Source organism: Cupriavidus sp. 21MJTG02-4 (assembly GCF_057798975.1).
Genome location: NZ_JBYOJP010000026.1, coordinates 1 through 57671, shown reverse-complemented (window position 1 = coordinate 57671; position 57671 = coordinate 1). Strand labels below are relative to the sequence as shown.

Genomic DNA, 57671 nt, shown 5'->3' with positions numbered 1-57671 from the left:
CCTGAGCGCCTCGACGACCTGCGCCATCAGCCTCGTTCCGCCGAGGGCTGCGCTGCCGATGGCCTGCTGCACACTGACCACCTTGTCGGCATCGTAGTGCCGGCCGGTGCCGGCCTCGGCCTCGAAATCATTGGCACGCCGCGTGATCGCGACCGGATCCGCGCTGACGAGCAGCACCGCATGCGCCAGCACCAGGTGGCGCTGGCCATCCGGCGCCTGCACGGCCGCGGGCGCGCGGCGCCAGTACTGGGCCGTTCCGGCGATCTTGCGCGCCTGACCCGGCGGCCCCCACGCAAGGTTGAAGCGCCCGTCGCAGAAGGAACCGTCCACCGCCTGCCAGTGGGTCTCGACGTCAAGCCCGCGCAGCGCCTGCCCGACGACCTCGCACAGGTGCAGGTACACCGCCTCGCTCAGCGCGCCGGGCGGTCCGTCCACGCGGTACGCGAGGCTCAGGTTCAGGATGCCCGGTCCCTGCGGCACCAGCCCGCCGCCCGACATGCGCAACCAGACCGGGCAGCCGCGCCGCGCGAAGCTGGCGCGCGCCGCTTCGAACGGCTCGTATCGCAGGTAACTGCGCGGCACCACCAGCGAGACCGGCGCTTCCCACAACTGGGCAACCGGATCCCCTTGCGTAGCAAGTTCGAGAAGCGCCAGTTCGGCCTGCAGCGGATCGTCTTCGGCGGGATCGGCTTCGATGAAGGCAAATGGCATGGAATTCGTCCTGGCAGTGGCCTGCCACACGATAGCAGGCCGCGCGAGACAAGGCGCGGCGCGGACGGTGCTGCTGTCCGCCCGCGCCAACCACCTCAGCCGGCCAGGTGCTTGCGCAGCAGCGCGTTGAAGTCGCTGGCCTTTTCCATCTGGCTCATGTGCCCGGCATCGTCGAACACCTTCACCGTGGCGCCAGCCGGCGCGTTCTGCGCGTTCTGCGCGTGCGCGCTGGGGATGATGCGATCCTGCGCGCCCCACACCACCAGCGTGCGCGTACCCGTATCCGCCAGCTGCTGACCAGGCAGTTCCCGCTGGCGGCCCTCGGCGAACAGGCTCGCGCCGAGCGCGGACAGCGATTCCTGCACGCCGTCGAGCCGTTTGTAGCGCAGCAGGTCGTCCAGCATCTGCCGACTGACCAGCTCCGGGTTGGCGAACAGCAGTTCGACCACGGGCTTGAGTTCGCGCCGCGACTGCGCGCTGACAAAGCCCTCGGTATAGCCGTTGTTGATCTCGTCGCCCAGGCCCGCCGGCGACACCAGCGCCACCGAGCGCACGCGCCGAGGCGCATCGACTGCGAGCTGCGCGGCAATGCCGCCGCCCATCGAATGGCCCACCACGTGCGCCGCGTCGATGCCCACCGCGTCGAGGAAGCGCGCTACAAAGCCGGCCATCTCCGCCAGCGTCGTGCCCGCGAGCCGCGGCGACGTCTGTCCGTGACCGGGCAGATCAAGCGCCACCACGGTGTACGCGTCGGCGAGGGCGTCGAGGTTGAACAGCCAGTTGTCCAGGTCACCGCCAAATCCATGAATGAAGAGCACCGCCTGCTCCGCGTTGCCCTTGCGGGCGTAGCGGACGCGGATGCCGTCGACGTCGGCATACTGGTACGCGGGTCCGGCCTTCTCCTCGTCGCCGTCGTCCGCCGGCGTTTCATAAGCCGCAATGTAGGCATCGATTTCCGCATCGCTCACCTCCGCTGACGCCAGTACGCCAAGCAAGGCCTTGACCGGCAGCACCTCGCCCACACCGGCCACCTTGCGGCGCAGGGTGCCGGCGTCGGGCGCCTCGACGGCGTTGGCGATCTTGTCGGTTTCCACATCGAGGATCGGCATGCCCACCGAGATCTCGGCGCCTTCGTCGACGAGCCAGGCATTGATGGTGCCTTCCTTCATCGACAGGCCCCACTTGGGCATCACGATCGGAGTCATTGCTGTGGCCATCAGTGCTTGCCTCCCTTCATGGTCTTGCGCACCGCTGCCACCACGTGCGCGGCGCTGGGGATATACAGGTCTTCCAGCGTCGGCGAGAACGGCACCGGCGTGTGCGGCGGGCAGACCATCTCGATGCCGGCCTTGAGCGCGCCGAACGCCTGCTGCGCCACCTGCGCCGAAATATCGGTTGCGATATTGCAGCGCGGGCTCGCCTCGTCCACGACAACGAGGCGGCCGGTGTTCTCGACCGATTCGAGCACCGTGTCCATGTCCAGCGGCGACAGCGTGCGCAGGTCGATCACTTCCGCTTCCACGCCTTCCTTTGCCAGCGTCGCCGCCGCGTCCAGCGCGCGATGCACCATCAGCCCGTACGCGACGATAGTCACGTCCTTGCCGTCGCGCGCGATATTGGCCTCGCCGAACGGAATCGTGTAGGCGCCCTCGGGCACGTCGCCCTCCAGCCCGTACAGGTTCTTGTGCTCGCAGAAGATCACCGGGTCGTTGTCGCGGATCGCCTGGATCAGCAAGCCCTTGGTGTCATACGGCGTGGACGGGCACACGACCTTGAGGCCCGGGATATGCGTGAACAGCGGCGTCAGCATCTGGCTGTGCTGCGCGGCCGCGCGGAAGCCCGCACCCACCATCGCGCGGATCACCACCGGCGTCTCGGCCTTGCCGCCGAACATGTAGCGGAACTTCGCGGCCTGATTGAAGATCTGGTCGAAGCACACGCCCATGAAGTCGATGAACATCAGCTCCGCGATGGGCCGCATGCCGCAGGCCGCCGCGCCAATGGCCGCGCCCACGTATGCTGATTCGGACAGCGGCGTATCGAGCAGCCGGTCGCCATGCTTGGCATACAGGCCCTTGGTCACGCCCAGCACGCCGCCCCAGGCGTCCTTTTCACCGTCCGCGCCGGCGCCGCCGACAATGTCTTCGCCCAGCATGATCACACTGGGGTCACGCGTCATTTCCTGGTCGATCGCCTCGTTGATCGCCAGCTTGATGCTCAGTTTGCGAGCCATGTTCTGTCTCCTGATAATTGGATAGCTGTGCCGGGTTGGCGATTCAGTAGCTCACATAGACATCGGTCAGCAGGTCTTCGGGCCCCGGCAAGGGCGCGGCCTTGGCTTCCTGCACCGCGTGCTCGATCAGCGCGGCGACTTCGCGATCGATCGCCTCGAACTCCTCGCGCGAGATCACGCCGCCCTGCGTCACCGTGCGCGTGAACAGCTTCAGGCAATCGCGGTTGGCGCGGATATCGTCAAGTTCGCCGGCCGCGCGATAGGTCTGCGCATCGCCTTCAAAGTGGCCGTAGAAGCGAACCATCTTGCATTCGAGCAACGCGGGGCCGCCGCCTTCGCGCGCACGGCGGATGACTTCGCCGGCGGCCTCATGCACGGCGAAGAAGTCCGTGCCGTCCACCGTCACGCCGGGAATGCCGAAGCCGGCCGCGCGATCCACGTAGCTGTCCACCGCGGTGCCGTAGTCGCGCGAGGTCGACTCGGCATAGCCGTTGTTCTCGATCACGAAGATCACCGGCAGGTTCCACACGGCGGCCAGGTTCAGGCTTTCGAGGAAGGTGCCCTGGTTCGAGGCGCCGTCGCCGCAGAAGGTAATGCCGACCTCGCCCTTGCCGCGGAACTTGGCGGCCAGCGCGGCGCCGCAGATCAGCGGCGCGCCCGCGCCCAGGATGCCGTTGGCGCCCATCATGCCCTTGGACAGATCGGCGATATGCATGGAGCCGCCCTTGCCGTTGCACGAGCCGCCCTTCTTGCCGTAGATCTCCTTCATCATCGCCACCGGGTCGACGCCCTTGGCAATGCAGTGGCCGTGGCCGCGGTGCGTGCTGGCGATGCGGTCGCCATCATGGAGGTGATGGAGGATGCCGACACCCGCGGCTTCCTCGCCCGCGTAAAGATGCACGAAGCCCGGAATGTCGCCGCGGCCGAAGTCCACGTGCAGGCGTTCCTCGAAATCGCGGATGGTGCGCATCTTGCGATACACCGTTAGCAGGGTCTCCTTGTCGAGCCCGCTGGGGCCGGCTTGCATGGCACTGGCGCTCATGGTTGTCTCCTTGGGTTGGGGTACGGCTTGCTCAATACATGCTGGCTGGTTGCGTGACAGATGCGCTGCGCATCAGCCGCTCGCGCGCGGCATAGCGCATGCACGCGGCCACGTCGATGCTGCGGAACGCGTGTTCGTGCAGGGTGATGCTGACTTCGTCGCAGGGCCCGAAGGACAGTTCGCGCTCGCCGTCGAGCGCGACGATGCCGGACCGCTGGCGCACGCGATGCGGCCGGGCATGTTCGAGGTACTGCCAGCCGGCCACGTCAACAGGGCACAGCAGGCCCGGGGCAATCGGCGCGCGCAGCACGAATTCGCCCTGCCCCGGCGCGGCCAGCTCGATCGCCAGGCCGCCCGGCTCGCGCCGGCCCAGCGGCTCCAGCAGCCCGGCGATGGCGGACAGGCCAATGGCCTGCGGATCGGCGAACGCTACGTACACGGCAGCCAGCGTGTCGGCTTTCCACAGCGCCCGCGCGCCGATGAAGTGTTCATGGGCAATGACCGCGTCGACGAGCGCGATATCGCGCCGGAAGCCGCCGTCGGCATCGCGGATCACGATATCGAGCCGCTTGTTCGATGCCAGCGCGCGCGAGGCCGGCACCTGCCCTGTTGCGTACAGCCCTGCCGCCAACCCCGTGATGGTCGGCTCGCGCATTTCCGGAAAGGCGTTGTTGGTGCCGGTAGACAGGCCGGCGATCGGCACGCCGCCGCATTCGCGCACCACCGCACGGTGCGTGCCGTCGCCGCCGAGCACGATGATGACGGCCACGCCGGCATCGGCCATGTGGCGCGCCGCATTCAGCGTATCGTCGACGCGCGCCGTGACCGGCATGTCGATGTACTCGACCGCCGGCAGCCCGGCGTCCGGCCCCTGGTGGCGGGTCAGATGGCGGGCCAGCATGACGCGCAGGCCTTCGCGATCCGGCATCATCATCACGCGGTCGATGCCGCAGGCCGACAGCGCGGCCAGCAGCCGCAGCACGATGTTGACGCGATCGGCCAGCTGCAGGCTGTTGGCATTGGCAATCACGCGGCGGATATCGCGCGCCGAAACCGGGTTGGCGATGATGCCTACCAGCGGTGCGCCGTCGGACCGTGCTTGCCCCATGGCCTGTCTCCTGTCTGTTGTCGTTGTACTGACAGGCATATTGCAATGGCTATGCCAGCACGCGCGGCGCGCTGTAGCGACCCAGGGGACCGGGAAGATTTCGGGATAACCCGCAGAAAAGGCTGGGCAGGCCGCCGCTCAGGCAGTGCCGGCGGCGTTGATGGCGTGACAGGTGTCACAGCGCAGCTGTACAGCGCTGGACAGCTGTATCGTTGGCAGCGTTCTGGCCGTGATGGCCGTGATGGCCGTGATGGCCGTGATGGCCGTTATGGCTGGGGCGGGCCGCCGTCGCGGCGGTTGGGAGACTGGATGCCGTAGCGCTCCATGCGTCGGTACAGCGTCATGCGGCTCACGCCGATCTGCCGCGCGACAGCGCTCAGGTTCCAGCCTGACGCACGCAGGTACTGCATCAGCAGCATGGCCTCGGGCGGCAGTTCCGGCGCGTCGTCCGGCTGCGCAGGCAGCACCGGCACGGCGGACACTGGCATCGGGGCGCCCAGGCCATCGGGCAGGTCATGGGCATTGATATACCCGCCGGCGCAGACCGCGCGCGCGTACTCCAGCACGTTGCGCAGCTCGCGCAGGTTGCCAGGCCAGCGGTGGTGGCAAAGCAGATCGCGCGCCTGCGGCGACAGCGTGATGCCGCGCTGGCCGCCTTCATCGAGCATCTTCTGCACGAGCCATTCGAAGTCGGTGCGATCGCGCAATGGCGGCAGCGCGAAGCGCGCACCGTTGAGCCGGTAGAACAGGTCCTCGCGGAAGCGTCCCTGCGCGACCAGGTCTTCCAGCCGGTGATGGGTCGCCGATATCACGCGCAGGCGGACCGGCACCGGACGCGCGGCGCCGATCGGCAGCACCTCGCTCTCGGCCAGCACGCGCAGCAGCCGCGACTGCAACTCGCGCGGCATGTCGCCGATCTCGTCGAGGAACAGCGTGCCGCCATCCGCTTCCTGGATCAGCCCGCGCTTGCCGCGCGGCCCGGCGCCTGAGAAGCTGTTGGGCAGGTGGCCAAACAGCTCGCTCTCGATCAGCGTTTCCGGAATGGCGGCGCAGTTCACCGCCACGAAGGGCTGCCCGCGGCGCGCGCTGGCCAGGTGCAGCGCCTTGGCAAGGTACTCCTTGCCGCTGCCGGTCTCGCCGTTGATCAACAGGTTGATTGGAGAATTCACGAGCCGCGCCGCACGCTGCAGTTGCTGCTGCAACGCGGGATCGCCGCCGCACAATGCCGCCAGCGGCTCCGGAAGCGGCGCGGGCCGCTCCTGCGCGCCGCTGGCCTGCCAGCGCAAGGCAGGCGGCATCACGCTCAGGTACAGCAAGCCGCCGCTGCGGTTCAGCGCCACCAGGCGCTGCTCGCTCGGGCGCGAATAGACATAGCGGCCCAGGTCTTCGAGCCGCGCGTTGAACAGCGTCTCGAAGGACTGGCCCAGCACTGTGCCGGTGGCCAGTTCGCCTTCCAGCATGCGCCGCGCCCGGTGGTTGTGTCCGACAATGCGGCCGCTGTCATCGAGTGCGAGCAGGTACTCCGGGTTGACGTCGACGAACTCGGGCGCGACGTTCAGCTTGAGGATCCAGTCGCGGTGATGCGCGCGCAGGAAATTCGCGTTCTCGATATGGGCCGCGTAGATGCGCACCAGCTGCAGCGCCAGTCCCTGGCTGTCCTTGGCATTCGGGGACGTCAGCGCGGAGATGTCCAGGATAGCGTGCAGGTTGCCGTGCGTATCGAACAGCGGCGCGGCGGTGCAGGTCAGCGGAATGTGGGTGGCGTCGAAATGATCGGCCTGGTGCACGGTCAGGGCTTCGCCCGTGAACAGTGCCGTGCCGACGGCGCACGTGCCCGCGCCGCACTCGCTCCATTCCGCGCCCAGGTACAGGCCGGCATGGCGCAGGTCGGTATCGGTGCGCGCATCGCCGATGTAGTCGACGGTCACGCCCTGCGCATCGGTCAGCAGCACCACGTAGCCGAGGCCCGCGACCTGTGCGTACAGGCTCTCCAGCCCATGGCGCGCGATGCGCGCGAAATCGTCGATGCGTTGCTGGTGTTCGCGCAGGCGCGTCTGCGGCACGATGCGGGCTTCCTGCATGCGCGACGGGTCCAGCCCGTACTGGTGCACGCAGCGCCGCCACGAATTCTCGATCACGGCATCGTGCGTGGGCCGGTCCGCGGGCAGCGCGGGCGGCGGCAGGCAGGTGGTGGCGTGGACTACCGTCTCGATGTGCTCGCGTTGCCGCAGGTCCATCGCTGTCTCCTTGTCGTCTCCGCGGCGTGCGCCGCGGAGGGCACATTGGCGGACTGGCGAACCGGTCGCGTCATGGCGCGACTCTGTACTGGCTGCTTACTGTATCCGACGCGGTCGGGACGGTGCAAACCGATGTCATCGCCGCCGCAGCCATGTGCGTCAGGCGGCATTCCAGTACGGTGGGGACAGGACATTGCCCGGGCCGCTCGCGCGGCCAGGCCTTCGAAGGCGATTCCCGCTTCAGGCCGCCGGCGTCAGCGCACGCGCCGTGTCGGCGGCAATCTCGAACGAGCGCAGGCGCGCGGCATGGTCGAAGATCTGGCCGGTCAGCATCAGTTCATCCGGGCGCAGGTCATCGACAAAGCGCTGCATGCCGGCGCGCACGGTTTCCGGACTCCCCACCACCGAGCACGCGAGCGAACGGCGGATATGGTCCGCCTCGCTCTCGTTCCACAGCGCCTCGATATCGTCCACGGGCGCGCGCAACTGCCCCGGCGTGCCGCGCACGAGCGCCAGGAACTGCTGCTGCAGCGAGCTGAACAGGCGCCGGGCCTCGGCGTCGGTCTGCGCCGCGAACACATTGAGCCCGAGCATCACGTAGGGCCGCTCCAGCTGCGCCGATGGACGGAACGTCCGCCGGTACAGGTCCACGGCCTGGCGCATGAAGCCCGGTGCGAAATGCGAGGCAAACGCGAACGGCACGCCCATCGCCGCCGACAGCTGCGCGCTGAACAGGCTGGAGCCAAGCAGCCACAACGGCACCTTCAGGCCCGCGCCGGGCACCGCGCGCAGGCGCTGGCCGGGGCGCACGTCATCGAAATAGGCCTGCAGTTCTTCCACATCCTGCGGGAACGAGTCGGCCGTGTCCTGCGACAGCTGCCGGCGCAGCGCGCGCGCCGTGGCCTGGTCGGTGCCGGGCGCGCGGCCCAGGCCAAGGTCGATGCGGCCCGGGTACAGCGAGGCCAGCGTGCCGAACTGCTCCGCCACCACCAGCGGCGAATGATTGGGCAGCATGACGCCGCCCGAGCCCACGCGGATCGTGCGCGTGCCGTTGGCCACGTAGCCGATCAGCACGGCGGTGGCAGCGCTGGCGATGCCGGGCATGTTGTGGTGTTCGGCCAGCCAGAAGCGGCGGTAGCCGAGGCGCTCGGCGTGCTGCGCCAGGTCGAGCGCATTGCGCATGGCCTGGCCGGCATCGCTGCCCTGCGCAATGGGGGCCAGGTCGAGAACGGAATACGGGATGGAGGTCTTCATGAAAGCTGCCTTGGCGCGTCGGCGGCACTGTGCCGGCCGACGCGCGGGGGAATCGAAAGCGTCCGCTATCTTAGTAAGCCCGCGGCAATCGTGCTGGCGGCCGCCACGCGGCCTTACCGGTGGCGTGGTTATCGGCGCCGGCATCGATCGGAGCGCTTTGGGCGGGGTAAGGATTGAGCGCAGCGCCGCTTGTCCCGTACCATGCTGCCCCATGCGAAGCAGGATATCGGTATGACACTCAAGACACTGGACGGCGCGCTGGCCTTGCTGACCCACTTCACCGTGCGGCAGCCCACCTGGGGCGTGCGCGAACTCGCCAAGCACAGCGGCGTGCACTACGCGGTGGTGCATCGCGTGCTGGCTACTTTCGCGGCCAACGGCTTCCTGGTGCAGGACGCGGCCACCGGCAAGTACTCGCTCGGCCTGCGCCTGTTCGAGCTGGGCCAGGTCGTGCGCAAAAGCTTCTCGCCCGACGAGATCGTGCGCCCGGTACTGGAAAAGCTGGCCGCGCAAAGTGGCGAAACGGTCTTCCTGTCGTGGCTCGACGGCCATGAGGGCCTGTGCGTGGGCCTGGTGCAGAGCCAGCACCAGTTGCGCTTTTCAATCGAACTGGGCGAGCGCTTTCCGCTTTATGCGGGGGCGCACGCCAAGGCCATGCTCGCGTTCCAGGACGACGCGTTCCGCGACGAGGTCTACCGCCAGGGCATGGAAAAGATGGGGCCGCACACCGCGCTGGACCGCGACACCATCGAAGCCCAGCTGGCCGAGGTGCGCCAGCACGGCTGGGCGCATACCCGCGAGGAAGCCGCCGCCAGCGTGGCAGGGCTGGCGCTGCCGCTGTGGTCGCGCGACCGCAGCGCGGTGATCGGCTCCGTGGCCATTGCCGGTCCGCAGCAGCGGCTCGGCGACGACGCGGTGCCGCGCCTGCTGGAAGCCCTGCGCGATGCAAGCGGCCGGCTAGAGGACGTGATCGGCTTCGTGCGCTGAGCGGGGTTCGCGCATTCAGCCCGCCATTAGCGCCTGCCCCACCGCGCCGCCGAAGACGCGCGCGCCGATGGCGTGGCCCAGCGCGCGATAGCTTTCCCACTGCGCCTCGTCGAAGAACTGGTCGGAGGTGGCCTCCTGCGGAAAGACCGGATGGTCCGCGCCGTACTGCTGCACGTCGGCCGGCGCCCAGTCCGCCAGGCGTGGCTTGAGCAGGACGATGCGGCAGACCGCATCACGCCGCTCTACAGCCGGGCCTGCGTGGTACACATTCAGCAGCACCGCGCATTTGCCCGCCGCCGCGCCATTGGTCTGCGTACCAAAATCTTCCGGCGTGCCGAACACCGTGCTCAGCACCGGATGCGTGGTGGCAGCTTCGATATCCACCACGATTTCCAGCCCATGGTCGATCCGCGCGAGCCGGATCAGGTTGGCCAGGTCGCCGAAGCGGTAGTCGGGATCGCCGCCGGCATCGCACAGCACGACCAGTGACACATCACGGCCCGGGCGCAGCAACTCGTACACGCCGGTGTTGTCGAAGTGCCCGCCGTCTGACAGGTACTGCCAGCCGCGATGCATGCCGTGGAAGCGCGCGGCGAGTTCGCAAGCGAGGCAATACTGCGTGCGGAACAACGCGCTGAAGCGCGCCAGCACCGGGTGCGTGGCACGCTCGGGCAGGCGCTGCGCAGCCGGCACGTGGCCCGCATGGCGCGGACCGTCATGCAGGTAAGACGGCCACCAGGTACCGAGCCGCAGATTCGCCAAACCCATCAGCAGCGACGTGCCGAGCGTCGTGGCCCGCCCGATACCGGTCGCCAGCGTCGCGCCGGAAATCGCGATCCAGTCGCCCACGGTGCGAGAATCGGCGACCCGGGCCGTTCCCGGATGCGACAGGTCCGGACAACAAGGACGCCCATCGACAAGAAAGCGCGCATAGCTATCGGATGGCAGCGCCTGCGCCGTCCCGGGCTGGACTACGCTGGGGCCAGGGCCAACACACAGCGGCTTGCCCTTGCGGTCGCGCTGCACCAGTTGCTCGGCCGGATCGACAGTCTGGTTCAGCGTGACGTTGATCAGGTGCAGCGGCGCCAGCACGCGCGGATCGTAGTAGGTGTTCAGGCTGAGCTGGTCGCCAGGCACTGGCTCCGCCACGCTGAAGCGTTCGCGGCCCTGCCTGTTCGCCGGATGCGGGACGAAGCGCTCGCCGTTCGATGCGCCAAGGTAGGCGCGCGTGAGCCGCGCCGCATAGAACGGCTGCAGCGTCGACAGGTTCAGGAAGCCGGTGAAGCGCCCCGCCACCACCGCAAGCAACAGCGCCACCAGCACCAGTACGACGAGCACCGGGCCGGTGTAGGCATTGCCGAACACGAGCCAGTCCACCGGCTCGCGTCCGTTCCAGCGCACAACCAGCACCAGCCACGACCACAGCACGTACACCAGCAGCGCCAGCAGCGCGGCCAGCGCCCCGGCCATCAGCGATACGGGCAAGTGCGCCTGCAGCGCGCGCCAGGGCGTATCGGCACTGTCCCGCTTGCCTTCGTCGCGCAGGCTGGCGCTGTAGCGTACCAGCCAGACCAGCGCGGCAAGCACGCCGGCGGGAACGCCCGCGCGCCATGCCGATGCGGTCATGGATGCATAGAGGAAGGTCGTGCGCGCGATGGTGTCGGCCATGCCGAGCGCCAGCAGCCACAGCGTCAGCGTCACCGCGCCACGCAAGGCGCGCGTGGCCCGCACGCGATAGTCCGATACCGCGCGCGGCGCCGGGACAAGCAGGGCCAGGCAGCACAGCACGGCCAGCAGTGTCAGCGCGCCAGCCGCCGCCAGGATGCAGGCCAGCACCAGTCCCGGGCCCAGCCACACGACCCACCGCGCCGCCAGCAGCAGCAGGATGGCCACCAGCGTCGCCACGATCGGGCCGGGGCTCAGAAAGCGCGCCGCCGCCTGCGGATCGCTGGCGCGCGGATACACCATCCAGTAGGCAAGCCCGGGCGGCACAGCCAGCAGCAGCGCCGTGCCCAGCGGCAACCACAGCAAGGTGCTCCACCAGACCATGCATTCGCCCTGGTTGAACGCCTGGCGCGCGTCATGAAGCAAGTCCATCTCGTAGCGGCCGAGGCTGTACGACATGCCCGTGGCCATGTACTGGCCCAGCGCCAGCAAGGCCAGCACGAGGAGCAGCGCGCTGCCGATCACGTAATGCATCGCCAGCCAGTTGCGCAGGACCAGCACGGCGGCGTAGAGGTTGTCGCCGGCGCCGGTCGGCGACAGGTAGCGGCCGTTTTCGCGCAGCCACGCCACGGCGCCGCGGCCCGGGTCGGCTGCATAGGACACCGATGTGCGGATGCGCCCGGGCGGCTCGCACTGCAGCGTGTGGTACGCGTCGGCCGCCGCTTGTACCGGGTTCGTGCCGCGCCGCAGGCGGCCCGGCACGAACAGGCTGGTGAAGAAGGCACCGAGGAAGCCGCCGCCGCTGACCGTGGACAGGTAGTCGAACTGGTGCAGCAGTGAGGCCGCCGACGCAGGCGAACCTGGCTGCTGGCCCTCGGGCTGCGCCGTCGGCCGCAGCGGCGTGCCCGCCAGAGCCTGCAGCACACCGAGGCAGAACGTGGCGCTGCGGATGCCACCGCCGGACAGCGCCAGGGCCCAGTTGCGCGCGTCCGCTCCGGGCCGCGCCGGAATGCCAAGCTGCCGGCGCCTTTGCGTGATCCGGGCGGCTTCGTCGCTGAATCCGTGGTCTTCTGCAGGCATGCACGCCTCCGTGGCGAAGGATCCGTGCCAAGTATAGGACGCTCTCCAGCGCCTCCCTCGCATGAGATGCCAACGTCGCCTACCCGACCGTATCGCGCCGTATTCGTGTTAACCCTGATTGTTGGAGAGGGTCACCGGCGCCTAGCATTTCTCTGTATCAGAGACGTTGTCTCTATATAAGAGACACAAGGCAATCGAAATGCTCAAGACCCTCGACGGCGCACTGTCGCTGTTGACCCACTTCAATGCGCGCCAGCCAAGCTGGGGCGTGCGCGAACTGGCGCGTGAAAGCGGCGTGCATCACGCCGTGGTCCATCGCGTGCTCGCCACCTTCGCCGCCAACGGCTTCCTGGTGCAGGACGCCATGGGCCGCTATGGCCTGGGTCTGCGCTGGTTCGAACTGGGCCAGGTCATGCGCAAGACGTTTTCGCCGGCCGAGGTCGTGCAGCCCGCGCTCGAAGCGCTGGCGCGCCAGAGCGGGGAGACCGTGTTCCTGTCCTGGCTGGACGGTGACGAAGGCCTGTGCACGGACATCGCGCAGAGCCAGCACCAGCTGCGCTTTTCGATCGACGTGGGCCAGCGCTTCGCGCTCGACGCGGGCGCCCATGCCAAGGCAATCCTGGCCTTCCAGCCGGAGGCACTGCGCCAGCGCGTGGCACAACGCGCTGGCCTGGCCGAGGCGGAACTCGAAGCGCGCCTGGTGCGGGTCCGTGCCGAAGGCTGGGCCTACACCTGCGAGGAATCCGCGGCGACCGTGGCCGGACTGGCGGTACCCCTTTACAGCCGCGACACGCGCGCCGTGATCGGCTCGCTCGCGATTGCGGGGCCGCTGCAACGGCTCGATGAACATGCCCTGCCGCGCCTGCTCGATGCGCTGCGGGCCGCACGCGACACCATCGGGCCGGTGACAGGGTTCCTGCGCTGACAACACACAGCGGGCGGCCAGCGGAACTGGCGGGGCGCGCAAAACGAGACAACACTAGGGAGGAACGGTAGACATGACGCCTATGCAAACAGAACTGAACGCGCCGGGGGTGGCGCAACCAGCGACAAGAACGCGCTTCATGGAGCCGCTCCTGCTGCTGGTTTCCGTCGTGCTGTCCGTGTTCGGCGCGATGATAGGCATGCAGCTGATCGTGTCGCTGGGCATCTCCGCCAATACCTCGATCATCGGCGCGCTGATCGCCATCGTGTTCTCGCGCATCCCGCTTGAAATCACCCGGCGTTTCCGCGTGCTCGAACGCCAGAACCTGGTGCAGACGGCGATCTCGTCGGCCACGTTCGGCGCGGCCAATTCGCTGATGATCCCGATCGGCGTGCCGTATGCCATGGGCATGCCGGAACTGGCCTCGCCGATGCTGATTGGCGCGGTGATCGCCATGTTCGTCGACGGCGCCATGCTGTACTTCCTGTTCGGCAGCAAGATCTTCCCGGCCACGGGCACCTGGCCCGCGGGCATTGCCACCGCCGAAGCCATCTGGGCCGGCGACCGCGGCGGCCGCAAGGCGGCGTTCCTGGGCCTGGGCATTGCCGTGGGCGTCGGCGGCGCGTGGCTCGGCGTGCCGATGTCCGCGTTCGGCGCGGCGTTCCTCGGCAACCTGGCCGCGCTGACCATGTTCGGCATCGGGCTGCTGGTGCGCGGCTACTCGGTGGCAGTGACCGGCGTGGACATTGCCAAGGCCTACATCCCGCACGGCCTCATGATCGGCGCCGGCATCGTGGCGCTGTTCCAGGTGGCGGTAGAGATCCGCCGCGCGCGCCATGCGCCGGCTGCCGACGCGCGCACCGTCGAAGTGCCGGCCTCGCGCGCCAGCCGCATCCTGTCCGGCGGCTTCCTGATCTACCTGGCCATCGCGCTGCTGATCTCGGTGTTGGCCGGCCACGTGTCCGACATGTCGCTGGGAATGCTCGTCGTCTTCGTGCTGTACGCCGCGTTCGCCGCCTATGTGCACGAACTGATCGTCGGCATCGCCGCGATGCATTCGGGCTGGTTCCCGGCCTTCGCGGTGGCGCTGATCACGCTGACCATCGGCATCCTGATCGGCTTCCCGCCGACGGCGCTGGCGGTGCTGGTGGGCTTCTCGGCCGCCACGGGCCCGGCCTTCGCCGACATGGGCTATGACCTCAAGACCGGCTACCTGCTGCGCGGCGAAGGCCGCGACATGGAAGCCGAACTGGCCGGCCGCAAGCAGCAGTTCCTGGCCGCGATGATCGGCTTCGCCGTGGCTGCGGTGGTGGTGCTCGTGTTCCACGGCAGCTTCTTCGCGCAGAACCTGATCCCGCCCGTCGACCGCGTCTACGCGGCGTCGATCAAGGCCGGCTCGTCGGCGGAAATCGCGCGCAACCTCGTGATCTGGGCGATCCCTGGCGCGCTGCTGCAGCTGATTGGTGGCTCCAAGCGCCAGCTCGGCATCCTGCTCTCGACCGGCATGCTGATCGCCTCGCCGCTGGCCGGCTGGGCGGTATTGGCCGGCCTGCTGATCCGCTTCATCGTGCAGCGCCTGCGCGGCGACAAGCATGTAGCGGAGATGAGCGCCTTTGCCGGCGGCGTAATCGCGGGCGATGCGCTGTTCAGCTTCATCGGCTCGGTCACCAAGCTGCGCAAGTAACCCCTCCTCCCGCATTCGCATTACCTGAGACGTTCCATGGATATCCAAGCGATCCGTGCCGGCACCCCGCTGACGGCCTCCACCATCTACCTCGACACGGCAGCGGCATCGCTGCCGCCCGATGCGGTGCTCGACACCGTGCGCAGCTACCTGCTCGATACCGGTCACGTGGGCATCTACCTGCCGGCGTTCCGCAAGGAGACCTATGCGCGTGTGGACGCCGTGCGCGGCAAGCTCGCCGCGCTGCTGAACGCGGCCGCCGACGAGATCGCCTTCACCAAGAACGCGACCGAAAGCATCTCGCTGATCGCGCGCGGCATTGCCTGGCAGGCCGGCGACGAAGTGCTGGTGGCCGACACCGAAATGCTGAGCAACCTGCTGCCGTGGCGCCGCCTTGAGCAAACCCACGGCATCGTGGTGAAGATGGTCGCGGCCAATGCCGAAGGCCTGCTGTCGCCGGAAGCCTTTGACGCGGCCATCACGCCGCGCACGCGCCTGCTGACGTTCTCGCACCTGCCCAACTCGACGGGCGCGGTGCAGCCCGCCGCGCAGATCTGCGCCGTGGCGCGCCGCCACGGCGTGCTGTCGCTGGTCAATGCCGCGCAAAGCGTGGGCATGCTGCGCTCGGACGTGGACGAACTCGACTGCGATTTCCTGGCCGGCTGCGGCCGCAAGGCGCTGCGCGCGACCGAGGGCTCGGGCTTCCTGTATGTGCGCCGCGCGCTCATCGAACAGATCGAGCCGGCGCTGGCCGGCTGGTGGAACGGCGCCTATGACCGCGCAACCGGCGCGCTGTCGTTCGTGGCCGGCGCGCGCCGCTTCGAGGCGGGCTGTCCGATCGTGCCGGCGATCCTGGGCATGGGCACGGCCATCGACTACGCCATGCAGATCGGCATCGACGCCATCGAGGCACGCGTGCGTGACCTGACCGAATACACCGTGGCGAAGTTCTCGTCGATCCCGGGCTTCGAGCTGTACGGCCCGGCCAACGTGGCCGACCGCATCGGCATCGTGCCGTTCAATGTGCGTGGCGTGGACCCGGCCACCATCGTCGCCGCGCTCGAAGCGCAGCAATGCATCATCGAAGCCGGCAACTTCATGGCGGACGCGATCCTGGCGCGCTACGGCGTGTCGACCATGGCGCGCGTGTCGCTGCACTACTTCAACACCCACGAGGAAATCGACCGCGTGGCCGCGCTGATCCGCGCCGCCGTGGCCTGAGCCCGAGCCCCCGAACCGAATCCCTGAAGGAAATCCAGACATGACCCAACGCATCCTCCTGATGAGCAGCTCGCGCAAGGACAACCTCGGCTATCTCGAGCACGCCGGCGAGCAGATCCACACGCTGCTGCGCAAGGAACCGCGCAAGGTGCTGTTCGTGCCGTTCGCCGGCGTGACGTTCAGCTTCGACACCTATGAAGGCATGGTCAAGCCGGTGTTCGAACGGCTGGGCTACGCGCTCGAGTCGATCCACCACAGCGCCGATCCGCTGCGCGCCGTGAACGAGGCCGAGGCCATCGCCGTGGGCGGCGGCAACACCTTTGCGCTGCTCAAGCGCATGTATGACGCCGGCATCGTTGACGCGATCCGCGCGAAGGTGCGCGCCGGCACGCCGTACGTGGGCTGGAGCGCTGGCAGCAACGTGGCCTGCCCGACCATCCGCACCACCAACGACATGCCGATCGTGCAGCCGCCGTCGCTGCGCGCGCTCGGGCTGGTGCCGTTCCAGATCAACCCGCACTTCATCAGCGGCAAGCCGGCCGGCCATAACGGCGAAAGCCGTGAAGAGCGGCTGGCCGAGTTCCTGAACATCAATGCGCCGGAGCAGGTGTTTGCGTTGCCGGAAGGTTCGGCGCTGTACAGCGACGGCACCAATGGGACGGTGCTTGGCGAGCGCCATGCGCTGTGTTTCCCGGCCGAAGGCCAGGTCGAGACCATTCGTGAAGGCGAGACGTTTGCGCTGTCGCGCATCAAGGGTCCGGCGGGGATGCAGGACTTGCCGGGCTTTGCCTGCTAAGCGCAGGCCTCGCTGACGCCGCCGGGCCGGCAGTGCCCGGCCAATTCGAACAAGACAACCACCGACGCAGGCTGCGCTGATGCGCCCCCGCGCGGACACCCTATTACCCTCTGGAGGAGAAACCACAATGAGCCACCCCGTCCGCCGCGCCGCCCGCGCGGCCCTGCCTCTGCTGCTTAGCCTGCCTGCCGCCGCCATGGCGCAACAGTCCGGCCTGACGCTGTACGGCGTCATCGACAGTGGCCTGACGTACCAGACGCATTCGAACCCGGCCGGTGACGCCGTGCTTGGCCTGCAGCAGGGCGGCGAGGGTTTCCTGTCGGGCAGCCGCTTCGGCTTGCGTGGCAGCGAAGACCTGGGTGATGGGGTCAAGGCCGGCTTCGTGCTGGAGAACGGCTTCCTGACCGATACCGGCAAGCTGGACCAGCAGGGCCAGCTTTTCGGCCGCCAGGCCTACGTGAAGATCGGCAACCGCTGGGGCGAGCTGGCCATGGGCCGGCAATACACCACGGCCAACACCATGCTGTACTACGTCGACCCGCTCGGCGTCGGCGCGGCGCCGTCCAATTCGTGGATGGTCTACCTGACCGGCCAGCGCTACGACAACGCGCTCAGCTACACCGGCAACTTCGGCCCGGTCTCGGTGATCGCCGAATATGCGCTCGGTGAAACGGCAGGCAAAGGTTCGGCAAGCTCGTCGGTATCGCTGGGCCTCAAGTACGCGGCGGGCCCGATCACGGCGATCGGCGACTTCCAGCAAACCCGCGATATCCAGAGCCGTGCGGCCCGCATCTACATGGCTGGCCTGAAGGCATCCGTCGGCCGCGGCAACCTGTTTGCCAACTATATCTACAGCGACCGCGACGGCGGCTTCGATTCGTCGCGCGGCGGCACCGACACGGCCACCATCACGAGCATGTCGACCGCGCCCACGCCGACCAACCGCGCGGCCATCAACTCGGTCTTCAACGGCAGCCGCCGCGACGACTTCTTCACCGTCGGGGCCAACTACGCCGTCACCGGCAACGTGACGCTGACGGGCAGCGTGATGCACAACCGCACGCGCGCCGACAACTTCAGCGGCAACCGCACCACCGCCTATGCCGTCGCCGACTACGCGTTCAGCAAGCGTACCGACGCCTACCTGGCCGTGGCCTACGACTGGGTGCGCGGCGACTGGTCCGGCCTGTTCGGCAACAACACCACCAACTGGACCGGCGACAGCGGCCGCCGTCTCGACGGCAACGACAACCAGACCACCGTCATGGTCGGCCTGCGCCACCAGTTTTGATCGATATCCCACGCCGCGCGCTCGCTTGCGTGGCAACCCTCGCATTTCACTTGGAGAAAAACCATGGCCCTGCAGCAGACGCTGGTCATTCATGAAGCCCTGGACAGCCCGAACGCCAACGGTGCTGTGGTCCGGGAACTGTTCGCGCCCTACGCCGCGGCCGGCGTGACGGTCGAAGTGACTACGGTGCACAACGCACCGCCCGAAAACACCGCCAACACGAGCGACTTCATCACCATCGTGATTCCCGGCAGCGCCGGCAAGCGCGGCGGCGGCCAGGCGCCCACGCTGGGCGTGATCGGCCGCAATGGCGCCATCGGCGCGCGGCCCGAGCTGGTGGGCCTGGTCTCCGACGCGGATGGCCCGATCGGCTGCCTGGCCGTGGCGCTCAAGCTCGCGCAGATGAAGTCCCGCGGCGATCACGTGGCCGGCGACATCATCGTCACGACGCACCTGTCGACCAATGTGTCGATGCAGCCACACGATCCGGTGCCGTTCATGGGCATGCCGGTGTCGTCGGATACCATGAACGACCACCAGGTGCTGCCGGAGATGGACGCCATCCTGTCGATTGATGCATCCAAGGGCAACAGCATCATCAAGCATCGCGGCTTCGCGATTTCGCCGACGGCCATGCAGGGCTACATCCTGCGCGTGAGCCCGGACCTGGTCGCGACGATGGAATCGACCACCGGCTGCCCGGCCGTCACGTTCCCGATCTCGCAACAGGACATCACGCCGTATCACAACGGCCTGTACCACTTCAACAGCATCATGCAGCCGCACGTGGCCACGCGCGCGCCGGTGGTCGGGGTGGCGGTTACCGCACAATCGGTCGTATCGGGCAGCGCCACGTCGGCCAACCACGAGATCGACATTGCCGAGGCCGTGCGCTTCTGCGTCGAAGTGGGCAAGCGCTTTGGCGCGGGCAAGTGCCAGTTCTTCAACGCCGCCGAGTGGGAAAAGATCCGCGCGGTCTACCCGGACCTGACGGTGTTCCAGACTGCCGGCACGCGTTGAGACTTCCGCCCCGCCACCCTCGGGCAAGGCGGGTCAGCCGGCTGCCGCGTCGTTGGCCGCTTCCGCGGCCTGCGGCGGCGCCTCGGTGCCGCCGTGCAGGCGCTTCCACTCGTCGAAGCCGCCCGCCAGGGCAAAGGTCTGCGGATGGCCCGCGGCGCGGAGCCGCTCGGCCAGGATGGCCGCCGAAATCTCGTGCGGACAGGCGCAGTAGACGACGATGTCGCGCGACGCAAGCTGGTCGCGCAGCGTGTCGAGCGATCCATGCATGTCGACGACCATGGCCCCCGGGATGCGTTCGATCGGTGCGGGGCCATGGGCGCGGACGTCGAGCACCAGCGGCAGCGTGCCGGCGCGGCGGCGGGCCTCGAGTTCATCGACGGTCATGCGCGGCACCCGCCGCGTCCGGCGCAACAGCCGGAAACGCCACCAGATGCGCCAGGCCAGGAACAGCGCGAAGGCGCCCACGCAGATCAGCACCGCCAGGTGCCCGTACTCGCTGAAGCCGGCCAGGATGACATCGACAAAGTCACTGAACACCACACCGACCAGCAGCGCCGCGCCGGCCCAGACCAGCGCGCCGACGGCGTCATAGAACAGGAATACCGGCAGCGGCGTGGCCGTCATGCCGGCCATGGCCGTGGACAGCGCGCCGGCACCGGGCAGCAGCTTGGCGAACACCAGCGATCGCGGCCCCACGCGCAGGTAAAGCGACTGGGTCTGGCGGATGCAGGTATCCGGCGACATCGACACCTTGCAGATGGTGCGCAACATGGGCTGGCCCAGCCGGCGGCCGGCAAAATACCAGGCGGTATCCGCGATGAGGCAAGCCGCGATCACGGTCGCCAGCACCGCGCCGATCGACGGGCCGGTCTCCTGCACGCCCAGTGCGCCGGCCACGAACAGCATCGGATACGCCGGAATCGGCAGGCCCGCCTGTTCCGCCAGCACGTTGAGGAACACCAGCATCAGCCCATGGTTTTCCAGCATGGTCTGCAACTCGCCCACAGCCGTCCCCCCGCCTTGGTCTTTCATTTGGATAGACCGACAGTTTGCCAGCGCTGCGGCCAGCATGCACGTGCGCCGACTGCATGGGACCTTCAAATTCCTTGAGCCTGGGCCTGCCCGCGGCTGGCCTTACTGGATCAGCTTGCAGCGCCGGGCAAAGTCCACCAGCTCCACCAGCGAGCCGATCTGCAGCTTGGCCATGATGCGTGCCTTGTAGCTGCTGACGGTCTTGTTGCTGATAAACAGTTCGCGGCTGATGTCCTTGTACGTCATGCCGCGCGCCAGCATCTTCAGCACCCCCAGTTCCTTGTCGGAAAGGCGCCGCAGGTTTTCCTCGTCGCCGGACAACGCCGGCCCGTAGGCGCCGCGCCGTGGCAGTGCCGGAAAAACCGTATAGCCGGCCAGCACGGACTCCACCGCCCGCAGGATCTCGTGGATGTCCTGGGTCTTGCTGACAAAGCCCTGCGCGCCTGCCTGCCACGCGCGCGACACGAACACGGCCGGATCCAGCGCGGTCACGACAAGGACGCGCACCGCCGGATGGACGTCGCGCACGCGGGCAGCCACATCGAGGCCGCCGATGCGCGGAATGTCGAGGTCGAGTATCACCAGGTCCGGCTTGTGCTGGCGCACCGCTTCGATCGCACACTGGCCATTGTCGGCTTCGAGAATATGCTCCACGCCGAGCAGTTGGGAAAGCTGCGATCTCATCACCAGCCGCCACGCGGGATGATCATCAACGATCAGGACGCTAGCCATGCTTGCCTGTCTGTCTCTCTGTATAGGAATGGGTCAGGTAGGCGCCCGGGCGCCGGAAGACTGTCACCCGCAAGAGGTAGACGCGGGACACGAAGGGGCAAGTATAGGCAGGCGCTCAGGCGCTGAAATGCGGTGGAACCGCAATGCAGATGAATCTGCATCTGACGAAGCAATTTCTTTGCTCTTATAGGCCGCCAGCAAGCCGGATCCACCGGCTTGCCGCGCCCGGACGACGGACGGCGCGCACCGCGCCCCGATGGCTGCCCCTTCCGCGCGCAGGGACAAACGGGGTTGCCCGGCAGGTGCTACTCTACTGAACTAAGGTCATCCCGGAGAGATTGCCGTGTCCCGCAAAACCCCCATCGAGCGCTACCGCAATATCGGCATCAGTGCCCATATCGACGCCGGCAAGACGACGACGACGGAGCGCATCCTGTTCTATACCGGCGTCAACCACAAGCTGGGGGAAGTGCACGACGGCGCCGCGACGATGGACTGGATGGAGCAGGAGCAGGAGCGCGGCATCACCATCACGTCGGCGGCGACGACGGCGTTCTGGAAGGGCATGGCCGGCAACTACCCCGAGCACCGCATCAACATCATCGACACGCCGGGGCACGTCGACTTCACCATCGAAGTCGAGCGCTCCATGCGCGTGCTGGACGGCGCGTGCATGGTCTATGACGCGGTCGGCGGCGTGCAGCCGCAGTCCGAGACGGTCTGGCGCCAGGCCAACAAGTACAACGTGCCGCGCATCGCGTTCGTCAACAAGATGGACCGCGTCGGCGCGGACTTCTTCCGCGTGCAGACCCAGATCGCCGACCGGCTCAAGGGCCGCGCCGTGCCGATCCAGATCCCGGTCGGCGCCGAGGACCATTTCCAGGGCGTGGTCGACCTGGTCAAGATGAAGGCCGTGGTCTGGGATGACGCGAGCCAGGGCGTGCGTTTCGAGTACATCGACATCCCGGCCGAGCTGCTGCCGATCGCCCAGGAATGGCGCGACAAGATGATCGAAGCCGCGGCCGAGGCCGACGAGACGCTGCTCGAGCAATACCTGTCCGGCGAACCGCTCACCGAAGCGCAGATCAAGCAGGGCCTGCGCAAGCGCACCATCGCCAACGAGATCGTGCCGATGCTGTGCGGCAGCGCGTTCAAGAACAAGGGCGTGCAGAGCATGCTCGACGCGGTGATCGACTACCTGCCCTCGCCCGCCGACGTGCCCGCCATCCTGGGCCATACCGAGGACGACCGCGAGGCCGAGCGCCATCCGAGCGACGACGAGCCGTTCTCGGCGCTGGCGTTCAAGATCATGACCGACCCGTTCGTCGGCCAGCTGATCTTCTTCCGCGTGTATTCGGGCGTGGTCCATTCCGGCGACACGGTTTACAACCCGGTCAAGTCCAAGCGCGAGCGGCTGGGGCGCATCCTGCAGATGCACGCCAACGTGCGCCAGGAAATCAAGGAAGTGCGCGCAGGCGATATCGCCGCGGCGGTGGGGCTGAAGGAAGCTACCACCGGCGACACGCTGTGCGACCCGAACAAGGTCATCATCCTGGAACGCATGAGCTTCCCGGAACCGGTGATCTCGCAGGCCGTGGAGCCGAAGACCAAGGCGGACCAGGAGAAGATGGGCGTCGCCCTGAACCGGCTGGCGCAGGAAGACCCGTCGTTCCGCGTGACGACCGACGAGGAATCCGGGCAGACCATCATTTCGGGCATGGGCGAGCTGCACCTGGAGATCCTGGTCGACCGCATGCGGCGCGAGTTCGGCGTGGAAGCGTCGGTGGGCAAGCCGCAGGTGGCCTATCGCGAGACCATCCGGCAGGCAGCGAAGGATGTCGAGGGCAAGTTCATCAAGCAGTCGGGCGGTCGCGGCCAGTACGGCCACGTGGTGCTCAACATCGAGCCGATGCCGCACGGCGGCGGCTACGAGTTCGTCGACGCCATCAAGGGCGGCGTGGTGCCGCGCGAATTCATCCCGGCGGTGGACAAGGGCATTCGCGAAACGCTGACCGCCGGCGTGCTGGCCGGTTATCCGATTGTCGATGTGAAGGCCACGCTGGTATTCGGTTCGTACCATGACGTGGACTCGAACGAGAATGCGTTCCGCATGGCCGGCTCGATGGCGTTCCGCGAAGGTATGAAGCGGGCCAAACCGATCCTGCTTGAGCCAATGATGTCGGTGGAAGTGGAAACGCCGGAGGAATTTACCGGCAATGTGATGGGCGACCTGTCGTCGCGGCGTGGCATGGTGCACGGCATGGAAGAGATCGCGGGCGGCGGCGGCAAGGTGGTGCGCGCCGAGGTGCCGCTGGCGACGATGTTCGGCTACTCCACATCGCTGCGCTCGCTCACGCAGGGCCGCGCGACCTTTACGATGGAGTTCAAGCATTACGCCGAGGCGCCGGCAAGTGTGGCGGAGGCGGTGATCAATGCGAAGCGGGTGGCATAGCGGGGTTCGGGTTGGCTAAGGATAGAGGCCGCGTTTGGGGTGATGAATGGGTTGTCGTGCTTGGCAAGCACGACGACCCAGTCATCACCACAAAACCCCAGCCCGCTACGCCACCAAAACAGCCATGCGCAGACTCAGGTTGTCACGGTGTCACGAGATCGTTGCCTCCGAGGCCGGTACTCGCAACTTTCCAAACGCCCCCGCCTGCTCCAGGCGCAAAATCTCTTGCGCCGACAGGCCCAATTCTCGTGAGAGTACCTCTTCCCTGTGCTGGCCCAGCAAAGGAACGAGATCGCTGCCTTCGGCTGGTTGAAACCGCGCGGGATCCACCGGCAACAGCATGGTGCCCCCGATCCCGTCACGCACCGTGCGGAACGATCCGCGGGTGCGCATGTAGTCGTCGCTAGTGAGTTCGGCCATGGTCAAGATACTGGCTACCGGCACATCGGCTGCGTTCAGCTTTTCAACAATCTCGTTGCGGGTAAAGCGCCGCGTAAAGGCTTCCGTGATCCGATGCACCTCCTGTTGCCGCTTGGCGCGCTCGACATAGGTCTCGTAGCGAGGGTCCACGCCGAGTTCCGGCTGTTCCATGGCCTCGCACAGGCGCTTCCAGAAGTCGTCGCGATTGACACCGATGTTGACGAAACCGTCCGACGCCGGGAAAGCGCCATAAGGCACGCCATGGAAGTTGTTGGAACCCGCGAAGGCCCGCAGCTCCGCGCTCGCCGATTGTTCGCGGGCAAGCGCCACGCTTACCATGGGCAGGGAGCACTCGACCATGCTCAGGTCCAGCACCCGGCCCAAACCATGTTTCTCCTGATTGCGCAACGCAAGCAGGATTGCCGAGTGCGCTGCCATTGCCGCGAGAATGTCACCCATGGCAAAGCCGCACCACACCGGATCGCCATCGTGATCTCGCGTCAGGCTGGTGGTTCCCGACATGGCCTCCGCCACCATCGCAAGCCCGGCCCTCTCCGTGTATTTGCCTGCGTTATTCAGGCCAAAACCCGAAATGCAGGCGATCACCAGCCGCGGGTATCGCTTGATCAAATCGTCGGGGTAAAGACCCAGGCGTTTAAGCGCACCACCGCGCATGTTGGTCACCAGCACGTCGGCCGTCTCGAGAAGACCATGCAGCGTATGCAGACCCTGCGGGTTCTTGAGGTCCAGGGTAATGCTCTCCTTGCCGCGATTGAGCGCGCCAAAGTAGCCTGAAATGGCTTTGCCTCCCGACCGGCGCATGGGCTCCCGATGACGTGTCAGTTCCCCTTCCGGCGGTTCGACCTTGATTACGGTAGCGCCCTCTTCAGCGAGCAACTGCCCGCAGTATGGGCCAGCAATCAGATGCGAAAGTTCGATGACCTTGACGCCCCGCAGAGGGTCAGGTGTTGGCGTGGATGAAGACATGGATTCACGGGCTTATATTGAGTTGGAAGCAGTTTGAGTTGGCCCCGAACCAATGTCGAGTTGGATCTCTTGTGTGTTCCGGAAAGTCTTTCTTACCGACAACGAACACTGCGTGCATCTGTCGTCGAAAAAGACAATGGTTGTCCACGTCAAAGACGGATATCTGCTGCTGCCATCGCGGTGGTGCCCGCTGCTTCGCGGAATGCAAAGCCACGCTTCGCCTGAAGCCGGCGGCGGGCAATCCTGAAGGCCTGGCACAAATCGTGCGGCCGATGGGCCGTCGTTCGCAAATGAAGAGCCTGCAAGATGAAATTTTCCGAGAACAAAGCCGTCCTGACATTCAGCGATGCCACCCCTAGCATCACCCTCCCCATCTACCAGGGCAGCGTTGGCCCGGAAGTGATCGATATCCGGAATCTGTACGGAAAGACTGGAATGTTCACGTACGACCCGGGATTTCTCTCTACCGCATCGTGCCAATCGGCCATCACGTATATCGATGGCGACAAGGGGGAACTGCTGTACCGCGGCTATCCGATCGAACAGCTGGCCACGCAGTGCGAATACCTGGACGTGTGCCATCTATTGCTGAAGGCTGAACTGCCCGATCAAAACCAGAAACGGGCATTCGCAGGCCTCGTGGCCAACCACACGATGGTCGACGAGCAGATGCACATGATTCTCCGTGGGTTTCGTCGCGACGCCCACCCTATGGCCGTGCTGACAGGCATGGCGGGTGCCCTGGCTGGCTTCTACCACGACAGCATGGACATCAATGATCCGAAGCACCGTGAGATGACCGCGATTCGCCTCATCGCCAAGATGCCGACGCTGGTAGCCATGGCTTACAAGCACAGCGTCGGCCAGTCTTGTCAGTACCCGAACAACGCGCTCTCCTACACCGGCAACTTCATGCGCATGATGTTCGCGACGCCTTGCCAGGATTACGTGCCGAGCGACGTGCTGGTGCGTGCATTGGACCGCATCTTTATCCTGCACGCTGACCACGAGCAGAACGCCTCGACTTCCACGGTGCGCCTGTGCGGCTCGTCCGGAACGAATCCCTTTGCCGCAATCGCGGCGGGTATTGCGTGCCTGTGGGGACCTGGCCATGGCGGCGCCAACGAAGCCTGCCTTGACATGCTGCAAGATATCCATGCTGCCGGAGGCGTAGCCCGAATCGGCGAATTTATCGCAAAAGTGAAAGACAAGAATTCGGACGTCAGGCTGATGGGCTTCGGACACCGCGTCTACAAAAACTACGATCCCCGCGCAAGGCTGATGCAAGAGACCTGCCACGAGGTACTAGGCCACCTTGGCATGGACGGGGATCCGTTGCTGCAACTTGCCATGGCACTGGAGAAAGTGGCGCTGGAAGACGAGTACTTTGTCTCGCGCAAACTCTATCCAAATGTCGACTTCTACTCGGGAATCGTGCTGCGCGCCATTGGTATTCCGGCGTCCCTGTTCACAGCCATTTTCGCGTTATCGCGAACCGTGGGATGGATTGCCCAGCTGAACGAAATGATGTCCGATCCCGACGCCAGGATCGGCCGCCCGCGCCAGCTATTCACCGGGAACGTTCTTCGTTGAAGATTGCTCGCGGCATGGGCTGATTTGACCGTATTACGCCGCGTTGAAAACCAGTCAGCCCGTCCCGGAGGCGGGCGGACCCGGCGCATGCCCCTGCGTGGTCATGTCATCGAACTGGCCCGCCGCTTCGGCGGCTTCCCCGCTGGTATCAATCATTATTCAGTTGAAGCAAGGTCATGCACCCTCCCGGTCGACAGAATGCGTCACTGCATTGAAATTCTGGCGGTGCCGGCGACGTCGGCCCAATGCTGCATATCTCGCCGGATCAGCCGGGTGAGTTCCGCGGGCGTACTGGCTTTGGCCTCGGCATAGTTGTCGGTCAGGTATTTTCGGAAGTCGGGACTTTCGACCGCTTTGACCAAGGCATCGCGAAGCCGTTTGGCGTCCTCGTCGCTAGTGCCTTTCGGCGCGAATGCGGCAAACCACAGGACACTTTCGAATCCGGGCAACACCTCGGCAATGGCCGGGACATGCGACAGCGAGGGAACGCGGCGGGATGCCGCCACGCCCAGCACCCGCATCTTGCCGGAACGCACCATTGACGCGGATTCAAGCGAAGTTACGAAGCTGCACTGGATATCGCCCTGGAGCAGGCCCGTGGCAACCAGCGATCCTCCCTGATAGGGGATATGCGTCATCTCCAGCTTGCCGCGACGGGAGAACTCGACTGCCGCCAGATGCGCAAGCGAGCCAATTCCCGAAGACCCGTAGTTGACGGTTGCGCCAGGCTGCCGCGCCTGGCTCAACAACAGGGCGAGTGTCGCAGGTCCCTTCTCTGCCGAAGTGATCAACACCAGCGGCATAAAGGCGATTGTCGTCAACGGCCGAAGATCAGTCAGCGCATCGTATGGCGTCTTCCTGAGCGTGGGAACGAGCGCATTCGGCCCCTGATTGCCGAACAGCAGCGTGTTGCCGTCAGCCCGTGCCTTCGCAACGTTATCGGTGCCGATCGTTCCCGCTGCGCCGGGCCTGTTTTCCACGATGACGGTCTGCTTCAGGAACTCGCCGAGAGGTTTCTGCAGAAGACGGGCGACGTAGTCGGTCGTCCCTCCCGCCGCGTAAGGGACGACAAGCCTGAGCGGCGGACGCTCCCGCTCCTGCGCGTTCGCTTGCGAGACGGGCAGCAATGCCAGCATTGCCAGTGAAAAAATGCCAAACGCCGACGCACGCATTGGATGGTTCTCCATTCGTAAAAAGCTGCTATTGCAGCCGCTATTACGCAATGGATTCTTGGGGTCGCGACCATCGCTGTCGAGTCGCCTTTCTTTACCTCAGCGATAAGTTGCGCTGACCATGGGTGTGGACGGCAACGCATGGCGCGCACGATCCGCCGTGTCAATACCTGTCGTTCGAAAACACATCCGTTGTTCATGACGACAGTAAAGACAACAGCTGCTATCCCCCAACCACCATCGCAATGCGCCACGGTTTCCCGAAACCTCGCACCGGGCCAGCGATGCGCGTCGCCGTGGCCCTGCGGGCATGCCCCTTGCTCTGCGATGCCCGGCACCGGCAAAAAGGCCGTGCCCCATGGAGACGGACAGACGGCGTTGCATCGACGAATGCGCTTCTGATGCACCGCCCCGACGAACTCCGATAACGAACAAGCGAAATGGAGACAGGAGAAAGAATGAAGCCGGTATTGAAGCTGTTGGCCGCGACTGCCGTGGTGATCTGTTCGTCGGCCGCCCATGGGCAGGTCGGCGTGACCTTGTACGGCGTGGTGGATGCTGGCATCGAGTATGCCAACCATCAGCCAAACGGCCATGATGTCGTTCGCATGACGCCGGGCAACCTCTCCGGCTCGCGCTGGGGCCTGCGCGGCACCGAGGACCTGGGCGGCGGCCTGACTGGCCTGTTCCTGCTGGAAAGCGGCTTCGATGCCGATACGGCGCAATCCGGCCAGGGTGGGCGGCTGTTTGGACGAAGTGCCTATGTAGGCCTGCAAGCGCGATGGGGCTCCGTGCTGCTGGGCAGGCAGATCAATCCGCTGTTCGACATCACAGGCGATGTCGATCCCATCGGCCTTGCGCCCAGGTATTCCGTGCTGGTGCAGGATATCGCCCTGGCTTCCCGCGCCGACAACACGGTGAAGTATGTTGGCAAGTTCGGCGGGCTGAAGGCCACGGCGATGTACAGCTTCGGGTGGGACAGCTCCAAGGCCAACGGCAGCGAAGTGCCCGGCAATGCCAGGATCGGGCGCGAGTTTGGCGGCAGCCTGGCCTACACGTCGGACAATTTCAGCATCGCGACCGCGTACGACGAGATCAATACGGGCACCACCACAACCTCGCCCGAGGCAACCACGCGCCGAGCCATGTTGGCCGGCACCTACTCGATCGGCAATACGACTCTCTATGCTGGCTATCGTTGGGCCAAGGCTTATGACGGCGCGTTGTTGCAGGGTGCACCTGCGCTCCAGCCATCGCAGCGCTCCAATCTCTGGTGGGCAGGCGCACGCTGGCAGGCGACAAGTCCGCTGACGCTCTCCGCCGGCGCCTACTATCAGGACTTCGCCGGGACCAATGCAGATCCATGGCTCTTCGTGGCGTCCGCCGACTATGCGTTCTCGAAGCGTACCGATGCGTACCTGACGGTTGGCTACACGAAGAACCGCAATGGCTCGACGCTGGGCCTCGGGTCGGGGTCTTCTGGTTTCGGCACGGTCCTCGCCGGCGCCAATCAGTTCGGCACGGTGCTTGGCTTGCGCCATAAGTTCTGACGCCTTGGCAGCGTGCGGCTGCCATGTTTGCAAAGCGGCACGACCTAGTCGTGCCGCTTCGCATGCCGAGCCTCGCGTGCGACATCCATGTCGAGTGCCAGGCCCGTTCTTCTCGCTCTTCTCCCTGCCGAGACTACCGCTTACGCACTTGTGCTTGCGTCGTCGCGGACCGGGACAACGCGGCGCAGGAAGCCGAGCGCCGCACGCCCGAACACGTCGTTGCGGTCGCCGGACACCATGTGGCCGGCGCCGGTAATGTTCAGGAACTCGGCGTGCGGGCATAGCGCCAGGAAATCGCGCGCGCCGTCCTCGCTGAGGACGTCAGACTGGCCGCCACGCACCAGCAGGGTTGGCACATCGAGCCGGCGGGCAGCGTCGACGCGACGATCGTCGGGTTCGCGTTCGCGCTCCATGAGCCGCGGATCCCAGTGCCAGTAATAGCGCCCGTCCGGACCCAGGCGCAGGTTCTTGAAAAGGCCGGGCGGAACGCCGGCCGCCCGGGCGCGGGGCCGGTAAGCATGGATGGCGGCTGCAGCCTCCTCGAGCGAGCCGAAGCCTTCGGCCGTACCGTTCATGAACGACCTGACCTTGGCCACGCCGGAAGGCTCCGTACGCGGCGCAATGTCGACGAGAATCAATGCGCTGGCGTCGACGTGCCCTTCCCCGACGCCTACCAGGCCGGTGGCGCCGCCCATCGACGCACCAATCAACGCCGCGCGCTTGCCCAGCGCCGCGACAAGGGACTGGAGATCGCGAACCATGGCGTCCCGGGAATAATCGCCGTCTATCGCCCAATCGGAGTCGCCGTGGCCTCGCGCATCGAAGGTCACTGCGTGGTAGCCAGCGGCACCCAGCATGCGCGCGGTGGTGCGCCAGGCGTGGCGCGTCTGTCCGACGCCGTGCAACAGGACCACCAATGGGCCGCGTGAGTCTCCCCAGGCATCGCCGGCGAGCCGGATCCCATCGCCGGCCAGCCAGTTATGCGCGGGAACCGGTGTTCCCGGCAGCCGCGTGTAAGGATTCGAAATTGAAACTGTCATGGCGTATCGCTCGGTCGGAAGCGCGGAGAAAAAAAATGCCCCGGCGCGCATCGCGGCGGGGCGGAATACCGGCGCGCCGCACCGTGGCGCGCAGGAATAGTGGAATGGGTCAGCCTTTGGGTCGACGGCGGTAGAGAAAGCTTGTCCGCATCTCCTGCGCGACCGTGCCATCCTGCTTGATGACTTCACGCTGGACAATCACCACGCCACGGTCCGGCTTGCTCGTTTCCTTCTTTTCGAGCACGCGAACGCGGGCGCGGATGGTGTCGCCATGCTTGACCGGCACCAGCATCCGCCACTGGTCGTTCTGCAGCAATGCGATCAGTGTGCCGTCGTTGACGCCGCTGGCGTACTGGAGGCCGGCCATCACCGCGTACACCAGCGGACCATGGGCAATCGGCTCGCCGAACGAGGTCGTCTTGCAGTATTCGAAGTTGGTATGGACTTCGTTGAAATCCCCCGAAAGGCAGGCGAAGTTCACGATGTCGGTCAGCGTGATGGTACGTGCAGGACTGATGAACTCCTGTCCGATCTCGAAATCCTCAAAGTATTTGCCGCGCGGCGTCGAAGCGATGGTCATGGAAAATCCTGTGAAAATGAAAATGAGTCGAGGCCTCAGCCTCTGTCGTTGGCCAGGATGACGGTGCAATGCGAGGACAAGATGCCGCCCTCGTTATGGACGAGCGCGACTTCGGCGCCATTCACCTGGCGCTGGCCCAGTCCTCCGCGCAACTGGCGCACGGCTTCGACAATGCCGAACAGTCCGCCGGCAGCGCCGGCGTGCGCATGCGACAACATGCCGCCATGCGTATTGACAGGCAGCTTGCCGCCAATGCCGGCATGCCCCCCCGCAAAGAATGCTCCCCCTTCACCAGGCTCGACGAAGCCGAGTTCTTCCAGTTCCAGGATGGGCACGATCGTGAAGCAGTCGTAGAGTTCGGCGACGTCGATATCGCCGGGACCAAGCCCCGCCATGTCATAGGCAATGCGTCCCGATTCGGTCGCGCCGAATTCCGTCAGGCTGGGCGCGCACATCAGGTGCTCGTGCGTGTGATATTCGCCAATGCCCTGCAGGTACACCGGCTTGCACTTGAGGTCCCGCGCACGTTCGGCCGAGGTCACGATAAACGCGCCGCCGGCATCCGAAATCAGGCAGCAGTCGAGCATGCCGAGCGGATCGGCAATGGGCTTTGCCGCGAGGACATCATCCAGCGCGACCGGCTTCTTCATATGCGCGTTCGGGTGCAGCAACGCATGCTTACGCGTCTGGACGGCGACATGGGCAAGCTGCTCGCGCGTCGTGCCATATTTGTGCATGTGCCGCTGGGCGATCATGGCGTAGTAGCCCGGAATCGAGCCGCCGTATGGCTGCTCGAAATAGGGATGTCCGACCGCGAGCAGCGTACTGACCGTGGCATCGCGCGACTGTCCTGTCGCCCGGTTTTCGCCGGCACAGACCAGGATCGTCTCGGCCTGGCCAGCCGCGATGGCTTCGGCCGCGTGCTTGAGCATCACGGCCGGGCTGCCGCCGCCAACCACCATCGACGCGTTGTAGTGAGGCTTCAGGCCCAGGTATTCGCACAGCACCGAACCCAGCATGAAATAGGGCTCGGTGAACGAATAAGCCGTCAGCAGGCCGTCGATGTCGGACACTTTCAGTCCGGCATCATCGAGTGCACGCCGGGCGGCCTGCGCATTCAGGCCCAATCCCGACATATCCGGAACGCGCCCGATCTCGGATTCCCCAACGCCGACAATGGCGACCTTGTTCTTGAGAGATGCAACCTTCTTCATGTCATGCTCCGCTTTCGCTGATCCGTTCGAACTGCGGAATCAATGCCCCATCGCCGCGATCTTCGAACGTGACCTTCACGGCGTCGCCCACCGCAACGGCAAGTGCGTCCTCGCCAAGAACGTTCGCCATCATGCGCGGGCCCTCATCGAGTTCGATCAGCGCGATCACATACGGCACCCGCGAAGCAAATGCGGGGTCCGAGGCGCGGCGAATCACGCTGAAGCTATGCACACGTCCGGTTCCGGCGGCATCGACCCATTCCAGGTCTTCCGACCAGCAGGACGGACAGAGGTACCGCGGCATGAAATGGAGCTCTCCGCATGCCGTGCACCTGCGGATCACCAGCCGCCGCTCCCTGGCGGCATCCCAATAAATTTGCGAATCGGCGTTGGCCACCGGCTTTGGCAATGCGGTTTGCAATGTCTGTCCTCCTTGTGCTGATTCAGTTGGCGGCGGCAGCCGTCTCGACGTAAGCGCGCGTGCGAATCATCCGCGTGGAGTCGTATGCCACGACCACCTCGCCACGCTGGTTCTTCACTTCGTGCGTCGTTGTGACGACGCCGCGATCGGGCTTACTCGTCAGGCGCTTCGACTTCAGCCGCACGTGAACGACGATCGCGTCGCCGGCGAAAACCGGCTTTAGGAACTTCGGGGTCAACTCCATCAGGAAGATGCCGCGGCGGCGGGTCAGTCCTGCCCGGAGCAACTCGCCCTCCGCCAGGCACAGCACGTACAGCCCCGGCGACATCCGCGCGCCGTATTCCCTGGACGACTCGACGTAGCCGCGATCGATGAAAGTGGGCGTATGGAACTGGTGGAGTTCGACAAACCCGGCGATGCCGTCTTCCGCAACCGGCACCGGCGCGGACTCGTACCTCCAGTCCTCCGTGTAGTCCTCGAAATAGAGTCCTTCGTTCATCGTTCTCTCCAGGCTCAGTAGGAACGCGGCAGGCCCAGCACGTGCTGGCTGACGTAGTTCAGAACCATGTTTGGCGAGATCGGGGCGATCTGGAACACGCGCGTATCGCGGAAGCGGCGTTCGATGTGATACTCCCGCGCCAGGCCAAAGCCGCCATGCGTCTGCATGCAGACATTGGCCAGCTCCCACGACGCGTTGGACGCGAGCATCTTGGCAATGTTGGCGTCGCCGCCGCAGGGCTCGCGGCGGTCGAATTTCTCGGCGGCCTTCCAGCGCAGGGCGTCCGCCGCTTCAAGGTGCGCGTAGCCAAGCGCGATCGGAAACTGCACGCCCTGGTTTGCGCCGATCGGCTTGCCGAACAGGACGCGCTCCTTGGCGTAGTTGACTGCCTTCTCCACGAACCAGCGGCCGTCGCCAATAGCCTCGGACGCGATGATGATGCGCTCGGCGTTCAGGCCGTCGAGCAGATACTTGAAGCCCTTGCCCTCTTCGCCGATCAGCGAGGTTTCGGGCACGCGCATGTTGTCGTAGAACACTTCGAAGGTGTGATGGTTGAACATCACGTCGATCTTGCGGCTGGTGTACTGCTTCGGGTCGACCTGGCGCTTGTCGACCAGGAACGCCGAGATGCCCTGATGGGGCTTGGCGGGATCCTTCGGCGGGCTGGTGCGCGCAAAGACCATGAAGGCATCGGTGTAGTCGAAACGGGATGTCCACAGCTTCTGGCCCTTGATCACCCACTCGTTGCCTTCACGCCATGCCTTCGTCTGCAGCTTGGCGGTGTCGGTGCCCGCGTTCGGCTCGGTCAGCGAGAAGGACTGCAGGCGCACGCGGCCCGCGCACACTTCCTCCAGGATCTTGCGCTTCTGTTCGTCCGTGCCATGGCGCGCCAGAATCCCCATCATGAACATCTGGCCATGGATCATCGAACCCACGCCGCCCGAACGGTGCATTTCCTCGACGATGACGCATGCCTCGCGCAGGCCCAGGCCCATGCCGCCGTACTCCTCCGGAATCATCACGGTGTGCAGCTTGGCGTCCATCAAGGCCTTGATGTAGTCGTGCGGGAACGCTTCTTCCTTGTCGAGCTTGCCGAAGTACTCGTCCCCGAAATTGCGGGTAACGGCCTGCGTGGCCTGGAGGACGTCATCCAGCGTGACGCCGTGCGAGCTGTTCTGTTCGATGGAGTTCGGAATAGCGGACATGATTGGTTTCCTTGGTTTCACTGCAGCGCGCTGTCACCTCGGGGAATGTGGTGGCATCCGGTCGCGGCCTCGTGCTGTGAGGTCAAGTTTCAGTTTCGCGAGACCAAAAGTCGAGTCGCATTTTTTGGGGAAACCGGTAAGTTTCGCTGACGCTCGATCTGGCCGAAGAACAAGAAAAATGGACGAATGCGGATGACGAAGGGGCCCCTGCTGATGGGCCATCAGCAGGGGCGAGGTCCGTGGGAAACAGGAAGGGAAGGGAGGCAAGCGCCGTTGATGCAACGGCGCGCCGACGAATCGACGAATCGACGATCCGATTGGCGGGATGGCGCAGCGCCAGGCGCCGACGCCTTACGCTTCAGGCGCCTGGCAAAGCCTGTCCACCAGTTGCGAGACGTCGGCCAGCCGGTCGACTGACCACAGCATGTCCAAGGTGTGGCGGCCTGCCTGGCCGTCGCCCCAGGGCCGGTAAAGCTCAAGGAACTTCGACTCGAGTTCCGCGTCGGTCAGCGGATTGGCGGCGCTTCCCTTGGGATCGTCCTGCAGATGGCTGTACACCGTGCCGTCCTTCATCCGGACGGTGACCCGGCTGCGCGAATGCGCGGGGAATGCCTGCGTCAGTTCGGCCGAGGCGCCGACGCGAACCCGCGCCATCAGACGGCGGATCGCCGCGTCCTCCAACCGCTCGCGCTCATAGTCGGCAGACGTCAGCCTGCCATGCATCAACGCTACGGCGACGGTATAGGGCAAGCTGTGGTCCGCGGTTTCACGGTTCGCCGGTGTCCAGCGCGTCGGGTCGCTGCCCATGGCGCGAAACGCAGCCTCGTAGGTTTCCACCTCGATCGCCTCGATGGCGTCGATCGCCCGAGAGCGCTGCCCGGCTAGCATGGCACGCACCGCGAGCGCGGCGTCGACCGCCGCCTGGCCGTGATAGCAGACCGGGTGGAACTTCAGATGGGTATCGACGATGCGCGGCATGGCGCCCGCGCCGGCCTTCCAGTCGAGTTCGCCCACAAGGTCGCGCAGGCCGCCTTGCCCTTCCACCACCGCGGTGGGTCCGGTGACGCCTTCGCGGGCCAGCAGTGCGGCGAATACGCCGTTGCGCGCGCCATTGGGTCCGGCACAGCCCTTCCAGTCGGACAGGTCGCCGGTTCGCACGTTGTACAGCTGCACGCCGGATGACAGCGCCAGCGATATCGCAGCACCGGCTTGCTCCTGACCGAGGTCCAGCAGGCGCGCCGCGCCCGCGGCAGCGCCCGCCGCCGCGCACGTGGCCTGGTCGACGGCGCGGGAGGCCAGCGCGGTACTGTCGCAGAGGCTGCAGTACGTTTCATAGGCCACGATGATGGCCGTGACCAGGGCCTCGCCGCTCAGCCGGCAAGCCTCGGCCAGTGCGATCAGGCCGCCGATCATATCGCTCGGGTGCCCGTTGCTCCTGCCGAGGTGCGTATCGCTGTAGTCCTGGTAGCGCACCATCGTGCCATTGGCAAACGCGGCCATCTCGACCGACGTGGACTGTCCGCTGCCCCAGAGGCGTGCCGCCGGCGTTGCGGCGTAGCGCGCGGCAAACGAACGGATGCTGCCGCAGAACGGTTCCCGATACGCCGCGGCGGCACACGCCACGCTGTCGATCACGCGCCGCCGCGCCTCATGGATGGCCCTTTCGGGAAAGCCGTTGAAACTTGCCTCGGCGACATAGCGGGCAATACCGAGCGTCGTAGCGTCCATCTTCAGTCCAGTACACGCAGCACATCGGTCACATCGTCAAGCGCTTCGAGATGCCGCACCATCTCCTGGGCCTTGCGAATGCCCTCGCTTGACGGCGGCACCGCGGCGAGCTCCGCGCTGGACCGGAACTTGTCGTACAGGTAATCCCAGGTCATGGGGCATTCGACGTCGCCCGGGACGTTGTCGCCAACGCGCGACAGCGTTCGCCCGTCGCGCGTGACGATATCGAGCCTGCCCTTGGGCAGCGTCGTCTTCCAGTCGAAGCTGTCATCCACGACATGGACGACCTTCTGCGCGGTGGCCAGCACCTGCGGGTCGCGCAGTGCCTCGCCGAAGAAGTCCCCGACCCTGACCTGCCCTTTCGTCGCGGCCACGGCAACGCAGAACGGAATGCTGAACTTGGCATCGACGGAGGTCGCCGGGCGTCGGCGGCTCTCGGCCGGTTCGCACAACTGCTTCTGGAAATCGCCAACGTTGACACGGATCTGCTCGATGTCCCCAACCGTCAGCCGATGCTCCTTCATCAGTTCCAGCGTCGCATGGATAAAGCCGTGCGAAGCGCCGCAGGAAGGCCATGGCTTGTAGAGCAGCGATCCGCCGTCATAGCGTTCGCCGAGGTCCTTCAGCATGCCGGCCCGGTCGTACTCCCCGCGGAAGTAGACGTTGAAGAAGCCCGCCTTGCCTTCGAACATGCTCTTGACGCCCGTGACGCCCTTCTGCGCCAGCAGCGCGGCGAGCACGGCGCCCTTCGTCGTGAAGCCTGCATACATCCCGCGCAGGTCGCTGCCGACACCATAGGCCAGCTCCATCGTGCCGCAGCATTGCATGCCGGCAATACCGATCGCATCGACGATCTGCTCGCGGCTCAGGCCAAGCACATGAGCCGCCGCTGCCGCCGCCGAATAGACACCGATCACCGTCGTCAGGTGCCAGTCCTGCCGGTTTGCCACGTTGCGCCGGATGCGCAGGAACATGTCCTGCCCCGCGGCAACCGCGGCAATCAGCTCCCGGCCCGAGACGCCACCCGCGCGTTCCGCCAGGGCAAACACGGCAGGCACGATGGAGCTGCTCGGGTGATGGCCCTCGGGCGCATGGTCGTCGAAGTCCAGGCAGTGCGCCAGCGCGCCGTTATGGAAGGCGGCCCACAGCGCCGGCGCGCGTCCGCCGAAGCCGAGCAGTGTGCTTTCCTCTGCCCCGCCCGCTTCGCGCACCAGGGCATTCACGCCCTTCACGGCCGGTTCCACGCCAGTCGCTGCCAGGATGACGCCCAGCGTATCGAGAATGCTTTTCTTTGCTCCCTCGACCGCCTCCGCAGGGAGATCGATGTATCGCGTATTGGCGACAAAGGTGGCGAAATCGTGCGACAGGTCGACGGCTTGTGTCATGAGTGCTTGTCTCCGGATAGGCCGCCAACAAGAAGTGACGAGGGGCGACCTTAGCTTTTTCTTATTGTCCATGGGTGCTGCCGGCCATGTCGAGTCAGTTCTTCTGAGGGGAGCGTAAGCAACCCTGACCAACGAACTTAAGTCCTTCATCGTCACCGCCGCTTACGCTGACGTCGACGAAAAGCGACTGGCCGTACGCCGGCGCCGGGCTGATACTCGACGCGTTTACAACTTTCCCGTCTCACCATGGATATCGCCAATCTGCTCGCCTCGAATGCCGTCAGCCGCGAATACGACAAGCTGCGTGACGAAACCATTGACGCCGCCGTCGACGGCCTGATCGACAGCCTTGCCTGTGCGCTGGCCGGCCTGCACGCGCCTGGCCTGCCAGAAGCCCGTTCCGCCATGGCCCGCTGGGGCGCGGGCGATTGCTCCGTCTGGGGCGGCTTTGGCCAGGCCAGCGCGCCGGTTGCCGCATTTCTCAACGCAGTCAGCATGCATGCCTTGGACTATGACGATACCGATGACAAAGTACCGTTGCACGCCAACGGCATGGTGCTTCCCGGGCTGATCGCCGATGTCGAGGAAAACCGTCCGGATTGCGACGGCCGCGAGTTCCTGACAGCGCTTGCAGTCGGCGTCGACGGCGCCATGCGCATCGGCCGCGCCGGGGGCCCGAAAGGTTCGCGCGGATGGAACTACAGCGTGATCAGCGGTTCCGTGGGCGCCGTGCTGGCCATGGCGCGCCTTCGCCGCTGGAATGCGGATACCACGGTCAATGCACTGGGCCACCAGCTCACGCAGACGGCCGGCAGCCTGCAGTCGATCATCGATGGCAGCCTGGCCAAACGCTTTCAGCCGGCGCAGATGGTCAAGAATGTCGTGATGTCCGTCGCGCTGGCCCAGGCCGGCATCGACGGCCCACGCAACGTCTTCGAAGGCAAGGCTGGGTTCATCAATCTGTATCAGGACGGCCAGTTCGATCTCGACGCGGTCCGCGCCGGCATTGAGCGGTGCGATCTGCCGGAGGACCTGAGCCTGAAGCCTTATCCGGCGTGCCGCTTTACGCATGCTCCGATCGATCTCGCCCTGCAGCTTCACGCGCAAGGCCTGCGCGCCAGCGATATCAGCCGGATTCGCATTCGCGTGAGCGGGCAGGCCGTGAACATGGTGGGGCGCAAGTTCGACTACCGCAGCGCCGGAGTGGTCGACGCCCAGTTCAGCATCGCCTACACGGTCGCCGTCGGCCTGGAGCGCGGCGCCGTTCGCATCGGCGACTTCACCGAGGCCGCGATCCGCGACGAACGCGTCGGCGCGTTCGCCGCAGAGCGCATTGCCATCGAAGCCGATGACACCATCCCATTCCTCGGCATGGTGCCGGTAGCCTTCGACGTTGCATTGTCCAATGGCACGCAACTGCTGATCAAGGCCGATGATGTGTGCGGCAGTCCCGGCAAGCGCATGTCGGCCTCGCAACTGCGGGACAAGGTGATTGACTGCCTGGATTTCGGCCGCAGCTCGGTGAATGCCGACGCGCTCATCGCGGCGGTGCATGGATTGCGGGACGGCAAGCCGTTCTCGTCGGTGCTGCGCCTGATCGCCTGATCCGGCTTTGTGCTTGCGATGGCCCGGTACATCGGGCCATCGCAAGGAGGGTTGTCCGGTCGGCCCCTTCCGAGGCAACCGGCACTGCACAGACCCTCTTGCTGGCAGCACGTCGAGCCGCCTGGCCGATGTCACGCCCAGCACCCGCAATCGTCCCGCTTTCACGTTTGGCCCGGCGCTGCCGTAGCTGTCAAACATGACATGTGCACGGCCGGCCTTCATTGATAGTGATTGTGCGGATCACATCCCGTTGATTGCAGCACTGCACCCTTGCGCTGCAGCGCGTGCGAGACAGCTGCGGCTGCTACCCTGAAACCAGGCTTTCGTTCCGAGCGCTTTCCATCATGCTCAGGCGCTTGTAGAGATACGAACGCGAAATGCCAAGCTGCTCCGCGACACGAGACTTGTTGCCGCCCGCGCGCCGCATGGCTTCCATGATCATCTCGCACTCGACGCGCTCGGTAGCTTCGCGGATCTCATAGCTGCCCGGCTTCGGCCTGATCTGCGCGCCCCCGCCCTGTGCGCCGTCGACGCCGGGTTCGATGCATTCGATGCTGCCGAAGTCGCGAATGGACAGCATCGAGCCGTCGCAGTAGATGGCTGCGCGGTCGATAGCATGCTGCAGCTGCCGGACATTGCCGGGCCATGAACGCGTTTGCAGGAACCGGATGGTCGATGCGGAGATCGACTTCTTCGGAACGCCGTGCCGGATCGAGAAGGCCTCCAGGAAGCTGTCGGCCAGTTCGGGGATGTCCTCCAGGCGTTCGCGCAGCGGCGGCAGGCGCAGCGTGACCGCGCTGATGCGATAGAACAAATCCAGCCGGAAAGACGCGTTCGCGATCATCGCGCTGAAATCGCGATTGCTGGCGGATATGAGCCGGAAATCCGAGTGCAGAGCACGGTCGCTACCAATGCGCTCGAACCGGCCATCCTGCAGGATCCGCAGCAGCTTCACCTGCATCTCGACGGGCATGTCGCCAATCTCGTCCAGGAACAGCGTGCCGCTGTCTGCCGCTTCGAATTTTCCCTTTCGTCCCTTGCGGTCCGCGCCGGTGAAGGCGCCGGACTCGTAGCCGAACAGCTCGCTCTCAACGAGGTTCGCCGGCATCGCCGCGGCGTTCACCAGCACCAGCGGCTTGTCGCTGCGCGGGCTCAGCATATGGATGGCATGCGCGACCATCTCCTTGCCGGTGCCGCTTTCGCCCGTCAGCAGCACAGGCACATCCAGTGGCGCGAGGCGCAGGATATCGTCCTTGAGGCGCCGCACGGCATCGCTGCTGCCCACGATCTGGTCGAGCCCGTAACTGCGGTTGCGGATGCCGGAAAGTTCGCGGCGGTAAAAATCCAGTTCCTGCTTTACCTTGCTCAGCTCGACCGTGAGCCGCCGGATGGACTCCGGCCCTTTGAACATCACCTGCCCGACCGCCGCGACGACCCGCTTGTTGCGGTCGAGAATCGGGTACCGCGAGACGACGCGCGTGACGCCGTTCATTTCCTGCAGTTGCGCGACCTGCCCCTTGCCTGTGGCGACGACTTCGCGCAACCGTGTGTTCTCGATCACGGCACTGACATCCTTGCCGATCGCTTCCCCGTGCCGAAGGCCGAAGAAGCGCTCGTGGACGGGGCTCATGTAGGCGATCCTGCCGTCGCTGTCGACAACGACCATGGCCTTGTGCGGATCCATGACGAGATGGCGGAGGATGTCCTCGGCCGCATCCACGCCGGCGAGGAACTCGCTGAAGTCGTCCGCTTCCTGGGAATCGAAGATCAGAAAGCAGACGGCATCCCGCGTCGGGATGGCGGCAACGGTCATCGGGCGATCCAGTTCCGTGATGCCCGACAAGCGCTTGACCGGTACCCGCCCGCGGTTCTGCCAAAGCCGGCAGAGCGCCTGGCGGATCAGCGCATCCTGCCCCAGGCCGCTGGAAAACGTCGTTGTCCCATGCTCGTCCAGGACGAGAATTCCGTTCGGTTCACGTTTCATGCTCGTCCACCATGCTGGTCGCCCGATCGCCGCGCCGCGACTATCATTCCGCCCGGATCTTCGCGTCCTTGATCAGCTGCAGCGTCCGTTTCTCTTCGGCCAGCAGGAACGCGTGGAACTGCTGCGGCGTGCGGACGTCGGCGATTTCCTGGTCCAGCGCGGCAAGCCGGGCCTGCAGCGCCGGATCGGAACGCGCGGCTTCGATGGCCTGCGCAAGCCTGGCCTGGACTGCCTTCGGAATCCCCGCCGGCGCCGCCATGCCGACAAAGATGCTGTACGTGGCTTCGGGATAGCCCAGTTCCTTGAAGGTCGGAACATTGGGGAATTTGGTCGACCGGCTCTCGGAAGAGATGGCAAGCGCGCGCATGGAGCCGGCCTGGATCGAGCCGTACAACGACGTTGCCGTCCCCATCATGCAGCTCACGCGGCCGGAGATCAGGTCGGGCGCGATCGCCGCGACCCCCTTGTAGGGCACGTGTGTCAAGCGGATGCCCGCACTCCTGGCAAAGAGCTCGACCGGCAGGTGCGACGTGCTTCCCTGGCCGCCGGAGCCGAACGTCAGCGTTCCGGGCTGCTGCTTCGCGGCCTTCACGAGGTCGTCCAGCGTCTTGTACGGCGATGACCCGCCGACCACCAGCAGCGCAGGGGCGCGTGCCATTTCCCCCAGCGCCACGAAATCCTTGTTGAAGTCGTAGCCTGCGCCCTTCACCAGGCCGGGCATAGTCAGCACCGTGTTGGCGAACGCAAGGAGCGTATAGCCGTCCGCCGCCGAACGAGCGACGTAGCGGGCACCCAGCATCGAACTGGCGCCGGGCATATTCTCCACGACCACAGGCTGCCCGAGGTCGCGCGACATGCGGGCCGCGTACAGCCGGGTGGATGCATCGAGCAGGGCGCCCGCCACGCTGCTGACGACAATCCGGATTGGCTTGGTGGGATACGGTGACGACTGCGCGAGCGCTGCGGCGGACATGGCCGCCAGAGACATCCCGCAGGCAGTTCTGATGAAGTGACGCCTGTTCATGATCCTTGTCTCCTGCTTATGGTTATATGAAACGATGCTAGTTACCGTGGGCTTGTGCGTCGAGTTCGATTTTCCGGGCACGGCGGTAAGAGAAGCTAACCGGCTTTTCCGGTCAGGCAGGCCGGCTGCGGGACAGCCGGGAAAGCGCCGAGATCGATATCCCGAACTGGTCGTACACGGCGTTCTCGAGCCGGCATTGGTCGGAAAATCCGTAGGATGCGGCGGATGCCTGCCGCGCCGAAGCCATGAGATCGAAGAGGAAGCGCGACAGGCGCTGGGTCTTCACGAGCTGGCGCAGGCTCGAGCACTCCTGCAGCAGCTTGCGCGAAAGCGCCCGCCCGTCCAGCTTGCCAAGGCATGCGGCAGCGGACGACAGCCTCCAGTCAAGTTGAGGGGAAGCGAACACGGCCAGGGAAAGACCCGCTGTCGCCGGCCTGCGCTTCCACGGGTCGTCCGCCGGCGGCCGGCAGTGCGCGTGGTCCGGGTCCAGCTCGCACTCGGAGAGCATCGTCAATGTGACCCTGGCTTGCCGCAGCAGCGTCAGCGACACCTCTTCCAGTGCGGGAATGAGGCGCGACTCGCCGTGCGCGACCGTCCTGGTGAAACCCCGCATCGAAAGCTCGCACGCGCCGCTCTCCACATCGATGCGGACCGCAAGCGGAAACTGGAGATTGCGGATGGCCGTGGTCCCGAGCGCCGCGGAGCCCAGGGTTATCTGTCCGGGGATTCCACGGGCAGACATGCCATCGGCAGAGCGCTGGCACGCACATCCCGCACCCCGACAGTGCCCGCGCACAGCTTGCGGAAACGCCGCCGCCCCGTGACGAGCCATGACAGCGGAAGCTTGCATCCCGGGACGGCTCAGGCTCACTTCTGGAGCAGGCTGACGGACTTTTGTTCTTCGTCCTTCAGGAACGCATTGAACTGCTGCGGCGTCCGGATCGTGGAGCCGTCCATGCCGAGTTGCCGCAGGCGCGCGGTAAAGGCCGGATCCTTCTTCGCCGCCTCGATGGCATCGGCCAGTGTCTTGCGCACGCCATCCGGGATCGCAGCAGGTGCGAAGACGCCGAAGAAGAGGTTATAGGTCGCGTCGGTATATCCCAGCTCCTTGAAGGTCGGCACATTGGGAAACGCCGGCGAGCGCGCTGCCGACGTAATCGCCAGGGCACGCATCTTCCCGCTCTTGATCAGTTCCTCGGTCGAGGTCGGAGGGCCCATCAGGAACTCGACACGTCCGGCCAGCACATCCGGAACCGCGAGAGAAATGCCCTTGTACGCGATGCCATTGAAGCTCACGCGGGCGTCATGCGCGAACAGCTCCGCTGTCATATGCGACGTAGTTCCCCGGCCCACGTACGCATAGGTCACGACCCCGGGATCCTTCTTCGCTGCCACGACAAGGTCCGCCAGCGTTTTCATCTTCGACGACGTGCTCACCACCAGCAAGGACGGCGAGCGTGCGAGTTCGCCGATGCCGGTGAAGTCCTTCATGTGATAGCCGGGGTTCGCTTCGACATGCGGAAGCACCGCAATGCTGTTGGCCGCTACGAGCAGCGTATATCCGTCGGCGGCTTGCCGGGCCACGTAGCGCGACGCCAGCATCGTGCCGGCGCCAGGCATGTTTTCAACCACGAACGGTTGCTTCAGGGCTTTCGACAGGCTCTCGGCATACAGCCGCGCCAGGATGTCCGTCATCCCGCCCGCGGAGGTCGAGACGACCATGCGGACCGGCCTGGCGGGATAGGTTCCGTCCTGCGCGTGCGCCGGCACAAGCGCGCACGCGAGCAGGCAGCCGGCAAGGGACTTCAGAAGATGGCGGCGGGGTGTCATGTCTCTCCTCGTTATAGGTCTTCCGGGCAAGCGCAAGCGCCGCAGCAGGCTTCGAAGCGGGTAGTGCCCTTTCACGGGCGCGTCTTTCGTCGATTCGGTGATGAGACGCAACGTCCGTACCGCATTGCAGGCGCGCTACCGGCTGCAAGCGCAGCGCGATGACCGGAAGTGTCGTCGTGAGTGGGGCGGCGAGTCCAGTTGGCTTTAGTCCCTCTTGCGGTAAGCCGGGCTTACGCCCATGGCGCGAAGAAGAGCGTTAGCGCAGCTTACCGACAGTGAGGTAAACGCGACTCGACACCCGCGAACAATGTTGCCACACTGTAAGCCGCACCGACGCTTTGGCTTTCCTTAACGCTGCGAAAAGCCGGGCGGGTCCGGTACAAGATTCTTGTCATGCACATTCCACGCCCATGGAACTCAGACATCTGCGCTATTTCGTCGCGGCCGCCGAAGAGGAGCATTTCGGTCGAGCCTCCGACCGCCTTTTCGTCACGCGTCCCGCGGTTTCGCAAATCATCGCAGACTTGGAGGATGAACTCGGGGTAGAGCTGTTCGAACGGCAAGCCCATAAGGTCAGGCTGACTGCGGCGGGGCACGCCTTGCTTCCCCGCCTGCAAAGCATGATGAGCGACCTGAACCAGGCGATCACGCTGGCCAAGCAGGTAGGCGCAGGCAAAGTGGGTGGCCTGAGTATCGGCTACGGCTCGTTGACGCTGTATCACCCGCTGTTCCGTGCGGCGATCAAGCGATTCCTGGAATATCACCCGAACGTCGCGCTCACGCTGGTCGAGATGCCGACCTCGGACCAGGTCAAGGCGATTCTGGATGGCAAGGTGCAGGCCGGCTTCATGCATTTCGGCCCGAGCACGGGCGCCCACAAGAAGCCGCGACGAGGCACCACGCACGCCGAGGGCGAAGCTTCACTGGAACGCCATGTGATCCAGACCGGCGGGCTTGGCGTGGTGGTGCCCGCTGACCATCCGCTTGCAAAGCGCAGGTCCGTGTCCCTCGGCCAGCTCGCCGGCGAGCGTTTCGTCGTGGTTCCGAAGTCCAGCGTCAGTCCAGGCTATGGCCCGTTGTTCGCACTCTGCCAGGAGGCGGGATTCGATCCGCTGGTCGTGCAGGAGGTGCATTCCGTCGCATCGCAAATGAACCTGATATCGGTCGGCGTCGGTATCGGCCTGACCGTGCTCGGCAAGGATTTCACGTATCCATCCGGGCTGGTGGTGGTCAAGCTCACCGATGTCAACTATAGGACCAGCTTCCAGCTTTGCTGGCTCAAGGGGCGCACGGAGCCTGTCCTTCAGCAGTTCATTGACGTGGTCAGCGAGCTTGCCGGCAATCGGGAGGCACTGGCGGAAGCGTCGGCAGACGCGCAACCCGGCTAAGCGGGCGCAAGCGCTGCCAGCGGCGCGGAACGATCGCCATGCTGCAGCCTTCGGAGACCATCGACACGGTCGTCATCCGGTTGCGCGTGTAGTGCACGATCCTTGGATGGATGCCCGCCTGGCTGAACGGCCCGATGACCGCGTCATGGTTCGCCGGGTTCGCACGCACTAGCTGCTCGCCGGCTTGCTGTTCTCGCCCCCTTCGATCATGCTCAGGCGCTTGTACAGGTAGGAGCGCGAGATGCCCAGCTCCTCCGCCACGCGCTTCTTGTTTCCGCCCGTGCGCCGCATGGCATCGAGGATCAGCTGCGATTCCAGGCGCTCCTTGGCCTCGCGTACATCGGGCTTCTGCGGCGGCTGCGGCGTCTCGCTGTGGCGCCAGGCCAGCGCATGCTCGGCGCCCTCCAGGCTGCCGAAATCGCCGATCGTCAGCACCGCGCCATCGCAGAAGATCGCCGCGCGCTCGATCGCATGCTGCAACTGCCGGATGTTGCCCGGCCATGCCCGCGACTGCAGGAAGTCGATCGCGGATTCGGCGATCGACTTCTTCGCCGCGCCGTGCCGGATGGCGAATGCCGCGAGGAAGGTGTCCGCCAGCTCCGGGATATCTTCGAGCCGGTCGCGCAAGGCCGGCAGCCTCAGTGTCACCGCGCTGATGCGGTAGAACAGGTCGAGCCGGAAGCTCGCGCTGGCAATCATGGCCTTGAAGTCCCGATTGCTGGCCGAGATCAGGCGGAAATCCGAGTGCCGGGCGCGATCGCCCCCGACACGCTCGAACTGGCCATCCTGCAGAACCCGCAGCAGCTTGACCTGAATGTCGATCGGCATGTCGCCGATCTCGTCGAGGAACAGCGTGCCGGTGTCGGCCGCCTCGAACTTGCCCTTGCGGCCCTTGCGGTCCGCCCCGGTGAAGGCGCCGGGCTCGTAGCCAAACAGCTCGCTCTCGACCAGGTTGGGCGGCATTGCCGCCGAGTTCACCAGCACCAGCGGCTTGTCGCTGCGCGGGCTGAGCATATGGATGGCGTGCGCCACCAGCTCCTTGCCGGTGCCGCTCTCGCCCGCCAGCAACACCGGCACGTCAAGTGGCGCGATACGCAGGATGTCCTCTTTGAGCCGCCGCACGGCATCGCTGCTGCCCACGATCTGGTCCAGGCCGTAGCTGCGGTTCCGAATGCCGGACAACTCCCTGCGGTAGAAGTCGCGTTCCTGCCTGACCTTGGCGAGTTCGCCGGTGAGTTCCCGGATCGACTCGGGTCCCTTGAACATCACCTGCCCGATCGCCGCCACGACGCGCTTGTTGCGATCCAGGATTGGCAGCCGCGACACCACCCGCGTCACGCCGTTCATCTCCTGCAGCTGGGCAACCTGTCCCTTGCCCGTCGCCACCACGTCCTGCAGCTTCGTGTTCTCGATCACCGAGGTCACATGCCGCCCGATCGCCTCGCCATGCTTGAGGCCGAAGAAGCGCTCATGGACCGGGCTCATATAGGTGATGCGCGCCGAAGTATCGACCACCACCATGGCCTTGTAGGGATCGGTAATGAAATGCCTGAGGATGTCCGGCGCCGCCTCCACGCTCGCCAGGAATTCGCTCAGCTCATCGCCCTCCTGCACCGCGAAGATCAGGAAGCACACCGAATCCCGGGTAGGCATCGCCGCGACCGTCAGCGGGCGCTCCAGATCGGCCAGGGCCGACATGCGCCTGAGCGGTACGCGATGACGGTTCTGCCACAGCCCGCCCAGCAACCTGGCCACCAGCGAATCCCTGCCAAGCCCGCTGGCGAATGTCGTATTGCCCTCGGCATCGAGTACGAGGACACCCTCTGTTTCACGTTTCATGTCTCCACCACGCTTGGGTGTGTTATTGGGGTGTTATTCGGCGACGCAGTGTCTTCGGCGGCTACACAATTGCCTTCTCGACAGCAGGCAAGAACACTGCGAAGACAGTTTCATTCTAAGCAGTTTTCCCCATCCACTGCCCTTGCCGATCGGCCTGCAGGGTCGCGAAGGCCGGCTGCGCCTGAATCTCCAGTCCATCACCCGGTCCGCTGCAATTTCCGCGCCAAACGCTGGCACAAGCTTTGCGGTATGTCCTGCACTTGCGTAGATCCGACTCGACATGGACACACTGAAGACACTCCCCTTCCAAGCGCCCGGCGCAGGCCTTGCCTGCCTGAAGGGCATCCGCGTGATCGACTTCACGACCTCTGTGGCGGGTCCTTACGGGACGCTGCTGCTTGCCGATCTGGGCGCCGAGGTAATCAAGGTTGAGAAGCGCCATGGCGGCGACGACACGCGCAGCTGGGGGCCGCCGTTCCTGGATGGCGAGTCGCTGTGGTTCCTGAGCATGAACCGCAACAAGCAGAGCATGACCATCGACCTCACGCGTGCGGAGGGCCAGCGCGTGGCACATGAACTGGTGCGCGGTGCCGATGTCGTGGTGCTCAACACCGCGCAGCGCGTGCAGGAGAAGCTTGGCCTCGACTACGCCACGCTCAAGGCCATCAACCCCCGGCTGATCCATGTGTCAGTGACCGGCTTCGGGCTCCAGGGCGAGCGCGCCGACCTGCCCTGCTACGACCTGATCGCCGAGGGCTACTCGGGCGTCATGCACCTGACCGGCGAGGCGGATCGCCCCGCGCAAAAGGTCGGCACCCCGGCGGCGGATCTTCTGGCCGGCCAGGACATTGCCATGGCCACGCTGGCGGCGCTGTTCGAGCGTGCCGGCACGGGGGCAGGAAAGCAGATCGATGTGTCGATGGTGGCGACGATGGCGCGCTTCATGGCACCGCGGATCGTGCCCTATCTGGGCTCGGGCGAGGCACCGAATCGTTCGGGTGGAACCGACTCGGTCATCGCGATCTACCAGGTCTTCGACACGGCCGATTTCCCCATTACGCTGGGACTCGGGAACGACGCCATCTGGCAGCGCTTCTGGAAGGCGCTCGGGCAGCCGGACTACGCGCATCAACCGGGATTCGAGACCAACGCCCGCCGGCGCGAATCGCGCCCGGCGATCGTACAGGCGATTGCGGGGCTGCTGGCCACCCAACCGCGCCAGCACTGGCTGGACCTGTTTGCGCAGCACCGGATCCCGTCGGGGCCCATCAACGGCATCGACCAGCTGGCCGACGACCCGCCGCTGCGCGCGGACGGGATGTTCTTCGCCACCGACGGCGTGGCAGGGCTGGTGCCGCAGGTCGGCCTGGGAATCCGCTTCGATGGCGCGAGCGCCGTGCTGCGCAACCCGCCCCCGGCGCTTGGCCAGGACACCGAGCGCATTCTCAGGGAAGAACTTTCCATGTCCGCGGCCTGCGTCGCGGGCCTTATCGACTCAGAAATCGTCTAAACAGGAGACCACCCATGTCGTACACCGAAATTCTGTACAAGGAAGACGGCCCCATCGGCACGATCACGCTGAACCGTCCGCACGACGGCAATATGTTCACCGAGACCATGTGCCACGAGATCCGCGACTGCATCAACGCGATCCGCCGCGAGACGCGCACCCGCGTCATCGTGATGACCGGCGCCGGCGACAAGTTTTTCTGCACCGGCGGCCGCAAGGACGGCATGGAAGACACCACGCTCTACGCGGGCGTGCTGCCCACGCTGGAGATGTATGAAAGCATCGACCGTCTGCAGAAGCCTGTCATTGCTTCGGTGAACGGCTTTGCCGTCGGCGGCGGCAACGTGCTGCAGGTGGTCTGCGACCTGACCATCGCCAAGGAGTCGGCGGTCTTCCGCCAGGTGGGCCCGATGGTCGGCAGCTTCGACGCGGGCTATGGCACCTGGTACCTGGAAGACCTGGTCGGAAAGAAGCGCGCCAAGGATATCTGGTACCGCAACCCCAAGATGACGGCGCGCGAGGCGCAGGAAATCGGACTGATCAATCGCGTGGTCCCGGATGACCAGCTGGCCGAAGCCACGCGCGAGTATGCGCTCGAGGTCGCCGAGCGCGGCGCGTTCGCGCTGGCCTCGCTCAAGAGCGCGTTCAACGCCCGCCACGGCGGTGTCAGCGGCCTGTCCCGCATGGCGCACGACCTGCTGCTGCGTGGTTATCTCGATACGAAGGAACATGACGAGCTTGCTGCTTCCTTTGCCGAGCGCCGCAAGCCGGATGCTTCCAAGTTTGGTCATTGATGCCACGGGGTGAGACCATGCAAAACATCCTGACGCTGCACAATCCGCAGAATGCGCGGGACTATTACCTGTCGGGAATCTGGCAGCAGGAGACGCTCTACACACTAGCCCGGCGCCATGCGCGTGAACGGCCCACGTCGTGCGCCCTGCGCGATGCAGATGTCAGGCTGACCTGGCGCGAGGTCATCGACTGGGTCGACAGCGTGGCCGAGGCGCTGCACAGGCAGGGCCTGAAGCCGGGCGACCGGGTCGGAATCTGGCTGCCCAACGTGGTACAGGCGACCATCGTGTTCCTGGCCTGCTCGCGCAATGGCTATGTCTGCTGCCCGTCGCTGCACCAGAACTACACCGTCGACGAGATCTGCACGCTGCTGAACCGCATCCAGTGCCGCGCCCTGTTTGCCATGCCCGGCTATGGCGCGGACTCGGACCGCGAGTCGATCTTCGGACGCGCCGCGCAGATCCCCACGCTTGCGGCCATGTTTGCCATGCCTGGCCAGGCCGGTGGCGACCTCACCCTGCCCGCCGGCGCGCATCCGTTCCCGGATCGGCTGCCGCCCTCCGCGCTGTCGACGCCCGACCTGAACCCGGACAAGATCGTGTACCTGGCCTTCACCTCCGGCACCACCGGCGCGCCCAAGGGCGTCATGCACAGCGACAACACGCTGCTGGCGAACGGGCGCGCGCTGGTCAGCGACTGGGGACACTCGGCTGACACCACGGTCCTGACGCTGAGCCCGATGAGCCACCACATTGCCACGGTGGCGCTGGAGCAGGTGCTCGTGGCAGGCGCGGAGCTGGTCATGACAAACCTGCGTGCCGGCAAGCATGCCCTCGACTGGATCCTGGAAACCGGCGCCACCTATGTGATGGGCGTGCCGACCCACGCCATGGACATCCTGCAGGCCGTGCGTGATCGCAATCTGAAGTCGCTGGGCGAAGTCCGCACGTTCTACATGGCGGGCTCCGCCATCCCGCGCGATGTGGCGCAGAAGTTCGTCACGCTCGGGGTCACGCCGCAGAACGTCTACGGCATGACCGAGAACGGCTCGCACAACTACACCATCCCGACAGATACCGCGGACACCATCGTGTCGACCTGCGGGCGGGCCTGCCGCGGGTATGAGGTCCGCCTGTGGAAGCAGGACGACTCGGACGTCGAGGCCGAGGTGGGCGAGATCGGCGAGATCGGGGGCCGCGGTGGCCTGCTGATGCTTGGCTATTTCAGCAACCAGGTGGCCACCGAAACGTCGTTCAACATCCATGGCTGGTTCATGAGCGGCGACCTCGGCATCATCGACGAGAACGGCTGCATCGTGATCGTCGGCCGCAAGAAGGACCTGATCATCCGCGGCGGCCACAACATCCATCCGGCACGGATCGAGGAACTGGCCATGCGCCATCCCAAGGTCGAGCGCGCTGCGGCCTATCCGGTCCAGGACGCCCGCCTCGGCGAAAAGGTCTGCCTGTCGGTCGTGGTCCGCGCGGGACAGACGCTGGAACCGGCCGACATGCTGGCCCACCTGGCCGGCTGCGGCCTGTCCAAGTACGACATGCCGGAATACTTCCTTGGCCTGGACCAGTTCCCGCTGACACCCAGCGGCAAGATCCTGAAGCGCGACCTGGTCGAGATGACCCTGCGCGGCGAACTCAAGCCGCAGCCAGTGCGCTACAAGGCCCGCACCACGGCAGGAGCATGACCATGTCGATCGACATCAAGTTTGACGGGCCGTACGCAATCCTCACGCTCAACCGGCCCGAAGCACGCAATGCCTTGCAGTTCACCATGATCGAAGCGCTGTCCTACACGCTCGATCAGGTGGCGGCCTCCAATGCCCGCGCGCTCATCGTGACCGGTGCCGGCCCGAAGGCGTTCTGCGCCGGCGCCGACATCAAGGAACTGATGGATCGCAGCCTGATGGCGCAACGCCAGGGTGCCCAGCTCGGTCAACGTACCTTCGACAAGTTCGCCAGGCTGCCGATTCCGTCGGTCGCGGTGCTGCATGGTTATGCCTTTGGCGGCGGGCTGGAGCTGGCCATGGCCTGTACCTTCCGGATCGCCACGGTGCATGGCCGCATGGGTCTGCCCGAGATCAAGCTGGGCCTGATCCCCGGCTATGGCGGCACGCAGCGCTTGCCGCGCCTGGTTGGCGAAGGCCGTGCGCTGGAGATGGTGATGTCCGGGCGGACGGTCGACGCGATCGAAGCCGAGCGCATCGGGCTGGTCAACCGCGTGGTGGCGGACGGCGACCCGGTGGAACTTGGCAAGGCCTTCATGTCCGAGTTCATCGGCTATAGCCGGTGCGCGTCGCTGTTCGCGCGAGAGTCGGTCGTTCGGGGCATGGCGACCACGCTCGACGCCGGTCTCGAGATCGAAGCCGACCTGTCCACGCTGGCCTATCAGACGAAGGATTCCGTCGAAGGCATGCAAGCCTTTATCGAGAAACGCACACCGGAGTTCAAGGATGCCTGATCTCACTCAAGGCGCCGTCATCGTCACCGGCGGCAGCCGCGGCATCGGTGCCTCGATTTCCGTGGAACTGGCGCGCGCCGGCCTGCACGTGGCCTGCCTGTCGCGTTCGGGCGACTTGCCCCACGCCGGCTCGCTCGATACCGATGCCCGCCAGCGCCTGGCGGCGCTGCGTTGCGACATCACCAATGCCGCATCCGTCGCCGCGGCGTTCGCCGAGGTGCCGGGGCTGTTCGGCAAGCCCGTCGTCGGCCTCGTCAACAATGCGGGCATCCATCTGCAGGGGCCTTCGGCATCGTTTCCGATCGCCGACTTCGACCGGGTGATGCAAACCAACGCCTCATCGGTCCTGCTCGCCAGCCAGGTGGCCTACCCCTACCTGCGCGAAGCCCGCTCGGCGCTGATCGTCAACATCGGCTCTTTCTACGACAAGCTCGGCGTGCGCGGCAATGCCGCCTATTGCGCGTCCAAGGCTGCCGTCGGCGCGATCTCGCGCTGCCTGGCCGTCGAATGGGCGCGCGATGGGATCCAGGTGGTCAATATCGCGCCGGGCTATATCGAGACCGACCTGAACCGCGACGAGTTGAACGAAGGCGCGCTCCAGACCTTCCTCAGGAAGCGCATTCCCGTGGGCGGGCCCGGGAAGTCCGACGATATCGGGAACCTTGCCGCCATGCTGTTCCAGTTGCCGGGGCGCTTCCTGACGGGCGAGACGCTCTATATCGATGGCGGCCAGGGCATGGCGCTGTAGCAATCGTGCGGGCGCTGCGGCGCCCGCCAACGGAGGTAGACATGAATATGCTGGACCGGATGGACGCGCGGCTGCCGCTATCTGCCGAGGAAGGCATGCTTCTCGACAGCGTCAAGGAGCTGTGCAACACCCAGATCGCGCCACGCGCGGCCGAGTACGACCGCTCGGGTGCGTTTCCCTGGGAGAACGTGAAAGCCATCAATGAACTGGGCCTGAACGCCATGTTCATCCCTGACAACTATGGCGGAGCGCAACTGTCCTTCCTGAGCTATCTGGCTTGCGTGCGGGAGATTTCGAAGGCTTGTGCCTCCACCGGCATTGTCTGGGCCACGAACTACCACGCCATCAAGCCGCTGATCGAATACGGCAGTGAAGAACAGAAGAGCCGCCTGCTGCCGCGCATTGCCGAAGGCGGCCTGGCGTCGCTGGCCATTACCGAGCCCTCGGCGGGATCGGACGCGACCGGCATGCGCACCACGTTTACCGCCGATGGTGATGACATCGTCGTCAACGGCGGCAAGACCTTCATCACCAACGGCGACGTGGCTGACCTGTACCTGGTGTTCGGCAAATGGTCGGAGATCAGTGATCCCAAGGCTGCCATTTCCGCGCTCATCCTGGAGAAGGGCACGGAGGGTCTGCGTGTGCTCGGCACCGAGCACAAGATGGGCACGCGCGCATCGAGCACGGCCAGCCTGACGTTCGACGGCTGCCGCGTGCCGCGCGCCAACCTGATCGGCGCACCCGGCGAAGGCCTGCAGATCCTGTTCGGTTCACTGAACCGATCGCGCCCCAGCGTTGCAGCGCATGCGCTGGGCATTGCGCGCGCGGCGTTCGAGGACGCGGTCGACTACATCAACGAGCGGCGCCAGTCCGGCAAGCGGATTCTCGAATTCCAGGGCATCCAGTTCATGCTGGCCGACCTGGCCACGGAACTCGCGCTGTGCGAATCGTGGCTTTGGCGCGTGGGCGAAATGGTCGATGCCGGCGACCAGGATTTCGGCATCGAGGCCTCGATGCTCAAGCAACGCGCGACCGACGCGGCCATGCGCATCACCACCGATGCGGTGCAGCTGTTCGGCGGCTATGGCTACTGCAACGACTACCGCGTCGAGCGCCTGATGCGCGACGCCAAGATTACCCAGATCTGGGAAGGCACCAACCAGGTACACCGCCAGCTGATCGGGCGCAGCTTCCTGAAGAAATAGGAGACCGATGTGACAACCATTCAAACCATCGGCGTCGCGGGCGCCGGCACCATGGGCGCGGGCATCGCCATCGTCGCGGCGCGTGCGGGCTTTCGCACCATCGTGTTCGACGCCAGGCAAGAGGCGCTGGACCGCGCGCGCGACCAGACCGAGGCGTTCCTGAGGAAGTCCGAGGCGCGCGGCAAACTGCCGGCCGGCGCTGCTGACGAGGCGCTGTCCCGCTGGGAAGGCACGACCTCACTGAGCGACCTGGCGAAATGCGACCTCGTCATCGAGGCCATCTTCGAAGATCTGGCCGCGAAGCATCAACTGTTCGGCCAGCTCCATGAAGCCTGCCCGCCGGCGACCATCTTTGCGTCGAACACGTCCACCATCTCGATCACCGAAATTGCCGGCGGTTCCGGCCGGCCCGACCGCTTCGTCGGCATGCACTTCTGCCTGCCGGCGCAACTGATGAAGCTGATCGAGATGTCGCCGGGTCTGGCCACTTCGGATGCGACCTTCAAGGCCGCGTGGGCCTTTGCCGAGGCCATGGGCCAGAAGCCGGTAGCCACGCAGGATACGCCGGGCTTCATCCTCAACTACTTCCTGATCCCGTTCAACAACGACGCGATCCGGCTGGTGGAACAAGGCGTGGCCGAACCGGCCGATATCGACACCGCCATCAAGGCCGCACTCGGCTACCCAATGGGACCGCTCGAACTGCTGGACCTGGTCGGCATGGATACCCAGAAGCTGCTGTGCGAAGCCATGCATGGCCTGACCCATGAGCCTCGCGCCGCCTGCCCGCCGCTGGTGCGCCGCATGATCGCCGCCAAGCGCCTGGGGAAGAAGACCGGACAGGGCTTCCATGCCTATGGCAACACCAAGATGTTTGGAGCCTGATATGCCTGATATGCGCTACGAGATCGTACAAGCTGGCGAGAGCCGTTCGTTTCCAGAATCCCACCCTTTCCTCGAACAAGCCGCAGCGCAGGGCGAAGCGCTGTTCTACCTCGGCACGGATGCCGGAAGCGCCTTTGGCAAGGGCGAGGGACACGAATCCCGCACGTTCGTCGCGATCGAGTTGGGTACGGAATGCCTTGGCTTGCACACCGGCGAGAGCCGCGGCCTGGAAGGCTCCAATGTGGTTGGATTCGCCCGCTTCAGGCTCGGCGACGCCGACCCGAGCCCGCTGGTGGAACTCGTCAGGCAACCTGGCACACACCCGGCCGCACTCGAAGGCGCCCGGGCGGTGTTCCAGGCTGCCGGGCTGGTGGTCGCGGTATGCAATGACTTTCCCGGGCGTATCGTCGACCGGCTGATCCGCCCGTACTTCAATGCGGCGCTGCGCCGCCTGGACGAAAAGCTGGCCAGCGCCGATGACCTGGACAAGACCTTGTGCCTCGGGCTGGGCTACCCCGAAGGTCCGATCTCGCTGCTGGAACGCACCGGCCTGGCGAACCACTTCCACGTGACCGAGGCCTTGCACGCAGCGTTGGGACAGGAGGCTTATGCGCCCGCGCGGCGCGCCCGCGTCGCCGCGGACCGCGCGCAACGGGCCAGGGCGGGCACGTCATGAGCCAGCCGCTGAGCGGTGTGAAGGTGCTGGATTTCAGCACCCTGCTGCCCGGACCGCTGTGCTCGCTGCTGCTGGCCGAGGCCGGGGCCGAGGTCATCAAGTTCGAGCGCCCCGGCCGTGGCGACGAAATGCGCACGTACGAGCCGAAGGTCGACGCGGACAGCGCGAACTTCGTGCTGCTCAACCGAGGCAAGCAATCGGTCGCGATCGACCTGAAGGCGCCCGACACGCTGAGCCAGTTGATGCCGCTGATCCGCGAGGCCGATGTCCTGATCGAACAGTTCCGTCCCGGCGTCATGGATCGTCTTGGCCTGGGCTACGCCGCGCTGGCGGACATCAACCCGCGGCTGGTCTACTGCTCGATCACCGGCTTCGGCCAGCACGGTCCGCGCGCGTCCGAGGCCGCGCATGACCTGAACTATGTCGCGGCGTCCGGCACGCTTTCGCTCACTGCCGGCAACGATGGCGCGCCGGTCCTGCCACCGGCCCTCATCGCCGACATTGCCGGCGGCACCTATCCGGCGATGATCAATATCCTGCTCGCCTTGCGTCAGCGTGACCAGACCGGCCGAGGCGTCCACCTGGACGTGGCCATGGCCGACAACCTCTTTACGTTCCAGTACTGGGGGCTTGGCAATGGCGCGCTGGGATCGTGGCCATCGCCGGCGTCGGAACTGGTCACGGGCGGCACGCCGCGCTACCAGGTCTACCGTACCGCCGACGGCGCCTTTCTCGCTGCCGCGCCGCTGGAAGACAAGTTCTGGGGCAACTTCGTTGCGCTGGTCGGGCTCGACGTGGACGCGCTGGCGCGGATGTCGCCGGTGCAGGCCATCGACGCGGTTGCAGCGGCCATTTCCCTGCATCCGGTTGCCTATTGGGAGGATCGATTCGCCGGACAGGACGTCTGCACCAGCCGTGTGGTCAGCCTGGAAGAAGCACGGCACGACCCCCATTTCGCGGCGCGCGGCGTGTTCGACCGCACCGTCGCCACCGCGGCGGGCGCGACCATGCCGGCGTTGCCGGTACCTGTCGATGCCGCCTTTCGCAGCCCCGATCGCTGCGGCGCTTCGCCTGCCCTGGGCGCTCACAACCCAATTCTCAATCGCTGAGGTCGACCGCCCATGAAAGCCATCGTCATTAAAGCATTCAACGCCCCCGAATCTGTCACGGTGGGGGATCTGCCCGAACCAAACGCGGGCGACAACGATGTCCTGGTGGAGGTCCGCGCCGCGGCCGTCAACTTTCCCGACGTGCTGGTCGTGCAGGGCAAATACCAGATCCTGCCGGAGCGCCCGTTCGCGCCGGGCAAGGATGCGGCCGGCGTCGTGCGCGCGGTGGGCAAACGGGTCACGCACCTGAAGCCCGGTGACCGCGTGGTTGTCCAGCTGGAGCACGGCGCGTTCGCCGAACGCGTGAGCGCACCCGCGGCGTCGTGTTTCCGGATTCCCGATTCCATGTCATTCGAGGATGCCGCCGCAATGGGACTGGTCTACCAGACGGCGTACTTCGCCTTGATAGAGCGAGGCGGGTTCCGGAAGGGGGAAACCGTTCTGGTGACCGGCGCTGCAGGTGGCGTGGGCTCGGCCGCCATCCAGATCGTCAAGGGACTCGGCGGTTTTGCCCTGGCGGGAGTCAGCGGCCCCGAGCATGCCGAGGCTGCGCGCCAGCTCGGCGCCGATGCCGTGATCGATCTTGCCGCGCCGGATCTGCGCGAGTCCCTGCGCGAACAGGTCCGCGCCGCGACTTCAGGCCACGGTGCCGATGTCCTGCTGGACACACTCGGCGGCGATGTCTTCGATGCCGCCATGCGCGCCATGACATGGTGCGGTCGCGCTGTGGTGATCGGCTTTGCCGCCGGGCGCATCCCCGAGGTCAAGGTCAACTACCTGCTGCTCAAGAACATCGGCGTCAGCGGACTGCAATGGAGCGACTACCGCGATCGCCAACCAGAGAAGGTCCTGGCCGTGCAGCAGGAACTCTTCCGCCTGTACGAACAAGGCGCGCTCAAGCCGAGGATTGCGCATACCCTGCCCCTCGCCCGCGCCGGCGAGGCGCTGGCGAAACTGGCCTCGGGCCAGGTCTCCGGCAAGTACGTCCTTACGCTGAACTGAGCACGCCCGAAAGAACTTGCATCAATACCATGCCGGCAATACAGCCGTGGGGCTTTCCCACGGCTGTATTGCATTCGGCATCACGGTCCCTGGTTATCTGAACATCATGAACATCGAATCGCAAAGCATGCAATCCATCCAAACGCTGGGCATCGTCGGCACCGGCGCCATGGGCCGCGGCATCGCGCAGATCGCGGCGCAGGCCGGCCTGACCGTCAATCTGTACGACGCCAACCCGCAAGCGGTGGAAGCGGCGCGCAAGTATCTGCAGGATACGCTCGGCAAGCTGGCTGACAAGGGCAAGATCTCTGCTGCCGACGCCGAGGCCACGC

48 protein-coding genes (1 of these 48 running past the window's edge) are annotated in these 57671 nt (G+C 65.6%); 23 read left to right on the top strand and 25 right to left on the bottom strand.

The features are described from left to right. The 7 genes from AC3FKH_RS32095 to AC3FKH_RS32065 all read right to left on the bottom strand — a co-directional run. Window positions 1–711 carry the 5' portion of a lipoyl protein ligase domain-containing protein gene (locus tag AC3FKH_RS32095; RefSeq protein WP_488679643.1) on the bottom strand. It extends 36 nt beyond the left edge of the window, so 711 of the gene's 747 nt are visible here — the first part of the coding sequence; it begins with the start codon at window positions 709–711; its stop codon lies off the left edge, out of view. A 95-nt stretch (window positions 712–806) separates the two neighbouring features. Next, window positions 807–1928 carry an acetoin dehydrogenase dihydrolipoyllysine-residue acetyltransferase subunit gene (locus AC3FKH_RS32090; protein ID WP_488679642.1) on the bottom strand — a complete coding sequence of 374 codons (1122 nt, stop codon included), beginning with the start codon at window positions 1926–1928 and terminating at the stop codon, window positions 807–809. Beyond that, window positions 1928–2944 (bottom strand): alpha-ketoacid dehydrogenase subunit beta, encoded by a 1017-nt coding sequence (locus tag AC3FKH_RS32085; protein WP_211950366.1) that lies wholly within the window; start codon window positions 2942–2944, stop codon window positions 1928–1930. Before AC3FKH_RS32085 ends, AC3FKH_RS32090 begins: the two co-directional genes overlap by 1 nt. Before the next feature lie 43 nt (window positions 2945–2987). Beyond that, window positions 2988–3986, bottom strand: coding sequence for a thiamine pyrophosphate-dependent dehydrogenase E1 component subunit alpha (locus AC3FKH_RS32080; protein WP_488679641.1), 999 nt, complete (start codon window positions 3984–3986; stop codon window positions 2988–2990). A gap of 31 nt (window positions 3987–4017) precedes the next feature. Then, complete coding sequence (locus AC3FKH_RS32075) at window positions 4018–5094, bottom strand: ATP-NAD kinase family protein (protein ID WP_488679640.1); 1077 nt, start codon at window positions 5092–5094, stop codon at window positions 4018–4020. A gap of 266 nt (window positions 5095–5360) precedes the next feature. Further along, window positions 5361–7331: a sigma-54-dependent Fis family transcriptional regulator gene (locus tag AC3FKH_RS32070; RefSeq protein WP_488679639.1), complete on the bottom strand. Its 1971-nt coding sequence runs from the start codon at window positions 7329–7331 to the stop codon at window positions 5361–5363. A 240-nt stretch (window positions 7332–7571) separates the two neighbouring features. Further along, a complete protein-coding gene (locus tag AC3FKH_RS32065; protein WP_488679638.1) occupies window positions 7572–8585 on the bottom strand; it encodes an LLM class flavin-dependent oxidoreductase in 1014 nt (337 codons plus the stop codon). Window positions 8586–8816: 231 nt separating this feature from the next. Between AC3FKH_RS32065 and AC3FKH_RS32060 the strand changes: the two genes are divergently transcribed. Further along, window positions 8817–9572: an IclR family transcriptional regulator gene (locus tag AC3FKH_RS32060; RefSeq protein WP_488679637.1), complete on the top strand. Its 756-nt coding sequence runs from the start codon at window positions 8817–8819 to the stop codon at window positions 9570–9572. A gap of 15 nt (window positions 9573–9587) precedes the next feature. Here the strand turns inward: AC3FKH_RS32060 and AC3FKH_RS32055 are convergent, their stop codons facing one another. Continuing rightward, window positions 9588–12317, bottom strand: coding sequence for a hypothetical protein (locus AC3FKH_RS32055; protein WP_488679636.1), 2730 nt, complete (start codon window positions 12315–12317; stop codon window positions 9588–9590). 199 nt (window positions 12318–12516) lie between these two features. Here AC3FKH_RS32055 and AC3FKH_RS32050 point away from each other — a divergent pair, with 199 nt between their 5' ends. From AC3FKH_RS32050 to AC3FKH_RS32025, 6 genes are all read left to right on the top strand, one after another. Next, entirely contained in the window at window positions 12517–13242 is a 726-nt protein-coding gene (locus AC3FKH_RS32050) for an IclR family transcriptional regulator (RefSeq protein ID WP_488679635.1), read from the top strand. A gap of 73 nt (window positions 13243–13315) precedes the next feature. After that, on the top strand, window positions 13316–14926 hold the full coding sequence (locus AC3FKH_RS32045) for an OPT/YSL family transporter (protein WP_483733229.1): 1611 nt from the start codon (window positions 13316–13318) through the stop codon (window positions 14924–14926). A 36-nt stretch (window positions 14927–14962) separates the two neighbouring features. After that, entirely contained in the window at window positions 14963–16147 is a 1185-nt protein-coding gene (locus tag AC3FKH_RS32040; protein ID WP_488679634.1) for an aminotransferase class V-fold PLP-dependent enzyme, read from the top strand. A 40-nt stretch (window positions 16148–16187) separates the two neighbouring features. Beyond that, window positions 16188–16943 carry a dipeptidase PepE gene (gene pepE / locus AC3FKH_RS32035; protein ID WP_488679633.1) on the top strand — a complete coding sequence of 252 codons (756 nt, stop codon included), beginning with the start codon at window positions 16188–16190 and terminating at the stop codon, window positions 16941–16943. Window positions 16944–17070: 127 nt separating this feature from the next. Beyond that, complete coding sequence (locus AC3FKH_RS32030) at window positions 17071–18234, top strand: porin (protein WP_488679632.1); 1164 nt, start codon at window positions 17071–17073, stop codon at window positions 18232–18234. Between the two features lie 63 nt (window positions 18235–18297). Beyond that, window positions 18298–19254 (top strand): DUF1177 domain-containing protein, encoded by a 957-nt coding sequence (locus tag AC3FKH_RS32025; protein ID WP_488679631.1) that lies wholly within the window; start codon window positions 18298–18300, stop codon window positions 19252–19254. Window positions 19255–19287: 33 nt separating this feature from the next. On the opposite strand, the gene AC3FKH_RS32020 is transcribed toward AC3FKH_RS32025, so the two are convergent. Together AC3FKH_RS32020 and AC3FKH_RS32015 are read right to left on the bottom strand one after the other, a co-directional pair. Continuing rightward, window positions 19288–20259, bottom strand: coding sequence for a DedA family protein/thiosulfate sulfurtransferase GlpE (locus tag AC3FKH_RS32020; protein WP_488679647.1), 972 nt, complete (start codon window positions 20257–20259; stop codon window positions 19288–19290). Window positions 20260–20388: 129 nt separating this feature from the next. Beyond that, window positions 20389–21018, bottom strand: coding sequence for a response regulator (locus tag AC3FKH_RS32015; protein ID WP_488679630.1), 630 nt, complete (start codon window positions 21016–21018; stop codon window positions 20389–20391). A gap of 343 nt (window positions 21019–21361) precedes the next feature. Between AC3FKH_RS32015 and fusA the strand changes: the two genes are divergently transcribed. Further along, window positions 21362–23470 (top strand): elongation factor G, encoded by a 2109-nt coding sequence (fusA, locus tag AC3FKH_RS32010; protein WP_488679629.1) that lies wholly within the window; start codon window positions 21362–21364, stop codon window positions 23468–23470. 150 nt (window positions 23471–23620) lie between these two features. Here fusA and AC3FKH_RS32005 read toward each other — a convergent pair whose 3' ends face one another. After that, window positions 23621–24877, bottom strand: a complete 1257-nt coding sequence (locus tag AC3FKH_RS32005) for a CaiB/BaiF CoA transferase family protein (protein WP_488679628.1) — start codon at window positions 24875–24877, stop codon at window positions 23621–23623. 306 nt (window positions 24878–25183) lie between these two features. Here AC3FKH_RS32005 and AC3FKH_RS32000 point away from each other — a divergent pair, with 306 nt between their 5' ends. Then, window positions 25184–26470, top strand: coding sequence for a citrate synthase (locus AC3FKH_RS32000; RefSeq protein ID WP_488679627.1), 1287 nt, complete (start codon window positions 25184–25186; stop codon window positions 26468–26470). Between the two features lie 203 nt (window positions 26471–26673). Here the strand turns inward: AC3FKH_RS32000 and AC3FKH_RS31995 are convergent, their stop codons facing one another. Next, window positions 26674–27657 carry a Bug family tripartite tricarboxylate transporter substrate binding protein gene (locus tag AC3FKH_RS31995; RefSeq protein WP_488679626.1) on the bottom strand — a complete coding sequence of 328 codons (984 nt, stop codon included), beginning with the start codon at window positions 27655–27657 and terminating at the stop codon, window positions 26674–26676. A 443-nt stretch (window positions 27658–28100) separates the two neighbouring features. On the opposite strand from AC3FKH_RS31995, the gene AC3FKH_RS31990 reads away from it, so the two are divergent. Beyond that, a complete protein-coding gene (locus AC3FKH_RS31990; protein ID WP_488679625.1) occupies window positions 28101–29192 on the top strand; it encodes a porin in 1092 nt (363 codons plus the stop codon). A gap of 140 nt (window positions 29193–29332) precedes the next feature. Here the strand turns inward: AC3FKH_RS31990 and AC3FKH_RS31985 are convergent, their stop codons facing one another. From AC3FKH_RS31985 to AC3FKH_RS31950, 8 genes are all read right to left on the bottom strand, one after another. Beyond that, entirely contained in the window at window positions 29333–30232 is a 900-nt protein-coding gene (locus AC3FKH_RS31985) for an alpha/beta fold hydrolase (protein ID WP_488679624.1), read from the bottom strand. Window positions 30233–30341: 109 nt separating this feature from the next. After that, window positions 30342–30812, bottom strand: a complete 471-nt coding sequence (locus AC3FKH_RS31980; protein ID WP_488679623.1) for a MaoC/PaaZ C-terminal domain-containing protein — start codon at window positions 30810–30812, stop codon at window positions 30342–30344. A 35-nt stretch (window positions 30813–30847) separates the two neighbouring features. Then, the gene (locus tag AC3FKH_RS31975) at window positions 30848–32026 is read right to left on the bottom strand and encodes a thiolase C-terminal domain-containing protein (protein WP_488679622.1); all 1179 of its coding nucleotides are present in this window, start codon (window positions 32024–32026) and stop codon (window positions 30848–30850) included. 1 nt (window position 32027) lies between these two features. Then, the gene (locus AC3FKH_RS31970) at window positions 32028–32447 is read right to left on the bottom strand and encodes a Zn-ribbon domain-containing OB-fold protein (RefSeq protein WP_488679621.1); all 420 of its coding nucleotides are present in this window, start codon (window positions 32445–32447) and stop codon (window positions 32028–32030) included. Window positions 32448–32469: 22 nt separating this feature from the next. Further along, window positions 32470–32946, bottom strand: coding sequence for a MaoC family dehydratase (locus tag AC3FKH_RS31965; RefSeq protein WP_488679620.1), 477 nt, complete (start codon window positions 32944–32946; stop codon window positions 32470–32472). Between the two features lie 14 nt (window positions 32947–32960). After that, window positions 32961–34151 (bottom strand): acyl-CoA dehydrogenase family protein, encoded by a 1191-nt coding sequence (locus AC3FKH_RS31960; RefSeq protein WP_488679619.1) that lies wholly within the window; start codon window positions 34149–34151, stop codon window positions 32961–32963. A 351-nt stretch (window positions 34152–34502) separates the two neighbouring features. Further along, entirely contained in the window at window positions 34503–35879 is a 1377-nt protein-coding gene (locus AC3FKH_RS31955) for an MmgE/PrpD family protein (protein WP_488679618.1), read from the bottom strand. A 2-nt stretch (window positions 35880–35881) separates the two neighbouring features. Then, window positions 35882–37264, bottom strand: a complete 1383-nt coding sequence (locus tag AC3FKH_RS31950; RefSeq protein ID WP_488679617.1) for an MmgE/PrpD family protein — start codon at window positions 37262–37264, stop codon at window positions 35882–35884. A gap of 246 nt (window positions 37265–37510) precedes the next feature. Here AC3FKH_RS31950 and AC3FKH_RS31945 point away from each other — a divergent pair, with 246 nt between their 5' ends. After that, on the top strand, window positions 37511–38869 hold the full coding sequence (locus AC3FKH_RS31945) for an MmgE/PrpD family protein (protein ID WP_488679616.1): 1359 nt from the start codon (window positions 37511–37513) through the stop codon (window positions 38867–38869). A gap of 304 nt (window positions 38870–39173) precedes the next feature. On the opposite strand, the gene AC3FKH_RS31940 is transcribed toward AC3FKH_RS31945, so the two are convergent. The 4 genes from AC3FKH_RS31940 to AC3FKH_RS31925 all read right to left on the bottom strand — a co-directional run bounded on the left by AC3FKH_RS31940 (window position 39174) and on the right by AC3FKH_RS31925 (window position 43707). Next, window positions 39174–40853, bottom strand: a complete 1680-nt coding sequence (locus AC3FKH_RS31940; protein ID WP_488679615.1) for a sigma-54 interaction domain-containing protein — start codon at window positions 40851–40853, stop codon at window positions 39174–39176. 43 nt (window positions 40854–40896) lie between these two features. Beyond that, complete coding sequence (locus AC3FKH_RS31935; RefSeq protein WP_488679614.1) at window positions 40897–41877, bottom strand: Bug family tripartite tricarboxylate transporter substrate binding protein; 981 nt, start codon at window positions 41875–41877, stop codon at window positions 40897–40899. Window positions 41878–41989: 112 nt separating this feature from the next. Beyond that, window positions 41990–42619, bottom strand: coding sequence for a hypothetical protein (locus tag AC3FKH_RS31930; RefSeq protein ID WP_488679613.1), 630 nt, complete (start codon window positions 42617–42619; stop codon window positions 41990–41992). Between the two features lie 125 nt (window positions 42620–42744). Next, window positions 42745–43707 carry a Bug family tripartite tricarboxylate transporter substrate binding protein gene (locus AC3FKH_RS31925; protein ID WP_488679612.1) on the bottom strand — a complete coding sequence of 321 codons (963 nt, stop codon included), beginning with the start codon at window positions 43705–43707 and terminating at the stop codon, window positions 42745–42747. A gap of 410 nt (window positions 43708–44117) precedes the next feature. On the opposite strand from AC3FKH_RS31925, the gene AC3FKH_RS31920 reads away from it, so the two are divergent. Beyond that, complete coding sequence (locus AC3FKH_RS31920) at window positions 44118–45095, top strand: LysR substrate-binding domain-containing protein (protein WP_488679611.1); 978 nt, start codon at window positions 44118–44120, stop codon at window positions 45093–45095. Between the two features lie 168 nt (window positions 45096–45263). On the opposite strand, the gene AC3FKH_RS31915 is transcribed toward AC3FKH_RS31920, so the two are convergent. Beyond that, window positions 45264–46934, bottom strand: a complete 1671-nt coding sequence (locus AC3FKH_RS31915; RefSeq protein ID WP_488679610.1) for a sigma-54 interaction domain-containing protein — start codon at window positions 46932–46934, stop codon at window positions 45264–45266. A 280-nt stretch (window positions 46935–47214) separates the two neighbouring features. Here AC3FKH_RS31915 and AC3FKH_RS31910 point away from each other — a divergent pair, with 280 nt between their 5' ends. The 11 genes from AC3FKH_RS31910 to AC3FKH_RS31860 form a co-directional block, all read left to right on the top strand. Continuing rightward, the gene (locus AC3FKH_RS31910) at window positions 47215–48444 is read left to right on the top strand and encodes a CaiB/BaiF CoA transferase family protein (RefSeq protein WP_488679609.1); all 1230 of its coding nucleotides are present in this window, start codon (window positions 47215–47217) and stop codon (window positions 48442–48444) included. Between the two features lie 14 nt (window positions 48445–48458). Continuing rightward, on the top strand, window positions 48459–49238 hold the full coding sequence (locus AC3FKH_RS31905; protein WP_488679608.1) for an enoyl-CoA hydratase-related protein: 780 nt from the start codon (window positions 48459–48461) through the stop codon (window positions 49236–49238). A 17-nt stretch (window positions 49239–49255) separates the two neighbouring features. Further along, a complete protein-coding gene (locus tag AC3FKH_RS31900) occupies window positions 49256–50938 on the top strand; it encodes a class I adenylate-forming enzyme family protein (protein ID WP_488679607.1) in 1683 nt (560 codons plus the stop codon). A gap of 2 nt (window positions 50939–50940) precedes the next feature. After that, window positions 50941–51711, top strand: coding sequence for an enoyl-CoA hydratase/isomerase family protein (locus tag AC3FKH_RS31895; RefSeq protein WP_488679606.1), 771 nt, complete (start codon window positions 50941–50943; stop codon window positions 51709–51711). Continuing rightward, window positions 51704–52459, top strand: a complete 756-nt coding sequence (locus AC3FKH_RS31890; RefSeq protein ID WP_488679605.1) for an SDR family NAD(P)-dependent oxidoreductase — start codon at window positions 51704–51706, stop codon at window positions 52457–52459. Before AC3FKH_RS31895 ends, AC3FKH_RS31890 begins: the two co-directional genes overlap by 8 nt. 41 nt (window positions 52460–52500) lie before the next feature. Beyond that, complete coding sequence (locus AC3FKH_RS31885; RefSeq protein WP_488679604.1) at window positions 52501–53667, top strand: acyl-CoA dehydrogenase family protein; 1167 nt, start codon at window positions 52501–52503, stop codon at window positions 53665–53667. A 9-nt stretch (window positions 53668–53676) separates the two neighbouring features. Continuing rightward, window positions 53677–54552, top strand: a complete 876-nt coding sequence (locus AC3FKH_RS31880) for a 3-hydroxyacyl-CoA dehydrogenase family protein (RefSeq protein WP_488679603.1) — start codon at window positions 53677–53679, stop codon at window positions 54550–54552. 1 nt (window position 54553) lies between these two features. Beyond that, window positions 54554–55228: a 3-hydroxyacyl-CoA dehydrogenase family protein gene (locus AC3FKH_RS31875; RefSeq protein ID WP_488679602.1), complete on the top strand. Its 675-nt coding sequence runs from the start codon at window positions 54554–54556 to the stop codon at window positions 55226–55228. Continuing rightward, window positions 55225–56337 (top strand): CaiB/BaiF CoA transferase family protein, encoded by a 1113-nt coding sequence (locus tag AC3FKH_RS31870; RefSeq protein WP_488679601.1) that lies wholly within the window; start codon window positions 55225–55227, stop codon window positions 56335–56337. The genes AC3FKH_RS31875 and AC3FKH_RS31870 overlap by 4 nt, the downstream gene beginning before the upstream one ends. Before the next feature lie 12 nt (window positions 56338–56349). Further along, window positions 56350–57339 (top strand): NADPH:quinone oxidoreductase family protein, encoded by a 990-nt coding sequence (locus AC3FKH_RS31865; protein ID WP_488679600.1) that lies wholly within the window; start codon window positions 56350–56352, stop codon window positions 57337–57339. 127 nt (window positions 57340–57466) lie between these two features. After that, window positions 57467–57671, top strand: a 205-nt coding sequence (locus tag AC3FKH_RS31860) for a 3-hydroxyacyl-CoA dehydrogenase NAD-binding domain-containing protein (protein WP_488679599.1), incomplete at its 3' end; no start/stop codon positions are given.

Coding starts and splice junctions, on each gene's coding strand:
- AC3FKH_RS32090 (WP_488679642.1), bottom strand. CDS start 1,928: ATGGCCACAGCAATGACTCCGATCGTGATGCCCAAGTGGGGCCTGTCG.
- AC3FKH_RS32085 (WP_211950366.1), bottom strand. CDS start 2,944: ATGGCTCGCAAACTGAGCATCAAGCTGGCGATCAACGAGGCGATCGAC.
- AC3FKH_RS32080 (WP_488679641.1), bottom strand. CDS start 3,986: ATGAGCGCCAGTGCCATGCAAGCCGGCCCCAGCGGGCTCGACAAGGAG.
- AC3FKH_RS32075 (WP_488679640.1), bottom strand. CDS start 5,094: ATGGGGCAAGCACGGTCCGACGGCGCACCGCTGGTAGGCATCATCGCC.
- AC3FKH_RS32070 (WP_488679639.1), bottom strand. CDS start 7,331: ATGGACCTGCGGCAACGCGAGCACATCGAGACGGTAGTCCACGCCACC.
- AC3FKH_RS32065 (WP_488679638.1), bottom strand. CDS start 8,585: ATGAAGACCTCCATCCCGTATTCCGTTCTCGACCTGGCCCCCATTGCG.
- AC3FKH_RS32060 (WP_488679637.1), top strand. CDS start 8,817: ATGACACTCAAGACACTGGACGGCGCGCTGGCCTTGCTGACCCACTTC.
- AC3FKH_RS32055 (WP_488679636.1), bottom strand. CDS start 12,317: ATGCCTGCAGAAGACCACGGATTCAGCGACGAAGCCGCCCGGATCACG.
- AC3FKH_RS32050 (WP_488679635.1), top strand. CDS start 12,517: ATGCTCAAGACCCTCGACGGCGCACTGTCGCTGTTGACCCACTTCAAT.
- AC3FKH_RS32045 (WP_483733229.1), top strand. CDS start 13,316: ATGACGCCTATGCAAACAGAACTGAACGCGCCGGGGGTGGCGCAACCA.
- AC3FKH_RS32040 (WP_488679634.1), top strand. CDS start 14,963: ATGGATATCCAAGCGATCCGTGCCGGCACCCCGCTGACGGCCTCCACC.
- pepE (WP_488679633.1), top strand. CDS start 16,188: ATGACCCAACGCATCCTCCTGATGAGCAGCTCGCGCAAGGACAACCTC.
- AC3FKH_RS32030 (WP_488679632.1), top strand. CDS start 17,071: ATGAGCCACCCCGTCCGCCGCGCCGCCCGCGCGGCCCTGCCTCTGCTG.
- AC3FKH_RS32025 (WP_488679631.1), top strand. CDS start 18,298: ATGGCCCTGCAGCAGACGCTGGTCATTCATGAAGCCCTGGACAGCCCG.
- AC3FKH_RS32015 (WP_488679630.1), bottom strand. CDS start 21,018: ATGGCTAGCGTCCTGATCGTTGATGATCATCCCGCGTGGCGGCTGGTG.
- AC3FKH_RS32005 (WP_488679628.1), bottom strand. CDS start 24,877: ATGTCTTCATCCACGCCAACACCTGACCCTCTGCGGGGCGTCAAGGTC.
- AC3FKH_RS32000 (WP_488679627.1), top strand. CDS start 25,184: ATGAAATTTTCCGAGAACAAAGCCGTCCTGACATTCAGCGATGCCACC.
- AC3FKH_RS31995 (WP_488679626.1), bottom strand. CDS start 27,657: ATGGAGAACCATCCAATGCGTGCGTCGGCGTTTGGCATTTTTTCACTG.
- AC3FKH_RS31990 (WP_488679625.1), top strand. CDS start 28,101: ATGAAGCCGGTATTGAAGCTGTTGGCCGCGACTGCCGTGGTGATCTGT.
- AC3FKH_RS31985 (WP_488679624.1), bottom strand. CDS start 30,232: ATGACAGTTTCAATTTCGAATCCTTACACGCGGCTGCCGGGAACACCG.
- AC3FKH_RS31980 (WP_488679623.1), bottom strand. CDS start 30,812: ATGACCATCGCTTCGACGCCGCGCGGCAAATACTTTGAGGATTTCGAG.
- AC3FKH_RS31975 (WP_488679622.1), bottom strand. CDS start 32,026: ATGAAGAAGGTTGCATCTCTCAAGAACAAGGTCGCCATTGTCGGCGTT.
- AC3FKH_RS31965 (WP_488679620.1), bottom strand. CDS start 32,946: ATGAACGAAGGACTCTATTTCGAGGACTACACGGAGGACTGGAGGTAC.
- AC3FKH_RS31960 (WP_488679619.1), bottom strand. CDS start 34,151: ATGTCCGCTATTCCGAACTCCATCGAACAGAACAGCTCGCACGGCGTC.
- AC3FKH_RS31955 (WP_488679618.1), bottom strand. CDS start 35,879: ATGGACGCTACGACGCTCGGTATTGCCCGCTATGTCGCCGAGGCAAGT.
- AC3FKH_RS31950 (WP_488679617.1), bottom strand. CDS start 37,264: ATGACACAAGCCGTCGACCTGTCGCACGATTTCGCCACCTTTGTCGCC.
- AC3FKH_RS31945 (WP_488679616.1), top strand. CDS start 37,511: ATGGATATCGCCAATCTGCTCGCCTCGAATGCCGTCAGCCGCGAATAC.
- AC3FKH_RS31940 (WP_488679615.1), bottom strand. CDS start 40,853: ATGAAACGTGAACCGAACGGAATTCTCGTCCTGGACGAGCATGGGACA.
- AC3FKH_RS31935 (WP_488679614.1), bottom strand. CDS start 41,877: ATGAACAGGCGTCACTTCATCAGAACTGCCTGCGGGATGTCTCTGGCG.
- AC3FKH_RS31930 (WP_488679613.1), bottom strand. CDS start 42,619: ATGTCTGCCCGTGGAATCCCCGGACAGATAACCCTGGGCTCCGCGGCG.
- AC3FKH_RS31925 (WP_488679612.1), bottom strand. CDS start 43,707: ATGACACCCCGCCGCCATCTTCTGAAGTCCCTTGCCGGCTGCCTGCTC.
- AC3FKH_RS31920 (WP_488679611.1), top strand. CDS start 44,118: ATGGAACTCAGACATCTGCGCTATTTCGTCGCGGCCGCCGAAGAGGAG.
- AC3FKH_RS31915 (WP_488679610.1), bottom strand. CDS start 46,934: ATGAAACGTGAAACAGAGGGTGTCCTCGTACTCGATGCCGAGGGCAAT.
- AC3FKH_RS31910 (WP_488679609.1), top strand. CDS start 47,215: ATGGACACACTGAAGACACTCCCCTTCCAAGCGCCCGGCGCAGGCCTT.
- AC3FKH_RS31905 (WP_488679608.1), top strand. CDS start 48,459: ATGTCGTACACCGAAATTCTGTACAAGGAAGACGGCCCCATCGGCACG.
- AC3FKH_RS31900 (WP_488679607.1), top strand. CDS start 49,256: ATGCAAAACATCCTGACGCTGCACAATCCGCAGAATGCGCGGGACTAT.
- AC3FKH_RS31895 (WP_488679606.1), top strand. CDS start 50,941: ATGTCGATCGACATCAAGTTTGACGGGCCGTACGCAATCCTCACGCTC.
- AC3FKH_RS31890 (WP_488679605.1), top strand. CDS start 51,704: ATGCCTGATCTCACTCAAGGCGCCGTCATCGTCACCGGCGGCAGCCGC.
- AC3FKH_RS31885 (WP_488679604.1), top strand. CDS start 52,501: ATGAATATGCTGGACCGGATGGACGCGCGGCTGCCGCTATCTGCCGAG.
- AC3FKH_RS31875 (WP_488679602.1), top strand. CDS start 54,554: ATGCCTGATATGCGCTACGAGATCGTACAAGCTGGCGAGAGCCGTTCG.
- AC3FKH_RS31870 (WP_488679601.1), top strand. CDS start 55,225: ATGAGCCAGCCGCTGAGCGGTGTGAAGGTGCTGGATTTCAGCACCCTG.
- AC3FKH_RS31865 (WP_488679600.1), top strand. CDS start 56,350: ATGAAAGCCATCGTCATTAAAGCATTCAACGCCCCCGAATCTGTCACG.